Consider the following 57,671-nt stretch of genomic DNA (forward strand, 5'->3'; position numbering starts at 1 on the left):
AAATCACTGGGTGGATTAACGCCAGCAGCATATGCCCAGATACTGGCAGGAAAGCAGATACATTAACCCTCGGACTCTAAAGCCCGGTGCTACTGAATACGGGGAGACGTCGCGGTCTTCCGTAACGACATCGAAACCTCAATGTCCATCCACAGCGGAAGCGGGAGCAAACGCAAGGACTTAGCCTCGCCGCTACAGTCATCGACAGTCGTCGATGCCGAAATGCAGTTCCAACAGATGCGCCAACGAGTGGCTGATGAAAAGGCACTTCTGGCCTCGCTTACCGCAAAGGAGCGTGACACGCATAGGCAACTGCAGGATGAGCAACGTACCCGGAAACCATCAGCGAAGGTGAAGACAATCAAACCGGCCAAGAATACATCCGATAAGCCCAAGACCAACGCCCTTCTCGATAACTACGACTGGTTTGTCGATAACCTTTGACCTGTACATCGACCGTGCCCATGACGAGCACTCGTCTATTCAAACGCGACCTCGCTCACGCGCACGAGTTAACTAAAGGCCCATGTACTCTTCCGAGTACAAACATCGCGGACAACCTCAAACGCAAAAATCCAAGCGCTCCCGCCTAGTAGTCCTGCCACTGAAAGCGGAATTTCTCTGAGCCAACCCATTGATTTGTAACGGCCGGACAACTTTATGCGCAAAATTCCACTTTGCAAGCCCGATACGTTGGAGTTCGGACAGGTTCTTGTCAATTCTGGCCGCGAACAAAAACAACAAAAAAATCAATAATGTACGAACCCTGGCGCGGACAACTTCAATTGTTCGTTTTCAGGCATCGCGAAGGTCGCGTGACCGAGTCGGCGCGCGCTCACAGCCAAGTCGACTGGATATCGACGTAAGTCGCGTCGCGCTGCGTCGGCTGTTCGCCAGATGATTCGGTATCCGATGGTTTATTGGACGTCGCCTCCTGCCCACCGGCGCAACCCGACGCCCCCACAACGCGTTCGAGCAACGCCGCGCTCCAGTGTTGATAGAGCAGCAGCAGACGATAGGACGCACGCACCGGGGTCGCGCTGCCGCTCTCCCATGCGTCGCCGGTCCAGCGCTGCCCCCAGGGACTCTCGGCGGGATTCAGACTGAGGTAGTTCAAACCGTCGACGCACGAGGCATGACACGGCACGTCGAACTCGCTGCACGCGGCCTTGATCTGACTGGCCGACAAAGGATGTCGCGAGGTGAGTAAGCACTCGCGCAGCGTTGTGTGCGATGCCAGACGCGCCAGCAGCGGCGTATCGCAATGGCGGGCGAGTTGGGTCACGCGTGCGACGCGATCGAGCATCGTCGCGACGTCGTCCGGCGAGACGTGCGCCAGCCTGGCGTGAAGTGTCTCCCATCGCTGCGTGAGACGTCCGGCGTCATGCGTGAACGCTTCGTTGCGCGCCCACGTGCCGAGCAGACTCGTGACCGCGCGACACGAGTCGAGCATCAGACCCGCCACGCGCAAGATGCCCCGGTATCCGTCCGCCATGGGCGACGGACCAGTGAACCACGACGGCATCCACAACCCCAGCCTCGCCGGCGGGATTGCCGTATTGGCGAACGTGAACAGCGTTGCGACGTCGCGGGAATGGGTCAACTTGCCGAGCGTGTTGCGCCACGACGCGGTCGCCGCAGGAGACGGCAACACCGCACACGCTTCGAGCAGACGGCACCCCGCCTCCATACGCTTGAGCACCTCGTCCACGGCGTGGTGACGGATCAGCGTCGGCGAACCCAACGACTGAGTTAGCACCCCCTTCACACCTTCGAATGCCAGCAACGTCCAGTCGGCCCACGGAATGCCGAACGGCGTATTCGCCGCCGCCATGTCGCTTGCCCCATGAAGCGACGGTTCGCCGGTCGTGTCCTGCGCTTGCTGAGCCTGCCCCTGCCGCTGATGGAAACACGCCGCAATGATCGCGAGCAGCGACAGATTGCCGACGAGCGACATGGCGTCGCGCGCGGCCCGGAAGTGCCATCCCCGGTGCCCGGTAGCAGCGATCGTCTCCAGCCAGGACGCGATCTCGGCCCCGACACGTTCAGCCGCCACTTCGGGGGACGGCGTCGACGCGACGCCGTGAGTGGGCGCCAACATCGCGGCCACACGCTGTCCGGTCTGCGCCAGACGCCCATCCCGCGCATGCGCGAGTTCGAACTCTTTGCGATAGAAATGCTGACAGGGTCCGGTCGTCGCCCACAAGCCCGCCCAGGCCTTGGCGAACGCGCGCGCCAACGCCGGATCGACGCGATGCGTCGCCACCGGCACGCCCTCCATCCGTGCATGTCGTGCGGCGTTCAACGCAGCATTCGATGCGTGCGTAAGCCGGGTGCCGAAGTCCGCGCGCTCGGCACGTTGGTACGCCGAGTCCTCGCGCATGCCCGCCAGCTCGATCCCCACTTCCGGCCGCTGCCGCATGCCCCAGTCCGGCCCCCAGCCGCTCGCGCCCGCACACTGTTGGTCCCACATCGCATCCTCCTGCAAGAACGTCGCCCGGCCCGTCGACAAACGCTCGACCAACGCCGTCGACCGAAACCATCGACTATAGGCAGACGACATCGCACGCGCGGCGCCTTGTCGGGCGGGCACGCGTGCAAGCCCCGACACGACGGCACCACCACGCGCAGGACGAGGCGACACGTGTCACCCCAGCGAGTACCCACTTACGCAACTTGTGTGCGACTTCTGCGCATTCCAGGCGAGAGGAGACGCATCCCCTCTCGCCAAGTGCCAACGCGTCGCGGTAGACTTTCGCCCTATGACCAACACACCTGCTCAAGCGTCTGCTGCGCTGCCTTCGGGCCTGCCCCTCGTGCCGCTGACGCCCGACGAGATCCCGCTCGGCGAAGCGCTGCCGTGGGCCATCGTCGACCGCAACGGCGAGCCGCTGCTCGCCGCCGGCGATATCGTGCCGACACAGGCCGGACGCGACTGGCTGTTCACGTCGTTCGCCCCGCATCGGGTAGCGGACCTCGGCGCGGACGACGCAACGGTCGCCGACACCGATGCCGGGACGGCGACGCAAGTCCCCACTGACAACACGGCCCCTGCGGCGACGGGGGCCACACCGCCCCAGTACGCACTCACCGACCTCAATCTGCGTCCCGGCGACTGGCTGCAAATTCAATTGCCGCCCGGCGCAGGATCGCAACGTGTGCGCACGCGCGTGATCGGCCATGCGCCGAATCAGATGCTGTTCGTGACCGCACCGACCGGCCGCGCTGCCCCACCGACCCTGCAAGCGAGCGAACGGCTCGAACTGTGGACGTTTTCGGGCGAAGACATCTATCACTTCGTCTGCACGGTCGAGCGCGTGAAACGGCTGCCGTTCGATTACATCGTGCTCTCGGCACCCGCGCAGATCCGCCGCAAGGTGCTGCGCCGCTCGCAACGCGTGCCCGCCAAACTGGTCGCCTCGGTCGGCGTCGCCGGCACCCAACATCTGGCGTTGTTGCAGGACGTCAGCGCCGAAGGTGTGTCGCTGCTCGCCGATGCGGCGCTCGGCGCGCCCGGTGACAGCGTGAAACTGGCGTTCCGTGTGCGCGTGGGCGACATCGACATGCCCATCGAAGCCACCGGCACGATTCGCGGTGTGCAACAAGGTGACGACGGCCATCTGCACGGCATCGAACTGCCCGCCCTGGAACCGTCGCATTACGTCGCGCTCAAGTGCTACGTATACGAGCGTCTGCTCGCGCTCGGAGGCGCCTGATGGCCAAGACGAAGGCTCCCGAGGCCGAGCGCCCGCGCACCCTCGCCAGCCAGACGCTGTTCCGCGGCCTCGATATCGTGGAGGCCGTCGCCGCCGGGGTCGACACCGTGCCCGCGCTCTCGGCACACACCGGCATCACGCTGTCGACCACGCACCGGATTGCGTCGGCGCTGGTGCACGCCGGTTACCTGCGCTTCGAACCACGTCGTGGCTATCGGCTCGGCAACAAGCTCATCGAATTGGGATTTCTGGCGTATCGCCAGATCGACCTGCCGCGTGTGGCGCGTCCGACGCTGGAAACGCTCGCTGGAGAAACGCAAGATACGGTGCATCTGGCCGTTGCCGACGGTTGGGAGGTCATGTACCTCGACAAATTGCCGGGACAGCGCGCCGTGGAGATCAGCTCTCGTATCGGGGGACGCAAACCGATCTGCGTGACGGGCGTCGGCAAGGCACTGCTGCTCGATCAGGACGAAGCGCAATGGCGCGCGCAGCTTGAGCACTACCAGACGCAGGTGCCGTCACACCCTGTGGATACGGCGGCGTGGCTCGCACGCATGCACGACTACGCGCGTCACGGCTATGCGTTCGATCTGGAAGACGACACCCCGCAGATCCGCTGCGTGGCCGCGCCGGTCTATGACGCCAGTCAACGCATCGTCGCTGCGATCAGCGTGTCGAGTACGACCAAGTACATGAGCCGCGAGCGGATGCAGGAACTCGTGCCAAGCGTGAAGAATGCCGCCGCACAGATCAGCCGTCAGCTCGGTTGGTCGGGTAACGCTCACGCCTGAAAGCCCTCCCCCATAAAAAAACCGGCCCGTCTGACGAGGGGCCGGCATCGGCACCGAGATGCCAAGACTACGTGGGTAAGCCTGGGTAAACATAGGGGTACCCAAACGGTACCGGGAGACGCCGGAACGGCGCGTCACCCTATTCCATCGATCTGTCTTTGTCGTGTTCCGTCGCGCATGCTGCCACTCAGGCAGCACGACGCTTGAGCAGGTCGAGCGCGACGTCGACGATCATGTCTTCCTGACCGCCCACCATGCGACGCTGGCCCAGCTCCACCAGAATGTCGACGGTCTTCAGGTCGTAACGCGCCGCCGCCGCTTCTGCGTGGCGCAGGAAGCTCGAATACACGCCCGCATAGCCCAGCGCCAGCGTCTCGCGATCCACGCGTACGGCACGATCCTGCAACGGACGCACGATGTCGTCGGCCGCGTCCATCAACGTGTACAGATCGCAGCCGTGATTCCAGCCCAGACGCGACGCCGCCGCGATGAACACTTCCAGCGGTGCATTGCCGGCGCCTGCGCCCATGCCAGCGAGACTCGCATCGATGCGATCGCAGCCTTCTTCCACCGCGACGATGGAGTTCGCCACGCCGAGACTCAGGTTGTGGTGCGCATGCATGCCGGTGAGCGTTTCGGGATTGAGCACGTCCTTGAACGCGCGGAAACGGTCGCGCACATCGCTCATGCCCAGTGCGCCGCCCGAGTCCACCACGTAGATACACTGCGCGCCGTATGACTCCATCAGCTTGGCCTGCTCGGCCAGATGCTGCGGCGTGGTCATGTGGCTCATCATCAGGAAGCCCACCGTGTCCATGCCGAGTTCACGGGCATAGGCAATGTGCTGACGCGACACGTCGGCTTCAGTGCAGTGCGTGGCGATACGGACCACGCGCGCGCCTGCGTCGTAGGCTTCGCGCAGGTCATGCACGGTGCCCACGCCCGGCAGCAGCAAGGTGGCGACCTTGGCGTGCGTCACGGTTTCGGCCACGGCGGCGATCCATTCGAGATCGGTGTGCGCGCCGAAGCCGTAGTTGAAGCTGGATCCGGCGAGGCCGTCGCCGTGCGCCACTTCGATGGAATCGACCTTCGCCTTGTCGAGCGCCGCCGCGATCGCCTTTACGTTAGCGATGCTGTACTGGTGACGAATCGCGTGGCTGCCGTCGCGCAGCGTCACGTCGGAGATATAGAGCTTTTTCTGCGTCATGATGGTGTGTGTCTCCTGTTAGCGCGTGCGACGTTCAGGCCGCGAGCGCCAGACGGGTGGCGGCGATGCGATCGGCACAGGCCAGCGCGGCGCTGGTCATGATGTCGAGGTTGCCCGCGTAGGCCGGCAGATAGTGCGCGGCGCCTTCCACTTCGAGGAATACCGAGGTCTTCAGACCCGTGAGCTTGCCCAGTCCCGGCACATTGAGCGGGCGCGATGCGTCGAACAGCTCGAATTGCACCTTCTGCTTGAGGCGATAGCCCGGTACATAGGCGTGCACCTTGTCGACCATCGCCTGAATGCTCGCTTCGATGGCAGCCTGATCGCCCGGCTCGGAGAGCACGAACACGGTGTCGCGCATGATGAGCGGCGGCTCGGCCGGATTGAGCACGATGATCGCCTTGCCGCGCGACGCCCCACCCAGCACCTCGATGGCCTTCGACGTCGTTTCCGTGAACTCGTCGATGTTGGCGCGCGTGCCCGGCCCTGCCGACTTGCTCGAAATCGACGCCACGATCTCCGCGTAGTGCACCTTCGCAACCTGCGAAATGGCCGCGACCATCGGAATCGTCGCCTGACCGCCGCACGTCACCATGTTGATGTTGCGGGCGTCGAGATGCGCGTCGAGGTTGATCGACGGAATCACGTAGGGGCCGATCGCCGCCGGCGTCAGGTCGATGACCTGCACACCGCGCGCTTGCAGCAACTCGTTGTGATGCGCGTGCGCTTTCGCCGACGTCGCGTCGAAGGCGATGCGAATGTCCTCGAAGCCGGGCATGGCCAGCAGGCCATCGATGCCGCCTGCCGTCACCGGCACGCCCAGACGCTCGGCACGTGCCAGACCGTCAGAGGCCGGGTCGATCCCGACCATCGCGCCCATTTCCAGATGCTCGCTGTTGCGCATCACCTTGATCATCAGGTCGGTGCCGATGTTGCCCGAGCCAATGATCGCTACTTTCTGTTTGCGTCGTTCCGTCACTGTCGTCTCCTGAACGTGTCCGTCCACCGGTATGAGCCGCATCGTAATTCCGCGACAACTTAAATGTCAATATGTAAACATTAATCTCATATATTGAGATTGTAAAAATGGCGAGCTTATCCACATTTTTTGTTCACAAGCCCGTTGATAACTTGCGGAAAAGCATCGCAAGTGACTGATCCGACAGGGAAGATTTCTCGCGCGCGAAAGTTGGGCCAGGTGCTGCAAATCGAGGCGGGACGCGGGTTGGCGAGTCGCTTCGTTATCCACAGAATCTGTTTGCAAGCCAGTGGACAACTCGCGGACAGCTATCCCAAGTGCTTGATCGGAAGGAGAAAAAATGTCGCGCGCATTTGCTGCGCCAAAGCGTAGGCATGTTGGCCTGCCGGTGCACGGCAGCCATCGGAAAACTAGCAGCGAGTGATCGAATGCACGGGCACGGCAGCGCGACCCCGCGTTATCCACAGAAAATGTTCACAACCCGGTGAATAACGCGTCGATATCCGAGGTATGTCGTTGACGTTAAAGGACTTGTTTGTCGCGCAGCAGGTTCAGTCAGTTTCAGCGCAATGATTGAACAGTGTCGGGAAATGACGCAAAAGCGCAGCTATCAGAACTTCATACAGGGCACCCGGTCTAGTCCACACGCGACGATAGACATTTGAACGCTGCCGATACCGAGCTTCGGTGCTCGCCCGCCGGGCACACGGGCAATCGCCCATTCAATGTTCCGCGCGTACCGTGTCGACGCGCAAGCGCGACGCCATTTTCGCAACAAGCTTCACTCAACCATGACTACGAACCCCCAACTCACCGGGCGGCTCGCGCCATCGATTTCCGTCGCATCGCTTGCCCTACTCTCCCGGACTTCCCGCCTCACCCCGTTGGTCGCAACGACACTCGCGCTGACATTGTTGTCGCCGCTCGCGGCACGCGCAGACGACTCGCCCGGCGTCATCGCTACCTGGACGGGCGCCATCGCCGACGAGTTTCGCGAGATCGCGACCGAAGGCGCCAGCGATCTCTACGTCCCCTTGCACACGCATCACCTTCGCTTTGCGTACACCCGCGAGAAGATCGACCAGTTCAACGAGAATCCGTGGGGTCTCGGCTACGGACGCGTGCTGTCCGACGGCAAGAACGGCTCGCGCATGCTGTACGCGATGGCATTCAAGGACTCACATAACGACTGGTCGCCGATGGCCGGTTACGGACGGATATGGAACGTGGCGAATGCGGGCCCCGTGCGTTTCGGCCTCGGCTACACCGTGTTTCTGATGTCGCGCTCCGACACGCTCGGCGGCGTGCCCTTCCCCGCCGCGCTGCCGCTCGCCGAAGTCGGCTTCGGACGTGCAGCAGTGGCCACGGCCTATGTCCCCGGCGGCAAGGGCAACGGCAACGTGCTGTTCATCTTCGGCCGCTACACGTTCGGCAAGCCGGGCTGATCGGGCGGCACCGGCGCTTCTTTGGCGTCACTCGCAGCCGGTGGGTCGGATTCGGGTATGGTGCGCGCGCACCACGCCCCGAACCCGGCGATATAGCAATAAGCCAGCGCAGGAACGAGAAACGACAGCACGATCCCGCCGCCATCCGCCAGCGCGCCTTGCAGATAAGGCAGCACCGCACCGCCCACGATCGCCATGCAAATCAGTCCGCCGCCCTCGCTCACACGCGCCCCGAGCCCGCCGACCGACAACGAAAAAATCGTGGGGAACATGATCGCGTTGCCCAGACCGCACGCCAGCAGCAACCACATGGCGAACGACGCCGGCAACGCCATCGACACAAGAATCAGCGTCAGGTTGTAGAGCGCGCACAGCCCCAGCATCCACCCCGGCGATACCTTGCGCAGCAACCACGCGCCGACGAAACGTCCGACCATCGCCCCGCCCCAGTAAAACGCCAGATACCGGCTCGCATGGGCGTGATCGACGATCCCCGTATCCGTCTGCGTCAGATAGACGATCAGAAAACTTCCGATACTGACTTCCGCGCCGACATAAAGAAATAGCGCCACGATGCCGTAACGCAATGGACGGTGAGCCAACAGCTCGCGCACATTGCCGAGCACGCCCGGCGGCGACGCGTCGTTGTCGCGCTGTTCCGGCAACGTGAGACGCCACAGGACGAGCCCGCCCAGTACGAGTATCGCGGCGAGCCCGCCGTAGGGCGCACGCACAGAGTCGACGGCGTGAGCGTTCGCCGAAGTGGCGGCATCGAGCTGCGGCGCGAGTATCCAGAGTGCCGCAAGCGGCGGCCCGACCGTGGTGCCCAGCGAGTTGAACGCCTGCACCAGCGTGAGACGGCTGGCCGCCGCGCCTCGGGAGCCGAGCGTCTCGACATAGGCATTCACCGCGACCTGCAACAAGGTAATGCCGCTCGCGAGCACGAAGAGCGCCGCGAGAAAACAGGGATAGGAGACGAGCGCCGCCGCCGGAAAGAACAATGCGCAGCCGAGCCCGGCCAGCCAAAGCGAGCTGGCCAGCGCCCGCCGGTAGCCGACACGCGCGGTGTATTGCCCGGCGGGGTAGGACACCACGAAATAGGCGGCGAAGAAACTCGACTGAATGAGTGCCGCGTCGCGATACGTGAGATCGAAGGCGGCCTTGAAGTGAGGCACCAGAATGTCGTTCAGCGACGTAATGAGCCCCATTGCGAAGAAAAGCGTCGCGAGCATCGCGAGTACGCGATTCGCGGAAGGCATAGGGGAAGTCATGGACACCACGGAACGACCGGCGGCGCGACTGGCGCCAGAGGTCGCAGTAGCAGAGGGTGAGGCAAGCGGAGAAGCCGGTGAGGCATCCGGTGAAGCAGCGGGATCAGGCGTGCGGTCGACGGGCATGCATGGCTCCAGTGGACAACGGCAGACGCGCGTTGAAAGCTCAATGAAGGGGGCAAGTTCATGCAGTGTAGACCGCACTATCGATACCGGGATACGAGAGGAATCCGAATTTTGCGTGACGCCCCGATGTTCACCGTGGCATCCGCATCGCTCGAAAAGGGCCCGTTATCCCTTGTTTTTCGCCGCTTTCGACGCTTGTCAGCCGACGTCTTTTGATCGACTATCCGCAGCATAGGACATGCCGCAACATTCGGGGAATCATCATGCGGAGTTTCAAATCTTTGGGAAAAGCGACAGGTTGGCTCGTCGCCGGCATGCTCGGCGTGGCCGGTGTTGCCGGTGTTGCCGGCTCGGCGTACGCACAATCCGGCGGGACTTCGGGAGCATCGGGTACGTCCCGCGCGCCGGCCGCCGCATGCAACTGCGCGCAGATCATCGCGGACTGTTCGGCGTCAGTGTCGGTGTTGCCCACGCGCGCGCTCAGCGGCGTATTTTCCGCCGACGTCACGTTGCAGACCGACGCACCGTCGTGCGCCAAGGTCGATTACCAGCTCGACGACACGCCTTACGTCACGATTCTGCGCGACGGCGCACAAGGCAGTCAGCGCCTGTACGGCACGCGCCCGCTCACCCGCAACAGCCTCTCGCACATGTCGTGTCACGTGTGCGCCGCGGCGCCAGCGCCCGTGCCTAACGACGGTCTGAGCGCCGACATGGTGCGTGTCGATGGCGCGCCCGGCACCTTCAGCGTGACGCCCGCGCCCGCCTTGCCGACGGCACCGCCCGCGCCGACACCGGCCGTATCCACCTACGCGCCGCCGGCCGCTGCCGCGCAAAATGCGAGCATCGCCGCGACAGCGACACCCGATACGCCACTCCCGAGCACCATCGGCGACACGGCAGGGCTCAATGCCGTGAACGCCACGAGCACGGCGAACGCCAACGCACCTGAAGTCGCGCGCGACGTCGCCGCCATCAATGCGCCCGCTCCTGCCGGCACGACGATCGTCACCCCGCCGATTCCGCCCAACGCGCAAAGCATGGTTCAGACCGGTGCGCCTGCGCCGTTGCGTCTGGTGAATCCGTCGGGACGCTGGCGCGGCCTGTGCACGAATGCACCGCCGTGGTGGGGATTGTTCGGCAAACCGATGACGCGTCTGATGGCACTCGCCCTCAATGGCTCGCAGGTCACGGGCAGCGTCGACGATGTCGAACCCAATGTTCACACCACGGTGCAGGGCACGCTTGCGGGCGATCGTCTGCAACTCGCAGGCAGCTACGGTGCGAAACACGACATCACTTTCGGTGCCGACGGCACGACCCTCACCGACGCCTGGTGTAACGGCGACGGTCGCTGCGAAACCTGCGAAATGCAGCGTTTCTGAGGGTTTTCAGGCGATGACGGTCTCGCGCGACAGCGTGCGGGATCGTCGGCATCGCACAAAAATCCCATATAAATTCGCGTCGAAAAATGCGTCGAAAAATGCGTCGAAAGGTGCGTCGGAATGTGCGCGAAAACCCGAGTCCGGATCGTCGAATGCATCGAGTGACACACGCCCTTGCACGGCAGGTCCTCACGACAGTGCGAACGTAACGAATCGAAACCCGATCGAAATGCACCGCGAACGCCGCTCAGCCTTGTGCGGCAAGCGCGCAACATAATGCGCGCACTACTCGCATAAAGCGATTTCTTAGGTAGAATCGTCGGCGCAGCAAGACGTAACATTCGGGTGGCCGTTCTCCGACGGCACTTTCTTAATCTCATCGATTGGATCGATATGGCAACGGCAAAGAAAGCAGCAGCAAAGAAGGCCCCTGTGGCGAAGAAGGCTCCGGCAGCAAAGAAGGCTCCGGTAGCGAAAAAGGCAGCAGCACCGAAGGCAGCCCCGAAGGCGGCTCCGAAGGCAGCCGCTAAGGTTTCGCCGATCAAGGAAGCACTCAACAAGACCCAGCTCGCAGCACACATCGCCGAAACCTCGGCTGTCGCCGTCAAGGACGTCAAGGCTGTGCTCGCCGCTCTCGAAACCACGATCGTCAGCGCTCTGCACAAGAAGGGCGCAGGCGAATTCACGCTGCACGGCCTGTTCAAGGTCACGTCGCAACAAATCGCTGCCAAGGCGAAGCGTTTCGGCAAGGACCCGTTCACGGGTGAAGAGCGTTGGTTCCCGGCCAAGCCGGCTTCGGTGCGCGTGAAGGTTCGCCCGCTGAAGAAGGTCAAGGACGCCGCCCAGTAAATCTTGCCCTCGTGCCGCGGTGAGCTTCACCGCAGCGCCAACGGTCAGACGCTGACAGCAGTTCCTGAAGACGGTGCCGATGTTTCGGCACCGTTTTTTTTCGTCCGGAATTTTCGTCTGCGGTTGCGGCTTATCTCCCTGCATTCGTCTCGCGTGCTGATGCGAAGACGGATCGCGACGACTGATTTCGTCATCCTCAACAACCTCGACGCGCCCCGTCATCCACTTCGTCCTCAGGGTTTTCTCTGGGGTTTTTGCGGAGTGGACGCCTGCCGAACCGGCCGCTACCATCGCTCGGGACACCCCCGTCGCCATCCGTCGCCCCGCGTCATAGGAACGGGCGCGAGCGCACACGACATGCTCGCCACTGGCGACGTCTTCGCGAACTCAGGAGATCCGCATGACCCGCAAGTTCTCGCGTCACCCGTCGCAGGGCGAGTCGTCGCCAGTGCATCCGAACGCACATCACACGTCGCCGGAACCAACGCGCCACACCGCTATCGCGTCCCGTCGCAACTTCCTCGCCACGCTCGGCGTTGCGGCCATGCCCGCCGGCTTCGTCGGCTCGCTGGGCGGCACACTCGGCAGTCTGCTCACCGGCACCGTCTCGTTGTTCGCCACGCCCGCACACGCGCAGACCGTTGCCGACATCAAGAAGAAAGGCACGATCAACGTTGGCATGCTGATCGACTTCCCGCCGTATGGCACCACAAACGCACAGGCGCAGCCCGACGGCTACGATGCCGACGTCGCGAAGTTGCTGGCCAAAGACCTCGGCGTGAAGGTCAACATCGTGCCGGTCACGGGACCGAACCGCATTCCGTATCTGCTCTCCGGCAAGGTGGATGTTCTGGTCGCCTCGCTCGCCATCACCCCCGAGCGCGCCAAACAAGTGCAATTCTCGAAGCCCTACGCTGCGGCGACGATCCTGCTACTCGGCAAGAAAGGCACGCCAATCAAATCGGCTACGGATCTGAAAGGACTGCGTGTGAGCGTGGCACGCGCGAGCACGCAGGACACCGCCGTCACCAAGACAGCACCGGAAGGCACCGAGATTCGCCGCTTCGACGATGACGCCGCCGCCATGCAGGCGCTGCTCTCCGGTCAGGTCGATGCCATCGGTTGTTCGGTGACGGTCGCCAACGTGATCAATACCCGTGCGCCCGGCCAGTTCGAACCGAAGTTCAATCTGCTGCAACAGGCGATGGGGATCGCCATGCGCCCCAACCAGCCGGAGTTGCTGGCAAGCGTGAACGACTTCGTCACACGTAACACGACGAACGGCGAGTTGAACAAGCTCTATCGAAAGTGGCTTCAGACGGACTTGCCGCAGTTGCCATAAATAGCCTGCCGGCGTCCCAACTACCCTTCATCGCTGCCACACCATGCCGTCGCCGGCCCCCATCCGGCGGCGCACACCCCTGCCCCATCCGCTCACCGGATATCGAGATCGTATCGAAATCGTCATTTCGATATAGTTTTTTGACGAATTCGATATACCTCCCGTCACGTCGAACGCCTCTGCAACCCCCGTTTTACCGTCATTCCCCCTACTAGCCTCAAGGTCATCGAAAGAATATTTTGCTTTCGATGCAATTTAGATATATCGTAAACACATCTTAACTACATCGATAAGGAGTCGCATCATGCGTGGATCACGTGGCGATTTCATGGGCCGGGGCCCGTTGGACCTGGACAAAATGGATTTTGGCGACGAACGACGCGGTGGGCGTCATGGACGGCGCGGCGGTGGCGAAGGCTATGGTGAGGGGCGTTTCGGGCGCGGCGACGAAGGTCGTGGTGAGCGCGGCGAACGCGGCGGCCGGGGTGGTCGCGGCGGCGGTCGCCTGTTCAGTCACGGCGGCTTGCGCCTCGTGCTGCTGCATCTGATCGCACAACAACCGCGTCACGGTTACGAACTCATCAAGGCCATCGAAGAAAGCGTGAACGGAACGTATAGCCCGAGTGCCGGCGTGGTCTACCCGACGCTCACCCTGCTCGAGGAAATGGGCTACATCCGTGTGCAGGAGAACACCGGCGACAGCCAGCGCAAGTCTTACGAGATCACCGACACCGGCCGCGAGTATCTGGCCGAGAACGAGGACTCGGTGACGGAATTGCTGGCCCGACTCGCGACACGCCGCGAGCGCTCGGAGGACATGCCGCCGCAAGTCATGCGCGCGTTGCATAACTTCAAATACGCCGTGCATTTGCGTCTGGGCGCTGAGCCGCTCACGACCGAACAAGCCAACGCGTTCGCCGCGATTCTCGACGCGGCCGCACAACAACTGGAGCGACTCTGATGCAAGACAACGCTGCACCGAACGTCACCCCCGATCGCACGCCGCAGCGCGTGCGTCACGAACTGCGCTTTCGCCTGCTCGAAGTGCGCAACATCGAAACCCTCACGCCGAACATGCTGCGCGTGACTCTCGGCGGCGACGATCTCGCGGGCTTCACCAGCCCCGGCTTCGACGATCACGTCAAACTCTTCTTCCCGAATCCCGAGACCGGCGAACTGGCCGTGCCGCAGATGGGCCCGGAAGGACTCTCGAAACCGGCGTCGGGCGACGCACCGCGCCTGATGCGCGACTACACGCCGCGTCAATACGACGCCGACTCGAAAACGCTCGTGATCGACTTTGCGATGCACGAGTCAGGCCCCGCAACGCAATGGGCACGCTCGGCCAGACCGGGCGACAAGCTCGGCGTCGGCGGCCCGCGCGGCTCGTTCGTCATTCCCATGAACTACGACGGTTATGTGCTCATCGGCGACGATACGGCGCTGCCCGCGATCTCGCGACGTCTGGCCGAGCTGCCGGCCGGTGCACTCGTTTTCGTCTTTGCGGAAGTCGACAGCCCGGCGGACCGCCTGCGCTTTTCGAGCGAGGCCGATGTCGTGGTCGAATGGATTTACCGCGAAGACGCACCGGCGGGCCAGAGCACCGCATTGCTGGACGCCCTTCAGGTCGCGACCCTGCCCTCCGGCGACCTGCACGCATGGGTGGCGGCCGAGGCCAGCGTGGCGAAAGCCGTGCGACGTCACCTCGTCGAGGATCGCGGGCTGAATCCGAAATGGGTCAAGGCGGCGGCTTACTGGCGTCGCGGCGACGCTGCCGTTCACGAGAATCTGGACGACTGAGCCCGGGGGGCAGCACGTGTATGCTTTCTATCCCCCGCTGAAGAAAGAGCGCTTGCTACGTATGAATAAGCCACTGCTGCCCGACAACAACCTGTTCGACGGCCTGCCCTCGCGCCCCGATCCGGCGGCGGCCGAGCAATTCGACACGCTGATCGCACGCCCGGGGATGCGCGTCGAGCGCATCGTCTCGACCGGACAGGCATCGCCCGAGGGTTTTTGGTACGACCAGCCGCAGCACGAGTGGGTCGTCTTGCTCACGGGCAGCGCAGGCCTCGCCTTCGACGACGCGCCGGGACAGACGCTCGTGTTGCGGCCCGGCGATACCATCGCTATCGAGGCCGGTCGCCGTCACCGGGTCGAGTGGACTGCGCAGGGCGAGACAACCGTCTGGCTCGCGATCCACTACGACTGACCGGCGCGCGGCGTCCCGCTTTTCGCCCCGTTCGTTGTCCCTTTGGAGAAATTCCCTGCCGTCTTTCGGAATTGCCTGATAGAAATGCCGGGAACAAATTCCGACTATGAAAACGCGCCCGGGGATGTCGAATTTCGGCACCCGGAGGGCGGTTCACCCATAGGGGGTACGACGACATGGAGCAACGCAAACGACACGACGGTTTCGAACGTTGGGCAGCGGGCGCGACGGCGCGTCAGGCCGGACGGGACGATGCTCGCTGGCGTGTGTTTCGCGCACCGGAGCAGGCGGACTTTCACGGGTTCGTCGTCTGGTGCTACACACAGGGTGTGTTTCTCGGTCAGGAATTCGACCGGCGCACCGACACCATCACGCATTGCTATGTGCGCAACGGCGCCTGGGCCGTGCAATTCGATTCCTTCACCGAAGCCTGCGAGCGCGCTTTCGACATTCACGCACCCACGCTGATCCTGTATGCACCGGAGCGCAACGGCAGCGTCTTTATCACGAGTACGGAGCAATAGGCCGATCGATGACGCAGGCGCCGGGGAACGCTCGCCGTCCTCCCATCGCGATGCCGCGTCATGACGTCACACCGGCCAGCGGCAACGCTGACCGGTGTTTTATTACGCGTTTCAGGCGTAGTTACGGATGTCGTCGATCTCGGTCTGACCGAAATCGTCGCGCTCGGTGAGCGCCAGAATGCGTCGGGCGACGTCTTCGGGCGTCGACAGCTTGCCGCTCGCCTTCATCTCCTGAAAACGTGCCAGCGCCGGGAAGCTTTCCACGCTGCTGCTGCGAATCGTCTCCTGCATGCCGGTGTCCACCACGCCCGGGGCCAGCGAGATCGCCTGCACGCCATGCTCGCGATGCTCCGCATTGACCACACGCGTATACATATCCAGCGCCGCCTTAGTCGAACAGTAGACCGCCCAGCCGGCGTTCGGGTTACGACCGGCGCCTGACGAGATATTGACGATCTGACGCTTGGCGGCGAGGCCTTGCGTGGCGGCGAGGAAACGCGCCGTGAGCAGCATGACGGACGTGACGTTCAGCGCGAACGCAGCGCCAATGGCCGCCGGTTCGGTCAGCGCAGCGGTGTTGGCGACCGGATTGACGGTGCCTGCGTTATTGATCAGCAGATAGCGGCCGGCATCGCGCGGCAGCGCGGCGAAGATACGCTCGGCGGTCTGCGCGGCGGCGTCGGTATCGGCGAGATCGACGGCGATCTGTTCAAGCGAGACGCCCTGTGCGCTGGCAAGCGCGGCGAGTTCGTCGTCCGTGCGACGTGCGAGCGTTACAAGTCGGGTGCCAGGGGTGAGCAAACCACGGGCGAGCGCCGCGCCGAGGCCACGGGAAGCGCCGGTAAGAATCGCAATCGTTTGGGACATGGGGAGAGTCGCGGTCGGACAACGCCGCAAAAATAGACTGAGGGGACCGCCATTATCCGCGTATCCCCCGAACCTCGCTATACCGAACAAAAGTCGCTTTTTTTGCGTGGATCGGGCAAACGCCGGTGAAAACCGTGAAAACGCGGGATGAACGGACGAAAGGCCCTTCGACGGTGCGTCAAAACGACACCGGGCGCTGCCGGAGCGAAATGGACTATTGCGGAATATAATCGCGAACTCGGAACGCTTATCACCTAGCCTATTAATAAGGCATCTGGCGAAGCCCCCAGGAACGGTCAGCTCGCAGCGCAGCGCAGGGATTTATTGCGCGTCAATGCCCTGAATCACCAAGGTTGTCGCGGTAAACACAGGTGTTTTAAGTGCACTGCACATTACCGCCTTATGGGTATATATTCCCCCCTCATGGAAACGATACCGAAAATCATTTCGGCGCCAACTGCTGCGTCGGCCACAAGCAACACCGCACGTCCTGTGCCCCCGCGCCCGCGTCAATATGACGCGCGCCTAGCACGCTGGCTGGTCACGCCCCTCGTCAACACGCCGGTCACGCCGAATCACCTCACGACCGTTCGTCTGATCGTCGGACTGGCCTGTACGTGGGCGTTCGCACAAGGCAGCTATGCGATGGCCAACCTTGGCGCCATCCTGCTCGTACTCTCGAACTTCATCGACCACACGGACGGCGAGCTGGCCCGCATCAGCGGCAAGACCAGCCGTATCGGCCATTTCTACGATCTGGCCTCCGACGCTTTCGTGACGGTGCTGCTGTTCGGCGGTATCGGCATGGGCGTGGCAGCGGCCGCGCCCGGCAAATTTCCGCTGCCGGTGCCGCTGTCGGCCTCGACGCTCGGCTGGATCGCCGGTGTCGCCGTGGCACTGATCTTCTTCCTGCGCATGCGCATCGAAGAGCGCGTCGGCAAATCTGGCACGAAGCAGGCGTCCGTGGGCGGATTCGAGACGGAAGACGTGCTGTACCTGATGCCGCTCGTCACGCTGTTCGACGGCACGCGCGGTTTCCTGATCGCCGCGGCCATCGGGGCGCCGCTTTTCGCGCTGCTGGTGATGGCGGATTATGTGCGCGTCATGCGTCGTCCGCTGCCGTCGAAGGCCGACGCCAAGGTTGCCGCCGATGCGGGCCAAACGACCCAGCCGGAGGCAGTCGCGCCGATGGCGCCCGCCGCATTCGCCGCAGACGCGGAGATCGAGCGCGCGATGGACGCCATCGACTTCGACGGGGTAACCCGCGAATTCAAGTCGCAGGACGCCTTCATCTATATGGAGAAGTTCCTGCCGCAGTCGGTCACGGAGCAACTGATCGCCGCCGCGCGCGCGGTCACGCCGAACGTGAACCGCAACTACCTTCCCGGCCACAAGCAGGGGGGCAGCGTGAGCCGTCATACGCTCGACGAGCTGGCCCCGTTCGTGGCCGAGTTGTATCGCTCGCCCGCCCTGATGCGCTTTCTGGAGCGTCTGGCCGGTGAGAAATTGCTGCCATCGCCGCAGGACGACCCGCACGCGTACGCGCTGTATTACTACACGCGTCCGGGCGATCACATTGGCTGGCACTATGACACTTCCTACTACAAGGGCCGCCGCTACACGCTGCTGCTCGGCGTAGTGGACCAGTCGAGCTGCAAGCTCGAATATCGGCTGCACACGCGCAATCCCGGCGTGGCGCAAGTCGATGGCGCCGTGGCGTATCCGCCGGGCGCGCTGGTGTTCTTCGACGGGGACAAACTGCATCACCGGATCACGCCGCTCGGCGATAACGAGGAGCGAATCTCGCTCACGTTCGAGTACGTGACCGACCCGCGCATGGGCACCTGGCAGCGTTTCATCTCGAACATGAAGGACGCCATTGCCTATTTCGGTTTCCGGCAAGTGTTTCGTCAGATTTTTGGACGGACGAAACGCTAAATGAACCGGACCGCTATCGTTTCACTCACCCTCGGTTTCGCCCTTTTCGTCGCCCTGCTGATCTGGCAGGGCACGGGATCGGTGATGTCTACGCTGGCCGTTGCCGGATGGGGGTTGCTGCCCATCGCGGCCTTCCACCTCGTGCCGCTGGTGCTCGACGCTGCCGCCATTCAGGTACTCGTGTCGAAGTCGTGCACGCTGGGCCGCGCCACCCTCACCCGCTGGGTCGGCGAATCGGTCAACAGCCTGCTGCCGGCCGGTCAGATCGGCGGTCCGATCGCGATGGTGCGGCAGATGAAGCAGCGCGGCATGGCCGGTCGTGAAGCCGCCGCCGCCATCACCGTAAGCACCACGCTCCAGGCAGTCGCACAGATCGTTTTCGCGCTGCTGGGGCTCGCCGTGTTCGGTATCGGGGCGTCGCACCGCATGGGCGATAGCCTGTGGTTGCCGATGCTGCTCGCGACCGCGCTCGTCTCCGCACTGCTCTACGCGTTTTACGTCGCGCAGCGTCGCGGCATCTTCGGCTGGGCATTCCGCATGCTCTCGAAGATGTCGTCCAAGCGCGACTGGTCGTCGCTGCTCGACCGCGCCGATGCCGTCGACGAAATCGTGCAGCGCATGTACGGCCATCGTCGCCAGGTCCTCGCCAGCTTCCTGTTCAGTCTGGTGGGCTGGATCGTCGGCACGGCCGAAGTCTGGCTGATTCTGCAATTCATCGGGCACCCGGTGAGCTGGGTCGACGCCCTGCTGCTCGAAAGCCTCGGTCAGGCGATTCGCGGCGCCGCGTTCTTCGTGCCGGGTTCGCTCGGCGTGCAGGAAGGCGGTTACCTGCTGCTCGCCCCGCTCGTTGGTCTGCCGGCCGACGCCGCGCTGGCCCTGTCGCTGGCCAAACGTACGCGCGAGCTGCTGCTCGGCGTGCCCGGCCTCGTCTATCTGCATTTCTCCGAACGTGGCTGGCGCCGCCAACGCGCCGCGCAACAAAGCGTGTCGATGCCGACCGCCACGGATACTGCACCGCTCTAAAGAAGGATATCGACCATGCGGGCCATCATTCTCGCAGCAGGCATGGGCCTGCGTTTGCTCCAGCCGGAAAACCAGCAGTCGCCCAAGTGCCTGCTGAAGTTCGACGGTATGTCGCTGCTGGAGCGCCACCTCCGTATGCTGGCGGCTGCCGGCATCACGGATGTCGTGCTCGCGCTCGGCTTCCATCACGAACAGGTGAGCGAGGAACTCGACCGTCTGAACTGGACGCCGCGCCCCAAGATTTATCTCAACCCGGAATTCAATCTGGGCAGCGTGCTCACGCTGCATGTCACGGCCGAAGCGATGACCGCCGGCGGCGATGTGCTCGTGATGGATGCCGACGTGCTCTACGACCAGCGCATTTTCAACGCGCTGGTTGCCGGTGAGACGGCCAACCGCCTGCTGATCGACCGTGATTTCGAAGTGGGCGACGAGCCGGTCAAGCTGTGCCTGCGCGACGGCGTGCCGGTCGAACTGCGCAAGCAGGTCATGGTCGGTCTGGAATACGACACCGTGGGCGAATCCGTCGGCTTTTTCCGTTTCAACGAAGCGACGGCCACGCGTCTGGCGGAAATCACCCGCGATTACGTCGAATCCGGCCGCGCCAAGATGCCCCACGAAGAAGCCGTGCGCGACTTGCTGCTTGAGCGCGGCGCACAGTTTGAAACCGCCGATGTCACGGGTTTCCCGTGGATCGAAATCGACTACCCTGAAGATGTGAAGCGCGCCGCCGATGAGGTGCTGCCGCAACTTGAACCGCTCACGATGGTGTCCGAATGAACGCTCCCGACGCATTCACCCTCCCGCCGACCGCCACGCGCGCGGCACAACTGCGCGCCATGCTGCGCAGCAACCAGCTCGAATTCCTGATGGAAGCCCATAACGGCATCTCCGCACGTATCGTGCGCGAAGCCGGTTTCAAGGGCATCTGGGCGTCCGGCCTGACCATTTCGGCGCAGTTCGGCGTTCGCGACAACAACGAAGCGAGCTGGACGCAGGTCGTCGACAACCTCGAATTCATGGCCGACGCGAGCGATCTGCCGATCCTGCTCGACGGCGACACCGGCTACGGCAACTTCAACAACATGCGACGTCTCGTGCGCAAGCTGGAGCAACGTGGCATCGCCGGCGTATGTATCGAAGACAAGGTCTTCCCGAAGACCAACAGCTTCATCGGCGGCGAGCGTCAGCCGCTGGCCGATATCGACGAGTTCTGCGGCAAGATCAAGGCCGGTAAGGATTCGCAGGCCGACGACGATTTCTCCATCGTCGCCCGTGTCGAAGCGCTGATCGCCGGCTGGGGCATGGAAGAAGCCCTGCGCCGTGCCGAGGCTTATCGCCAGGCCGGCGCCGACGCCATCCTGATCCACAGCAAGCTCAAGCGCGCCGACGAAATCGTGCAGTTCGCCCGCGAGTGGGGCAATCGCTGCCCGCTGGTGATCGTGCCGACGAAGTATTACAGCACGCCGACCGACGTGTTCCGTGAGGCTGGCATCAGCCTCGTGATCTGGGCGAACCACCTGATGCGCGCGGCCACCTCGGCCATGCAATCGGTCGCGGCCGATATCTATCGCAACGAAACGCTCATCAACGTCGAAGACCGCGTCGCGACCGTCGACGAGATCTTCCGTTTGCAGGATGCCGACGAATACACGCAGGCCGAAGATCGTTATCTGTCCGCCGCCAACGCACCGCGCTCGGCCATCGTGCTGGCCGCGAGCCGTGGCAAGAATCTGGAAAGCGTGACGACCGATCGTCCGAAGGTCATGCTGCCGGTCGCCGGCAAGCCGCTGCTGCGCTGGCTGGTCGACGGCTTCAAGAAGCAGAACGTGAACGACATTACCGTCGTGGGCGGCTATCGTGCCGACGCCATCGACACGGCCGGCATCACGCTGGCGATCAACGAGCGCCACGCCGAAACCGGTGAGCTGGCTTCGCTCGCGCGCGTGACCAACGCCTTCACGCAGGACACGGTCATCTCGTACGGCGATCTGCTGTTCCGCAGCTACATCGTGCGCGATCTGGTCGAGAGCGACGCCGACTTCACCGTCGTGGTCGACTCGACCGCCGCGGCCAATGCAGCCAACGCCAGCGTGCGCGACTTTGCGTACTGCTCGGCCGGCGACGACCGCGGTCTGTTCGGCCAGCAAGTGCTGCTCGAAAAGATCAGCGGCAACGCCTCGGACGCAGGACGCGCGCCGAACGGCCGCTGGATCGGTCTGCTGGGCGTGCGTGGCGAGAACGGCCGTGCGCAACTGCAGCGCGTGTTCGCGGCATTGCAGACGCGCGCCGACTTCGACCAGCTCGGCATGCCGGAGCTGATCAACGCCCTGGCCGCCGATGGCGCCAGGATCGAAGTGCAATACGTGCACGGCCACTGGCGCGGTGTGAACGACATGGAAGAATTCCGCCGCGCGGCCGACTTCGCCCATGGCCAGACGCCGTTCAACGGTGGCGCCCCGGAGACGCAAGGTGATTGAGGCAGGACAGTTCGTCGAAGCCGCGCGCAAGCACGGCTTCACGTGGTACACCGGCGTGCCGTGTTCGTTCCTTACGCCGTTCATCAACTACGTGCTGCAAGATCCGACGCTGCATTACCTGTCGGCGGCCAACGAAGGCGACGCCGTCGCCATCGCGGCAGGCGCGACGCTCGGTGAAGGCCGTGGCGCGCGTGCCGTCACGATGATGCAGAACTCGGGCCTCGGCAACGCCGTGAGCCCGCTCACGTCGCTCACGTGGACGTTCCGTCTGCCGCAGTTGCTGATCGTGACGTGGCGCGGCCAGCCGGGCATTACCGACGAGCCGCAACACGCCCTCATGGGGCCGATCACGCCGGCCATGCTCGACCTGATGGAAGTGCCCTGGGAGTTGTTCCCGACGGAACCGGAAGCGATCGGTCCGGCGCTGGAGCGCGCGGTGCGTCACATGGACGAGACCGGCCGCCCCTACGCGCTCGTGATGCAAAAGGGCAGCGTGGCATCGTTCCCGCTGCAACCGGCCGAGCGCCCGGCACGTCCGGCACAACCGGCACCGGTGTCCGTCGTGCGCGGCGTGGCACCATCCGACATGCCCACGCGTCGCGACGCCCTCGCCCGCGTGATCGCCCACACACCGCTCGAAGGCACTGTGGTGCTGGCCTCGACCGGCTTCTGCGGCCGTGAACTGTATGCCCTCGACGATCGCGCCAATCAGCTCTACATGGTCGGTTCGATGGGTTGCGTGACGACGCTGGCGCTGGGTCTTGCGCTGGCACGTCCCGACCTGCGCGTGATCGCCCTCGACGGTGACGGCGCAGCGCTCATGCGCATGGGCGCCTTCGCCACGCTGGGCGCTTACGGTCCGTCGAACCTCGTGCATCTGCTGCTCGACAACGCATCGCACGACTCGACCGGCGCGCAGGCAACGGTGTCGCCGACGGTGTCGTTTGCCGGCGTGGCAGCGGCCAGCGGCTATGCGCTCGCGCTCGAAGGCGATACGCTGGATGTCATCGAGCAACTGTTCGACGGGCGCACCGCCAGCCTGAACGAGGGTCCGCGCTTCGCATGCCTGACCACGCGCCCCGGTACGCCGGACGGCCTGCCGCGACCGAAGGTCACGCCGGAAGCCGTCAAGTCGCGTCTGATGGATCACATTGCACAACGCGCACAGGCTTCGGCCTGAGCGTCTGAACGGCGGCTTAACCACCGCATAAATGCTGCTTAACTGCTGAAAACTGACGAGGAAGCTTCGCCATGCTGTTACTGAATCCGGGCCCCGTGACCCTGACCGAGCGCGTTCGCAAAAGCCTGCTGCAACCCGATCTGTGCCATCGCGAGCCCGAATTCTTCGACCTGCAGGACGAAGCCCGCGAGCGTCTGACGGCCGTCTACGGCCTCGATCCGGCCGTGTGGACGCCGGTGCTGATGACCGGCTCGGGCACGGCTGCCGTCGAGAGCATGACGGCCGGTCTCGTGCCGGAAAACGGTCGGTTGCTGATCGTCGAGAACGGCGTGTACGGCGAGCGTATCTCGCAGATCGCCAAGCAGTACCGCATCGAACACGACGTCATCCATTTCGAATGGATGCAGGCGCCGGATCTGGCGCAAATCGTGGCCAAGCTCGACGCGGCAGGCGATCGTCCGTACACGAACGTCGCCATCATCCACCACGAAACGACGACCGGCCGTCTGAACGATCTGACGGGTATCGCACGCGTTTGCCGTGAGCGCGGCATCGATCTGCTGGTCGATGGTGTGAGCAGCTTCGCCGCCGAAGCCATCGATTTCAACGATTCGGGCATCGTGGCTGTCGCCGCGACCGCCAACAAGTGCGTGCACGGCGTGCCGGGCGTGTCGTTCGTGCTGGTGCGCAAGGATGCGCTCGCCAAGGCCTTCAGCCGCACGTATTACCTCGACATCGCGCGTCTGGCCAAGCTTCAGGCCGAACGCAACACGCCGTTCACGCCGTCCGTACAGGCTTACTACGCGCTGGTCGAGGCGCTGCGCGAACTGGCCGACGCGGGTGGCTGGGAAAAGCGTCATGCGCACTATGGCGCACTCGCCGAGCAGGCCCGCGCCGGACTGGCAGCGCTGGGTATCGACAGCGTGTTGCCGCCGAACGAGTCGTCGGTCGTGCTGCGTGCGTACAAACTGCCGGCAGGGGTCGACTATCCGCGCCTGCACGACTGGCTGAAAGCCGACGGTTTCGTCATCTACGCCGGTCAGGGCGGTCTGTCGAAGGAACTGTTCCGCATTTCCACGATGGGCAACCTCACGACGGCCGACATCGATCGCCTGCTGGCTTCCTTCGCCAAGCTGGTGAAGTAAGCGCGCAGACGGGCGCTCAGGACGTTTAGCCATGACCGATTTGCTAGCCAGCATCCACTCCCCGACCGAATTGCGCGCCCTCTCGCGTGCCGAACTGCGACGTGTAGCCGACGAACTGCGCGCCTGCGTGCTCGAGAACGTCTCGCGCACCGGCGGGCATCTGTCGTCGAATCTGGGCACCGTCGAGCTGACGATCGCCCTGCATTACGTCTTCGATACGCCGAACGACCGGATCGTGTGGGACGTGGGTCACCAGACCTACCCGCACAAGATCCTCACGGGGCGGCGCGAGGCCATGCCGACGCTACGTCAGTGGCAAGGCCTGTCGGGCTTTCCGAAGCGCGACGAGTCGCCGTACGACACGTTCGGCACGGCGCATTCGAGCACGTCGATCTCGGCGGCGTTGGGCATGGCGCTGGCGAGCAAGGTCAAGGGTGAGAAGCGTCATGCGATTGCCGTGATCGGCGACGGCGCCATGACGGCCGGTGAAGCGTTCGAGGCCCTGAACAATGCCGGCGTCTACGACGACCTGCCGTTCCTTGTCGTGCTCAACGACAACGACATGTCGATCTCGCCGCCGGTCGGCGCGCTCAATCAGTACCTCACGCGCCTGATGTCCGGCCAGTTCTACTCGGCGGGCAAGGAAAGCGTGCGCAACCTGCTACGCAACGCACCCGCGCCGATGCGCGAGCTTGCGCACAAGCTCGAAGAGCACGCCAAGGCCATCGTCTCGCCGACGGGCACGATGTTCGAGGAGTTCGGCTTCAACTACCTCGGACCGATCGACGGCCACGATCTCGACGCGCTGATTCCGGCGCTCGAGAACATCAAGGCGCTCAAGGGCCCGCAGTTCCTGCATGTCGTCACACGCAAGGGACGTGGCTACAAGCTGGCCGAGGCCGATCCGGTGCTGTATCACGGCCCGGGCAAGTTCAATCCGAGCGAAGGCATCCGTCCGGCCGCGCCGGGTACCGTCTCCGCCAAGACCTACACGCAGGTGTTCGGCGAATGGCTGTGCGACGCCGCCGCCGCCGACCCGCGTGTCGTCGGCATTACACCGGCCATGCGCGAAGGCTCCGGTCTGGTGGAGTTCGAGAAGCGCTTTCCCGAACGGTATTACGACGTGGGCATTGCCGAGCAGCATGCGGTGACCTTCGCGGGCGGACTGGCGACGGAAGGTCTCAGGCCTGTCGTCGCGATCTACTCGACGTTCCTGCAACGCGGCTATGACCAGTTGATTCACGACGTGGCCTTGCAGAACCTGCCTGTCCTGTTCGCCATCGATCGCGGCGGTCTGGTCGGCGCGGACGGTGCGACGCACGCAGGCGCATACGACATCGCGTATCTGCGCTGCATTCCGAACATGGTCGTCATGGCCCCGGCCGACGAGAACGAGTGCCGCCAGTTGTTGCAGACGGCGCTTGGCATCGACGGCCCGAGCGCCGTGCGTTATCCGCGTGGAACGGGACCGGGCGTGAAGACCGAAACCGGCCTGTCGACGCTGCCCGTGGGTCGCGCGCAAACGCGTCGCCAGAGCGCCGCCCAGGCAGGTCACCGGGTCGCGATTCTGGCGTTCGGTTCGATGGTCGCATTGGCGGAACAGGTCGCAGACGAATTCGATGCCAGCGTGGTCAACATGCGCTTCGTGAAGCCGCTCGATGAAGCGACCGTGCTCGACATGGCACGCTCGCACGATCTCGTCGTCACGCTCGAAGAAGGCGCTGTGATGGGCGGTGCAGGCACAGCGTGCATCGAAGCATTGAATGCACATGGCGTGCTGGTTCCGGTACTGCAACTGGGGCTGCCCGACACGTACATCGATCAGGGCACGCCGGCGCAGCAGCTTGCGTCCGTCGGTCTCGATGCCAAAGGCATTGCCGAGTCGATCCGGCGGGCAATGGCCGAGCGTCTCGGCGGCAAGATCGAGGCCGTGTAATCACCGCAGCACCGGGCCTCACGACACAGCAAAACGGCACCTTTCGGTGCCGTTTTTCATTGCGCAGGAGAATCAGGACATCAGGACTTCGGCGGCGGCGCCGCGCCATCGCGCGGCTTGCCCATGAGCACCGGCTGGAAGAACACCGCGCCGATCAACGTGCAGACCAGCGAGAGCGCCAGCAGCTTGCCCATGCTCGACGTGCCCGGGTGGTGCGACAGCCACAGGCTGCCGAATGCGATGCCGGTCGTCGCGGCAGACAGCACGATCGCCTGCGTCAGCCCGGACGCCAGCAGACGATACTGCCCGTGCCGCCACGCGATCACGTAGTAAATCTTGAACGCAACACCCACCCCCAGCAGCAGCGGCAACGCAATGATGTTCGCGAAGTTCAGCGGCAAACCGATCAGCACCGTGACTTCGAGCGTGACCGCCGCCGACACCAGCAGCGGCACGAGCGTACGCAGCACGTCGCCGAAACTGCGCAGCGCCAGCCACAGCAGCACGGTGATCGACAGCAGCGCCCACACCCCCGCCTCGATGAACGCGCGGATGATCGTATTGGCCGAACGAAGGATCGAGATCGGGCCCCCTACGGCGTCCGGCGTCGTGCGCAGCACCGCTTCGGTGAACTTGCGCAGCATCACGTCGTCGCTCGGATCGGCACCCTTCTCTACACGCGGGGAGATGTTCACGAGCGCACGTCCATCAGCGGCCACCCATTGCGAGGCGATGTCCTGCGGCAACGACTCACGCGTGACCTGCTGCGGTTGCAGCGCGTCGCGCAACTGGCCGAGCGCGAGCTTCAGCGGATCGGCAATCGCATGATCGGCACGGTCGCGGGTAGCCCGATCCGCTGCGGCGAGCTTGCGTAATGCGGCCGCCAGCCGTTGTGCTTCCTTGGCTCCTTCGCCGGGATAGTCCAGCGCGGCGTCTTCCAACTGGCCTGCCGCCGTCTTGAGCGCCGACACGCGCGTCGCATCCGGCACGCTCGCGAGCGGCGTTTGCGTGAGCACCGGCAGCAACGACTTCGCCGATGCCGCGATCATCGCCAGCTTGGCGGGTTGATCCGCCGGCAGGAACGTCGTGAGCGTCACGACACGCCCCACTTCCGGCACCGCGCGCAGTTTGGCGGCTTCGGCATCGGCGGTGGCCAGATCGGGCGCGAGCAACTGCACGTCGTTGACGCCCGCCTCCGGCGAGTTCGACAGGTCGATGAGCGTCGCCATCGACTCCGTGTGCGGGTCCTTCAGATGCAGCGGGTTGAAGTCGAAGTGCAGATGCGCGAGCAACGGCAACCCGGCGATCACCAGCGCCAGCGTGCCGTAGAGCAACGGCTTGCGATGCTTTTCGGTGAAGTCGTCGACCGGACCGAGGCTGCGGAACCCCGGCGGGCTCGCCTCGCCTTTGGGTTTGAACACGCTGATGAGCGCCGGGAGCAACGTAATGGCGGACGGGAACGCCACGCACAAAATGCCCACGCCCGCGATAAGGCCCAGCTCCGACACGCCGCGATAGTCCGTCGGCAGGAACGAGAAGAAGCTCGCTGCGGTGGCGGCAGCGGCCAGCGACAGCGGCATGGCGATCGCCTTGCCTGCACGCGCAAGTGCGCCGCGCAGCAGTTCGTCGCCGCCCACGCCGTCGTCGTGTTCCAGACGATGGCGCTCCTCACGATAGCGCACGCCGAACTGGATGCCGAAGTCCACGCCGATGCCGACGAACAGCACCGCGAACGCCACCGAAATCATGTTGAGCGCGCCGACCATCATCAGGCCCAGCGCGAAGGTGACGGCCAGCCCCGCGAGCAGCGTGATGAACACTGCGAGAATCATCTTGCCCGAGCGCACGGCCAGCCAGAGCACCACGAGCACGGCCAGCAGCGTGATGACGGCATTCGGCCCGGCGTCCTGACGCACCGAGGCAAACTCCTCGTCCGACAGCGGACGGGGCCCCGTGAGACGCACCGTCGCCCCGTAACGCTCGGCCAGCTTCAGGTCGGCGACGGCTTCGCGAATCCGCGTGGCAGCGTTGGCGCCCGCTTCGAGGGCGGCGTAGTCCAGCACGGGCTGCACCTGCACGTAGCTGCGCGCCACGGTGTCGGGGGCCACGAGTGCGCGCCACGACATCGCCGCCGGTCGCGACGGATCGTTGGCGAGCACGGCCTCGGAAGCATCGGCCGCGTTACCGAGCAGATGCGTCATGTCCGAGAGCTTCACCTGCCCGGTGAGCAGCGGCGTCTGCAACGTCACCGACAGGAGGTTCGACAATCCAGCCAGGCTCGGATCCTGAGCCAGACGGTTGAGCAGCGGCTTGGCGTCTTCGAGCTTGCCGGTGAGCGACTTCACGTCGTCGGTCGAGGCGAACAACAGTGCGTTGTGCGCGAAGAATTCCCCCGCGCCGGGACGGCTCACCGTGCGGAACACATCAGTTTCCGTTTCCAGCTTCTTCGCGAGTTCGGCGGCGGCCTTGTCGGCAAACTCGGCGGCCGGCGCCTGCACGACCGCCAGCGTCAGATCGGTCTTCTGCGGGAAGGCACGGTCGATTTCGCGACCCCGTTCGGCGGCAGCGGTATTCAGATCGATCAGGCTGGAGATGTCGGTGTTGATCGCAAAGTGCTTGGCGACATACACACAACTCGCCACGACGAGTAGCAGCGAAGCGAAGATGACCGGGTACGCGTGCTTCGCCGAAAAACGGACGATGCGCACGACGAGCGAAGTCAGCATGTAGCGGTTCCGGAAGAAAATGGACGTCTCACCGTCGGGCACAGCGCCCTTCCCGTCAATCGACCCATGCGTAACGAAAGGTTAAACATCGGCACAAATGTGGAACCAATCGGGGCCAATGCCCGTCGATCAGCCCAGGGAATGCGACGAAACGGTGAATTTACAAAATCGCAGCAGTATACAGGGGCCGCATGAGCATCATGTGCACTACACTACGGCCTACTCCGAATTCCACTGACTCAGACAAGCTGGTATGAACAAATTTCTGGTGACGGTTGCCACCGTCGCATTGAGCGGCATCGGTGGCGCATCGAGCGCCTGGGCGCAGGCGAGCGCCAATCCGAACGACATGGTGAAAACGGCCGTGGAGACGGTCGTCAAGGGCGTGAAGGCCGATGCGTCCGCCAAAACGGGCGACGTCAACGCCACGGCCAAGGTCGTCGCCCGCGACTTCCTGCCGTACGCCGACTTCCTGCGCACCACGCGCTACGCCGTCGGCACGAAGGTATTCGACGCCGCAACGCCGGATCAGCAGAAACGCGTTTTCGAAGAATTCCAGCAACTGCTCGTGAACACCTTCGCATTGCAGCTCTCGCAAGTGCGGGGCAGCGACATCTCCTTCAAGTTCGATCCGGCCAAACTCACCGCGAACAGCAGCGATGTCGTGGTCGGCGCGACCGTCAGCGGCCCCGGCGACAATCTGTCGGTGGCCTACCGTCTGGCGAAGACCGACAAGGGCTGGAAGATCTACGACATCAACATGATGGGCGAGAACGTGGCCAACGCCTGGCTGATCCAGTTGTACCAGCCGCAATTCAAGGCACGCATCGCTCAGGGCGGCATCGATAGCCTGATTTCGTACCTGCACGAGAAGAACGAGCGTTTCGGCAAGTAAAATCAATAACTTAGCGCTCCGGATCACCGCCCGCCGGGCCGATCCGGCCTGCATTCAGCGACGTTCGACCGGGATCGCATCCGAATCGGCGCAGATCTCAACCAGATAGGCGCCGGTTCGTCAACATTTACGCAACACCTGCCGACGTTTTCCCACAGGGGGTCGTCAGCATAATTTGGCGGCGGCGGTTACAATCGCTGCTTGTCAAACGACCGGACGGCGGTCCCCCCACGGGTGCATGCGATTTGCCATCGAAACGGGCCTTGCGTGCGTCATGAGGTCACATCGATCAGGATGTGGCGAGCCATGAACACCCGATAGAAACCGCCATCCCGGCCGACCTGAGCCGGAGAGCTGAATGCAAGTCCTACTTGCCCAACCCCGCGGGTTTTGTGCGGGTGTCATACGTGCCATCGAGATCGTAGAACGTGCGCTGGAGAAATACGGCGCTCCTGTCTACGTTCGTCATGAGATCGTCCACAACAAACATGTGGTCGATTCGCTCAAGGCGAAGGGCGCACGCTTCATTGCCGAGTTGTCCGAAGCCCCTGCGGGCGCTGTCACCATTTTCAGCGCGCATGGCGTCGCACGCGTCGTCGAGCAGGAAGCCGAAATTCGCGGCCTCAAGGTGCTCAACGCCACGTGTCCGCTCGTGACCAAGGTGCACATTCAGGGCAAGAACTACGTGTCCGCCGGACGCGAAGTGATCCTGATCGGTCACGCAGGTCATCCGGAAGTCGAGGGCACGATGGGCCAGATCGACGGCCCGGTGCACCTCGTGCAGACCGAAGCCGATGTCGACGCCCTGCCGCTCGCCATCGACACGCCGGTCTCCTATGTCACGCAGACCACGCTGTCGGTCGACGAGACTCGCGGTATCATTGCTGCGCTGCAACGTCGCTTTACCAATATCGTCGGCCCGAATACCAAAGACATCTGCTACGCCACGCAGAATCGCCAGACCGCCGTGCGCGAGCTGTGCGAGCGCGTGGACGTGCTGCTCGTGGTCGGAGCGACGAATAGCTCGAACTCGAACCGCCTGCGCGAAATCGGCTCCGAAATGGGGCTGCCGAGCTATCTCGTGGCCGATGGCTCCGAGGTAAATCCGGAATGGGTGCGCGGCAAAGCCCGCATCGGCATCACCGCAGGGGCGTCCGCGCCCGAGCGCATGGTCGAAGACGTGATCGACGCGCTGCGTCGCATCGACACGGTCGAAGTGACTCTCATGGACGGCATCGAGGAAACCATCCAGTTCCGCTTGCCGTCGGAATTGACCAAAGACGAGCCGGCCGCCGCACGCCACGCGGTCGCTGGCTAACGCTATACGAACAGGAGCCGAACTTGGCCATCCCCTTCCTGCAACAGGCGTATGTTGGCGCCTATCTGATGAAGCAACGCTTCAAGGGCAACAAGCGTTATCCGCTGGTGCTGATGCTCGAACCGCTGTTCCGCTGCAACCTGGCCTGCTCGGGCTGCGGCAAGATCGACTATCCGGATCCCATCCTGAACCAGCGCGTGTCGCTCAAGGACTCGCTGGACGCCGTGGACGAATGCGGCGCACCGGTCGTCTCGATCGCGGGCGGCGAGCCGCTGCTGCACAAGGAAATGCCGCAGATCGTCAAGGGCATCATCGAGCGCAAGAAGTTCGTCTATCTGTGCACGAACGCCCTGCTGCTCGAAAAGAAGATCGACGATTACGAGCCGAGCCCGTTCTTCGTGTGGTCGATTCACCTCGACGGCGACCGTGAAATGCACGACGCCGCCGTGTCGCAGGAAGGTGTGTACGACCGCGCCGTGGCCGCCATCAAGCTGGCGAAATCGCGCGGCTTCCGTGTGAACATCAACTGCACGCTGTTCAACAACGCCGATCCCGAAAAGGTCGCCAAGTTCTTCGATTCGACGAAGGACCTGGGCCTCGACGGCATCACCGTCTCGCCGGGCTACGCCTACGAGCGCGCCCCGGATCAGCAGCACTTCCTGAACCGTTCGAAGACCAAGCAACTGTTCCGCGATATTCTCAAGCGCGGCAACGGCGGCAAGAACTGGACGTTCAGCCAGTCGAGCCTGTTCCTGGACTTCCTCGCCGGCAACCGTTCGTATCACTGCACGCCGTGGGGCAACCCGACGCGTACGGTGTTCGGCTGGCAGCGTCCGTGCTACCTGCTCGGCGAAGGCTATGCCAAGACGTACACGGAATTGATGAACACCACCGACTGGGACAAGTACGGTGTGGGCAACTACGAGAAGTGCGCCGACTGCATGGTGCACAGCGGCTTCGAAGCTACGGCCGTGAACGAGACGATTTCGCACCCGCTGCGTGCACTGGGTGTGGCGCTCAAGGGCGTGCGTACCGAAGGCGCAATGGCCGAGGACATCTCGTTCGCCAAGCAGCGTCCGGCTGAGTTCGTGTTCTCCAAGCACGTCGAGATCAAGCTCGACGAATTGCGCCGGGCCAAGGCGTAAATGCCGTCGCGAGTGCTGGTCACCGGCGCCTCCGGGTTCGTCGGTTCTGCGGTAGCACGTACGGCGCTCGCGCGCGGTCATGAGGTTCGCCTGCTGGTGCGTGGCACCAGCCCCCGCGCGAACCTCGCCGACCTGCCTGTCGAAGTCGTGGAAGGCGATATGCGCGACGCCGCCTCCATGCAGCGCGCGCTGACCGGCGTGGACGCCCTGCTCCACGTCGCCGCCGACTACCGCCTCTGGGCGAAAGATCCCAACGACATCATGCGGGCCAATATCGACGGCACGCGCACCGTGATGGAAGCGGCGCTGCGTGCTGGCGTCGGGCGTGTGGTGTACACCAGCAGCGTTGCCACGCTGCGCGTGCACGACGCTGTCGGCCCCGTCGACGAAACCTCCCCGAACGATGAAGCGACGACCATTGGCGTGTACAAGCGCAGCAAGGTCGCGGCCGAGCGTCTGGTCGAGCGCATGATCGCCAACGACGGCTTGCCCGCCGTCATCGTCAATCCTTCCACGCCCATCGGCCCGCGCGACATCAAGCCCACGCCGACCGGACGCGTCATCGTCGAGGCCGCTCAAGGCAAGATTCCGGCGTTCGTCGATACGGGCCTGAATCTCGTGCACGTCGACGACTGCGCGGAAGGCCATTTGCTGGCGCTCGAACGCGGGCGCATCGGCGAGCGCTACATCCTCGGTGGCGACGACGTGCTGTTGCGCGACATGCTCGCGAGCATCGCCGGCATGGTCGGACGCAAGGCCCCGAAGGTCGCACTGCCGCGCTGGCCGCTCTACCCGCTGGCAATGGCGGCACAAGGCGTGGCGCGCTTCACCGGCAAGGAGCCATTCGTGACGGTGGACGGCCTGAAGATGTCGCGTTATCACATGTTCTTCTCCTCCGAGAAAGCCAGGCGCGAGTTGGGCTACACCGCCCGCGCTTACCCCGAAGGCCTGCGCGACGCGCTCGCCTGGTTTGGTTCTGCCGGATATCTCTCATGACTGTTTTGGCCTGGATCGCCGCCCTGTCGCTCGCTATCTGGATTTATCTGCTGAGTTCGCAAGGCGGCTTCTGGCGTGCGCGTGAGCGCGACGATCTCGACGAAGACCGTCTGCCCGCACCGGCCGAATGGCCCCCCGTGGCCGTCGTCATTCCTGCCCGTAACGAGGCTGAATCGATCGGTCAGGTGGTCGAATCGCTGTGCCGTCAGGATTACGCCGGCCGTCTTCGCATCATCGTCGTCGACGATCAGAGCAGCGACGGCACCGCCGATCTCGCCCGCGAAGCGGCTGCGCGCGCCGCGGCCGACGGTCTCACGCGCCGCGTGGACGTGCTCAGCGGCCAGCCCCTGCCCGGCGGCTGGACCGGCAAGATGTGGGCCGTTCGTCAGGGTGTGGCGTTCGCCAGCGACCCCGCGACGAACGACGACGGCATCGCGCCGACGTACCTGCTTCACACCGACGCCGACATCGCGCACACGCCCGAGAACGTGCGCCGTCTCGTCACGCGCGCGACCGGCGACAACCGCGTGCTCGTCTCGCTCATGGCGAAGCTGCGCTGCACGGCGTGGTTCGAGCGCACGCTGATCCCGGCCTTCGTGCTGTTCTTCCAGATGCTCTACCCCTTTGCGTGGGTGAACGATCCGAAAAAGAAGATGGCCGCCGCTGCCGGCGGATGCATGCTGATTCATCGCGCGTCGCTCGAAGCGGGCGGCGGTATCGAAGCCATTCGCGACGAAATCATCGACGACTGCGCCATGGGACGCCTGCTCAAGAAGCAGGGTTCGATCTGGCTGGGATTGACGGAGCGCGCGGTGAGCGTGCGTCCGTACGACAATCTCGGCGAGATTCGCAAGATGGTCTCGCGCACGGCTTACGCACAGTTGCAGTACTCGCCGGTGCTGCTGGCGGGCACGATCGTATCACTGCTGCTCACGTTCATCGTGCCGCCTGCCATGACGATTTTCGGCTCGGGCATTGGTCAATGGCTGGGCCTCTTCGCATGGATCGCCATGACGATCTCGTATCTGCCGATGCTGCGCTTCTACCGCCAGCCATCGAGCTTCGGGCCGCTGCTGCCCCTGGTGGCTGCGCTCTACACGGTCTTCACGTTCGACTCGGCGCTGCAACACTGGCGCGGCCGTGGCGGCATGTGGAAAGGCCGCGCGCAGGCGCGCGGCCAGCAGTCGTCGTCGAACTGAATCCCTTCAGGGTAAAAGCAGGACGCCTCGGTCTCGACCGAGACGTTCCGCCTCACTCGTCTTTGGACGCCGCCGCAACGCCCTCGGTTCGTCCGACGCCTCGCGATAGAACCAATGATGATCCAGACCGGTCGACGGCATTGCAGGCAATGGCGGCATGGTGACTTCCAGACGCGACAATGCTAACGCTCGCGCCGAATTCGGATCAATGAGCGGGCACATGCCCGGCGCATCGCCCGGACGCGAGACGGATGCGCTCAGGTTCAGCGCAACCAGGGCAGTTTGCAATGGCGTGGAAGGCCGCAGTTGCGGCACGGCCGACACCTTCGCTCGCGTGGATGGTGCCTCGTCGGCAAGTTCCGGCACGATATACGGTAGGCCGAGACGTTCAGGACATGCGGCGCGCCATCGGCTCGTGGCAACGCTCCATGTCCACGCCACCCCGACCCCGGCAAAACGCCACCGGTAGGCGACCTCGGCAATCTCTCGCGCCAAGTCGCGAATACGATCGAACAACGTCTGGGCGGCCGGTGGCTCCGCAAATTCGGGCCCCTCGGCAAAGGCACTCTCGACGTCGCTGCCGAAGACTTCGTCACTGGCCAGTTGCCAGACCCGGGCGGCTTCAATGGCTTCATCGGCGTCTCGGCGGCGCCATACCTCGTAGGCAGCAGCAGGCGACAAGAATTCCATGCGTGTGGTGTATGTGTCGTTGATACGTTCGACGAACTGCCTGATCGTCTCCCGCGTCTCGACGTCGATATCTTCGAGACTTTCTTCGTAGGCAAACAAGCACAGCACGAAGTAGATCGAACGTCCCGATACACCGGATGGTTTTGGCGTCTGCGAGTAAAGCCTGTCAATCAACGCGCCGATAGCGTCACCCGGAACTTGCGACGCAGCGGGATCCGGCAGATCACGCAACGTCGTCGAGATATAGGTGCATGTTTGCAGCGCGGCATGGAGGTACTTCGGCCGCAAAGCCAGCAAAGTGTCGTGCGTCGGACACGTCATCGCCGATTCCGCCGCATTGTGCCGCGTTGCCGGCACGTCATTCGCCACGGTCGAGGCAGGCGTCAGAGCGCCAGGGTTCGAGATGCTACCGATCATGAAAGCTCCACCAGAAGGGGTCGGAACGTCGACGTCGGTCGTGGCCAGCACGCGCAGCCGACTACCCACTCACCGGCGACGACGGTGTCGCAATCCCCATCGATTCCCGCAAGCATGTGGCGTGCGTAAGCAACGTGGGGATGCCCCGTCATCCTTTCCGACCGACCGAGGGGTCACTTTCAGGATTGGCTCCTGACGCCGGAGCGCCACGAATCGCTCGCACCAAAGCCATGTCAGACAGGGCGGGAGATCGGCGCAAGCAGAGAGATACGCGACACAAACTGGGGGGATTCCCCAAGGTTTTCCTGCGCACATCCCACTTTACGCGTGACGCGTGCCGCGATTCCCGCCTGAGTCAATGCTGAGCGTGACGCTGCGCGTCTCACGGCGCAGTCCATTGCTGCAACCCAGTGCCGAGGCACGTGAAAGCTCTCAGAGGCGCCTCAAGCGCGGCGTGTTCAAGCGGATCGAGACACTTAGCCGTACCCGCATTGAAATATGTGCTGGTTCGCGGCACCTTCAACCACTGTTGCCTAGCGCTGTCCGAACACGCCTGCGCGACGACACGATCGTTGCCATCCACCCCCAGGCACTGCGCTGGCTGACTCACGCGATGCAAACGATATTGCACATCATGACTGAAGATCTGATTCGCGTTGGGCGAGCAGTGATACAACCCGGCAGCCGCACCACCGCTCAACAAGTCCAGGCAATACCCCGAGAAGGTGTTTCTCAACTGCTTTTCCTGAAAAGGCGCCGACGGATTGGCACTCAGTGTACAAATTGCCTCTGTCGAACAGAACGATTTGGCAACCGACATGCAATTGCCGTAGGTATTGGTGCGGGTGCTGGAGGGTCTCACCGTGCCGCCATTTGCCGTGGGAACGCCGTAGACCGCAATCGCCGTCGGAACAGCCGCGCAACTCGGCAGTTCGTTCTGCCCCTGCGAAAAATTCTCGACCCATTCAACCAGTTGCGATAGTCCGCCGTAAGAGGTCGGCACGACGATCGTGGCCACGGCGACTTGTGCATTGGTCTGAGTATCGATGATCGTCGCGCGCCATCCATCAGCCCCGTCCTTGGCGACCCTGACCTTATACGTCACGCCCTCCTTCCATGCGTAATTGATCCAGCACTGCACACCATTACCTTCGTGGGAGAAGTAGCCGCAATTCGCACCCGTCGAGTCTCTCCATCCGGTCGCATTCCAGATCGAGAAATTCAATATCTTGTCGTAACCGGATACACTCTGGAGTCCGACATATCCGGAATCCTGTGTTCCCGTGAAACTCCATTGATGCGCCCAATAGGTCCTTCCGTTGTATCCGGGCTCTTTCGTCACGGTGATGGTGAACTCCATATCGTGATACCCCCCGGAGACGACCGGAAACGTTCGATACACGATCGCCATGCCACCTGCAACGACCGCATGAGCCGGCCCGTGAAGCAATGCCAGGCATAGCGCCAGGCCTAATGCAGCCGCATGAAGCATTCTTCGAAGTGCGGTCATGACGTGCTCCTTTCGCCCAGGTTCGATGGGACATCAACGACGCGATGTGCCGCCTCGTTCACACGAGGTCGCACCGGTCACGCTGCTATACCGTAGGGCAAAAGTCGTTCGCTGCCACCTGTCAACGTTGTCAGGTCAAGCGCGTCAAAGGATCAAATCCCGGCCATTGCCGCCCCAAACCCTTCGCCGAGGCGCAACGCGACGATCTGACGGCCATGTGTCATCGCCTTTTTGGCGCGTCCGGCGTCCTGCCCCACGCGTAGCAGCGCGGGCAGTTGGAGCGGATTGCCCGCCAGCGAGCGCAGCACCCCAAGGATGTCGGTGGAGCCGTCGCTGCGCATCCCGGCGAGCGCCGCCGGGGGCAGCGACCGCTCGGCAGGATCGATCACCACGCGCGCCACGACGAATGGCAATCCATGCGCCTGCGCCACACGCGCCACGATATGCGACTCCATGTCGGCCGCCGCAGCACCGCTCTCGCGGAACAACGCGGCCTTGTCGGCGGCACTCACCACCGGGGCCGTCACGCCGGCCATATCGGCGCGCAGGGCTCGCGGGATGGCACGATGCAATGCGTCGGCCCACGCAATGGACGTCACGTACTCGCGTGCCTGCTGCGGCATGTCGAGCACCTTTTGCGCAATGACCCACTGCCCCGCCGTCACACCGGGAATCAACCCACCGGCCGTACCGAAGCTCACAAGCCCCCGGGCGCCCTCACGCGCAATCGTCGCTTCGAGTTCGCCTGCCAGCGTGCTGTTCTGCGCACAGACGACACGCACCCCGTCGCCCCGGGCGATACGGGCTTCGAACGGCATACCGGTCACGACGACGATGGGCTGGCTCATACGCTTCCTTCAGCGATTACGACGAAAGTGGCAATAACGACGACAAACGACTCGCCCCGGCCATCGACGCGAAACCCAAAGCGCGCGATGCCGGGGCGACGAATTCCCGATTCAGGCGACGTGCGTCGATCTTACATGCCGCACGGCACCGGGCAATCGTTGCGCACCGTGAGGTTACGGTAGCGTGCGAGCGCCCACAGCGGGAAGAACTTTCGATAGCCGTGATAACGCAGATAGAACACGCGCGGAAAACCCGTCGCCGTGTACAGCTCCTCGTCCCACAGGCCTTCCTCGTTCTGCGTATTGAGCAGATAGTCGATGCCGCGCTTGACCGCCGGATGCTCGGCCTTGCCCGCCGCCATCAGACCGAGCAATGCCCAGGCCGTCTGCGACGACGTGCTCGCCGCCGCTTCGTAGCCCTTGTATTCGAGCTTGTAGCTGTCGCCGTCTTCGCCCCAGCCGCCGTCGGCGTTCTGGATCGAGAGGAGCCACTGGGCGGCCTTCACCATCGCCGGATGCTCCGGCGCAATGCCCGCGCCCGCCAGACCGCACATGGCCGACCACGTGCCGTACACGAAATTCATGCCCCAGCGGCCGTACCAGCTACCGTCGGCTTCCTGATCGTCGAGGATGTACTTCAGCGCCAGCGCCGCCGAGGCACGGCGCTCCGGCGACTGCGGCAGTTGCGCGAGCATCGACAGGCAGCGTGCAGAGACGTCGACCGTTGGCGGATCGAGCAACGCGCCGTGATCCGAGAACGGAATATTGTTCAGGTACAGATGCGTGTTTTCGGGTTCGAACGCGCCCCAGCCGCCATTGCTGCTCTGCATGCCGATGACCCATTCGGTGCCGCGATCGATGGCGTATCGCATCGGGCGCGTGCTCGCATCGATCTTGTCGTTCTCGAACTTTCCGGCGAGCTTCTCATAGCGGTCCATGGCCATCGCCACGACGGCAGTGTCATCCACGTCCGGATAGTGCGGATTGGCGAACTGGAAGGCCCAGCCCCCCGGACGCACATTCGGACGACGCGAAATCCAGTCGCCGCGCACATCGAGAATCTGCAACGGGACGAGCCAGTCCAACCCCTTGCCCGCCAGTTCAATGGCGCGCTTGTCCCCGGTTTCGAGCAGCGCGTGCGCGGACAGCGCGGTGTCCCACACCGGTGACAGGCACGGCTGCACGTACGTCTCATGATCGGCCGGCGTCACCAGCTTCTCGACCGATTTGCGTGCAATCGCACGACTCGGATGATCTTCCGGATAGCCGAGCACGTCGAACATCATGACCGCGTTGGCCATTGCCGGATAAATGGCGCCGAGACCGTCCTCCCCGTTCAGACGCTCTTCCACGAACGCCACTGCACGCTTGACCGACTTCTCACGCAGCTTCTTCGGGAAGAACGGATCGAGCGCACGCAGCACGTGATCGACGCCGGAGAAGAACGTGAACCAGAAACGGCTCTGATGCGGCGCGCGCTTCGGGGGACCGACATCCTTCGGGCTGCCGATGAACAGCTCATCGATCTGCACGCCCTTCGGATTGCGCGCGAGCGGGCGCTTGGCCTGCAACACGAGCAACGGCACGATCACCGTGCGCGCCCAGTACGACACCTTCGAGAGATGGAACGGGAACCACTGCGGCAGCAGCATGATCTCGACAGGCATCATCGGCACCGCCTTCCACTCCAGCACGCCGTACAACGCCAGCAGAATGCGCGTGAAGACGTTCGAATTCTGCGCACCGCCGCGCGAGATGATGGCCTCGCGGGCGCGCACCATGTGCGGTGCGTCGACGGCATCGCCGATCATCTTGAGCGCGAAGTACGCCTTCACGCTCGCGCTCATGTCGAACTTGCCGTTGTAGAACAGCGGCCAGCCGCCGTGCTCGCCCTGAATGCGACGCAGATACGCGGCAATCTTCGCCTCAAGTTCGGCGTCGACCTTCTCACCCAGATGATGACGAAGCAGCACGTACTCGGCCGGAATCGTCGCGTCGGCTTCCAGCTCAAAGAGCCAGTGACCGTCGTCCTGTTGCAGGTCGAGCAGCGCGGTAATCGAACGGTCGATACCCGTTTCCAGCGTCTGCGTCGCCATCGCCGTGCTCACCTTCTGGGCGAGTTCGGTATGCAGTTTGAGGTCCACGGCCGTGGCAGTGGCCGTGCGTCGCGCTTCCTTGTCGGAAGCATCGCGTATCGTATCCATGGCGTTCTTGCCTGTTCAAGGCGTAAAGACGATAAAGTGGCGCGCTTTACACATCGGTAAAGACGATGCGCCGATGAAACGTTCCTGCTGTGGGCGGCGCCGGCACGATGGCCGGCGAGCGCGGCGACAGTCGCCCGGGTCAGGTCCGGTGCAACATGTCGGCGGCACGATTGCCGCTGCGCAACGCGCCTTCGATCGTGGCGGGCAGCCCGGTGGCCGTCCAGTCGCCGGCGAGCACGAGGTTGCGCCAGCGAGTCTTCGCACCGGGCCGACGCTTGTCTTGAGCCGGCGTCGCCGCGAACGTGGCGCGCTTCTCACGCACCAGTTGCCACACCGGCATCGGTGTGGACGGAATCTTGCAGGCCTTGGCGACCTCTTCCCAGATGCGCAACGCGAGCGATTCCCGCGACTCGTCGAGCAGATGATCCGCGCCGCTGATGGTCACCGACAACCGCCCGTCGAACGAGAAGATCCAGTCGCTCACACCGTTCACCACGCCGATCATCGGCGGGCAGCCCGGCGGCGGCGGCACCTGGTAATGCGCATTGACGATGGCACGGTATTCGTCCGGCGTCGTCAGATCGGGCACCAGCGACGCGGCCACGTTCGGCGGCACCGCGAGCACGACCGTATCGTCGGCGGCCAATGCTTCCGGGCCATCGCCGAAATCGATCGATTCGACACGGCTGCCATCGGCGGCGTAGTGCAGCGCCCGCACGCGGTGTTGCATCATGACGCGCGCCCCCTTGGCTTCCAGATAGGCCAGCGCGGGCGTCACGAATGTGACATCCAGTCCTTCGCTCGCGATCAACGGATGACAAGCCTTGCCGCCAGGCACCAGCGTCTCGCGAATCACGGCGCCGGCCATCTGCGCCGAACCCTCCGCCGGGTCGGCGTTGAGCACGGCGAGGAATAGCGGATGAATCAGCCGCTTGTACAGCACGGGCGGGCAATTCATGGCGTCGGTCATCGTGGCGTCCGGCCCGGCGCGCAACAGCGGCGCCAGCGACAGATAGTCCGACCACTTCGTGCCGGGCACGCGAGCGCCCTTATCGAAAATCCACCACGGCACACGGCCTTCCGACAAACGCACCGTCCAGCGCTCGTCGCTATCGAGGTCGACGAAGGCGAACTCGGCACGACCGGGACCGGTGAGCGTATGTTCGGACCCGATGGTGCGCGTGAACTCACGCATCGTCGAGTTGCCCGAGAGCACCAGATGGTTGCCGTTATCGATCACGGCATTCAACTGACGGTCGAAATACGAGCGGCAGCGGCCACCGGCCTGCGGCGCCGCTTCGTGCAGCACCACGGGCACACCACGCGTGGCGAGCCTGACCGCGGCGGCCAGCCCTGCGAGACCGGCGCCGATGACGTGAACCGTGCCCGCCATCAGAAAGCCATCTGCCGCAGCAGCATCAGAATCAGACGCCAGCGCGGAACACGCACGCGCTCGCGGGGCACGGCAAAGCCGCGCGCAATGAGTTTGTCGAGAATCGCACCATAGGCGCGCGCCATCACCGCCGGGGCGATCACCACGCGACGCGGATGCCGCGCCATGATCGCGCGCGCCCGGGCGTAGTGTTCACGCGCCTGCGCGACGAGCGGCGCACAGGCACGGTCGAGTTTCGCGGCGACGACCGTCTCCGGCGTCGCACCCACGATACCGGCGTCCGCCAGCGTCTCGCGCGGCAGGTACACGCGTCCGATGCCGGCATCCTCGTCGATATCGCGCAGAATGTTCGTCAACTGGAGCGCCCGGCCGAGGTGATACGACAGATCGATGCCGTCCTGCTCAGGCATGCCGAACACCTTGACCGACAGACGGCCGACGGCACTCGCGACACGGTCGCAGTAAAGATCGAGCGTCGGGAGATCGGGGGCGACGATGGGGCCGCAGGCGTCCATTTCCATGCCGTCGATGACCGCCAGAAAGTCTTCGTGCTTCAGGCCGAATTGCTTGACGGCACGCGCCAGATTCGCGAGCGACGGCGTCGGGCGGCCTTCGTACAGATCGGCCAGATCACGTCGCCACACGGCCAGACGCGCCATGCGGTTCGCCGACGTGTCGTCGCCGTCGTCGGCGATATCGTCCACGGCGCGGCAAAAGGCATAAATCTCGAACATGCCTTCGCGTTGCGCGGGCGGCAGAATGCGCATGGCAGCATAGAAACTGCTGCCCGACGCCACGCGTGCACTGCTTTGCTCAGGCGAAATTTCGATCGGTTCGGCGACGCTCACGAGGCTCCTCGTCCTACAGGGGAACAGGGTGACACTGCAAAACGCCGGAAAAATCCGGCAAAGGGTGAAGTATACCGGGGATTGGCACGACTTTCCCGACAGGATGAGGGGCGATGACATAGAATCTCGGGGCATTGCGCGCCGCCCTCCGACCTCGGCCGGCCGGCCGATGCCGACCCGCGACGGTCGGTTTCAGGCCGGACGCGTTTCCGACACCCCGAATCCGGGCGGCATTGCCCTAATTTGCCTCACCAGCCTGATGACTTCCGAAGCCAAGATCGAGCACTACGAGAACTTTCCGGTCGCCAGCGTCCTGCTGCCGCGCGAGATGCGCGCGCCGGTCGGCGTGATCTACAACTTCGCCCGCACCGCCGACGACATCGCCGACGAGGGCGACGCCACCAACGCCGAGCGCCACGCCGGACTGGCCGCCTATCAGGCCGAACTCGACAAGATCGCCGCCGGCACGCCGACCTCGCCCGACAAGCCCCTGTTCGCCGCGCTCGCCCGCGTGATCGCCGAGCACCAACTGTCGGTGCAGCCGTTCTCGGACCTGCTCTCGGCCTTCGATCAGGACATCGAGACCAAGCGCTACGGCACCTTCGCCGAGTTACGCGACTACACCCGCCGCTCCGCCGATCCGGTCGGTCGCATCATGCTCAGGCTGTTCAAGCTCGACACGCCCGAGAACATCGCCTGCTCGGACGATATCTGCTCGGCCCTGCAACTGATCAATTTCTGGCAGGACGTCGAAGTCGACTGGCGCAAGGCACGGGTGTATCTGCCGCAGGACGACATGGCGCGCTTCGGCGTGACCGACGCCGACATCGGCGCCCAGAAGTACGACGACAACTGGCGCGCCCTGATGCGCTACGAGGTCGATTCCGCCCGCAAGATGATGCTGCGCGGCGCCCCGCTCGCCAACCGCGTGCCGGGCCGCTTCGGGCTGGAGCTGTGCTGTGTGGTACACGGCGGGCTGCGCATTCTCGACATGATCGAAGCCGCCGATTACGACGTCTTCCGTCACCGTCCGCAACTCGGCAAGTCCGACGGCATTCGCGTGTTCCTGCGTGGCCTGTGCATGAAACTCAGCGGCACGCCGCCGAAGGCCTGACGCCCCCCCTGAGTCGTGCGCCGCCCCGCACGACTCAGCGCCCCGCGTGCCGCGCCACCGTGGCACCACCGTTTACCTCACTTCTGGCGCTTCTCCACCGTCCACGCCTGCCTTACCGTGATGGGACAGTGCGCACCGCCTCATCTGCGCGGCGCTTTCCTCCATCCCCTCGCGGAGTCCGGGCACGTGAATCTGCCTGCCAGCCTGCAACGTCTCGCTCCGAACCGTTCGTCCGTGCGCTCGCATGCGGGCGTGCTGTTCGCCATCGTCGTCGTGACCTGGGGCGTGAACTGGCCGGTCAGCAAGGCCTTGCTCGCGCATGTGTCACCGTGGTGGAGTGCAGCGCTTCGCTCGGTCGTCGGCATGGCCACGCTGTTCGTCATCGGCGCCATGACTCGGCGCCTGGTGTGGCCCAGACGTGGCGACCTTCCGGTCATCCTGAGCGTCGGCGTGCTGCATATGACGGTGTTCTCGCTGCTCGTCGCGCTCAGCCTGCAATACGTCAGTGCCGGGCGTTCCGCCGTTCTCGCCTACACCACGCCGCTCTGGGTGATGCCTGCCGCGCGTCTGTGGCTGGGTGAAGCGCTCACGGCGAGGCGGCTGATCGGTCTGGGCTGCGGGCTGCTCGGGCTTGCCGTGATGTTCAACCCACTGGCCTTCGACTGGCACGACCGCCACGCCGTCTTCGGCAATGCGCTCGTGTTGCTGTCGGCCTTCGTCTGGGCCATCGCCATCGTCCACATGCGGGCGCATCGCTGGGTCAACGGCCCGTTCGAACTCAGTCCGTGGCAACTGTTGCTCGCGAGTGTGAGCCTGTGCTCCATGGCGTTCATCGTCGATGGTGCGCCGCGCGTCACCGGCTGGGCAGTCTTCTCGGGCCTGCTGACGTATGGCGGCGTGGTCGGTGGCGGCATCGCTTACTGGCTCGCGGGCGTCGTCACGCGTCGACTACCGGCCGGGGTGACGTCGCTCGGCCTGCTCGGCGTGCCGGTGATCGGCACGCTGGCGTCGGCGCTGATCCTGCGCGAGTCGCTCGGGCTCGACGTCTGGCTTGCGCTGGCGCTGATCGTCGGCGGCATCGCGCTCGGCACAGTGCCCCGCCCTGCGACACCATGCCGCACCGACACATCGCCCTGAGCGCCCCTGCGCTTGACCCATCGCAAGAACCGTTCGTCACGCGAATGTCAGACTGCCGGAACTGCCCTGCCCACATGCCGCAGGCATGCCCGCGGGCAACTCTCGACGAACGGAACTGACATGAACGAGCAATGGTTGACGCTGGCCGGCCGCCGGCTGGTGCCGGTGGTGCAAGGCGGCATGGGAATCGGCATCTCCGCGCACCGGCTGGCGGGCACGGTGGCGAAGCACAACGGCATGGGCACGATCGCGAGCATCGACCTGCGTCATCATCATCCGGACCTGCTCGCCCGTATCGATTGCATGCACGGCAGCCACAGCGCCGCCGACATCAAGGCCGCCATCGAAGCCGTCAATCTGATTGCGCTCGACCGCGAAGTCCGTGCGGCCAAGTCGATTGCCGGGGGCAACGGCCTCATTGCGGTCAATGTCATGAAAGCCGTGAGCGCGCATGCGTCGCTGGTGCGTCAGGCGTGCGAGAGCGGTGCGGACGCCATCGTCATGGGCGCGGGACTCCCGCTCGATCTGCCGGAACTCACCGCGTCGCATCCGCACGTCGCCCTCATTCCCATTCTTTCCGACTCGCGTGGCGTGAGTCTCATATTGCGCAAATGGATGAAAAAGGGACGGCTGCCCGACGCCATCGTCATCGAACACCCCGGGCATGCGGGCGGCCATCTCGGTGCATCGCGCGTCGACGAACTGGGCGATGCGCGCTTTTCCTTCGACCGCGTGCTCGACGAATGCCGCGAGATTTACGCGTCGCTGGGCATCGAATGGACGCGTGTGCCGCTGATCGTCGCGGGCGGCATCCATCGGCACGAGCAGGTGCGGCAGTGGCTCGACAAGGGCGCGGCGGGCGTGCAACTGGGGACGGCGTTCGCCGTCACCGAAGAATCCGACGCGCACCCGGCCTTCAAGGAAGTGCTCGCCAGCGCGCGGCCAGAGGACATCGCGGAGTTCACCAGCGTGGCCGGTCTTCCGGCGCGGGCGGTGCTCACGCCGTGGCTGAAGAAGTACCTCTCGCGCCAGCCCGCGTTACAGGCCAAGGCCAAAGTGCGTCAGTGTCTGGAGGGGTTCGATTGCTTGCAGGCATGCGGGTTGCGCGATGGCGTGGCGCGCATCGGGCAGTTCTGCATCGACCTCAAGCTCGCGCAAGCCGTCCGGGGCGACGTCGCGCGCGGGCTCTTCTTCCGTGGACGTGATCCGCTGCCGTTCGGCGAGCGCATTCGTCCCGTGGCAGACCTGATGCGTTACTTGCTCACCGGCGTATTGCCGGCCGAACTGGCAGGCGCAGGCGCGTCAGGAGTATCCGGCGTGGCGGGCAGCACGGCGGGGGGTGTCGCCGCCGAAGCACGCTCGGCGATGCGCTTGTCGAAGAACGCGGCCAGTTCCGGATCGTTCACGGTGAGATCGAACTGACGCTCCTCGACGGCATTGAAGTAGCCGTCGCACAGGTCGGCCTTGGCGGCCTGCGTCGGCTGGTCGTCGATGGTGTTCGCGTAGACAACGAACTGACGCTCGACGAGCCTCGGAAACTGGTTGGCAAGCAGGTCGTCGAAGCGCCGCTTCGCCTCCGGATCGGTGTAGACGGCCCCGAGTTCGGCACGCACGCGCTGCCCTTCGGCAAGATAGTCGCGGTGCCTGGCTTGCCAGGCGCGCAACACGGCATTGCCGTGCGCCTTGGTCGCCTCGCCATACAGCCCGCATTTCTGCACGAGCCGGTCGAGCACCTGCCCCACGCCTTCCGGCGAGGCGATGGCCGCGCCCATCAATTCGGCGTCGTTCTTGTACTGCGGGGGCTGTGCCGCGCAGACCGTCGCCCAGACGAGTGCCGCGCCCGCGCAGGCGAACCTGCGTCGCCATGCTATGCCATGTCGCATGATTGCCGCATCAGAGAAGTGGCGGGCTCGGCGGCCCGCTCTTGGAGATATCGCATCGGCCCGGATGTCGATGGCAGCATCTTAGCCGAAGTTGCCGACTGACGACGCCGCGCCGTGGCACCGTTGGCATTGGGCCGTCATCCAAACGTCGTCGACCGCGCGCATCCACGCTCAAGCGCTATCAACCGCCATCAGCCCGACGTCGGCACGGCACAGGCATCCGGCCCGAGCTTCGCCACCACGAAGCGCACGAAGTCGTCGAGCTTGGACGACACATAGCGCCCGGCCAGATGCACGAGATGCATCGGCTCACTCAGTTGCGCCTGCGCTTCGAGCACGCGCACCAGACGTCCCGCCTCGACTTCCGGCGCCAGCAGATATTCGGGCAGCAGCGCGATGCCCATGCCGTGCACCGCTGCCTGAAGTTGTGCGAGCGGATTGTGCGCGGTCAGACGTGCGTCGCGCGTTGGGCCTGCTGCGCCCGTCACTCCCACATGACCGCCCGCAGGATCGAACGTCCAGCGCCCGAGCAGATCGTCGTAGCGAAAGCCGAGGCAATCGTGTCCGGCGAGATCGGCGGGCTGGCGCGGAATGCCGCGCCGCGCGAGATAGCCGGGCGACGCGCACGCCACGCGCGTCACGCCGCGCAACGTATGCGCGATCAATCCCGGCTCCGGGCTGCCGCCCGCCTGAAACGCCGCGTGAATTCCCTCTTCCTCCAGATCGACGGCGCGGTCCTTGAGCGCGAGATCGAGCGCGACGTCCGGATGCGTCTGCAAGTACTCGGCGAAGATCGGCATGAGCAGATGCGAGCCAACGGTCGTAGGCGCGCTCACACGAAGCTGACCGACGGGCCGCGCCATCGCCGCTATCGCCGACGTCATCGACGCGCGCGCAGGCCCGCCATCCCCCAAGGCATCGGCGGTCTCGATACGCGCAAGCACTTCGGCGCACTCGGTGAAGTAGCGCTCACCCAGCGCCGTCGGCACCTGACGCCGCCCGCTGCGACGCAACAGCGGCTGGCCGAGCCGGGCCTCGAGCGCCTGCACGTGACGCGTCGCTGTAACCGGCGACATGCCACAGGCCGCCGCACCGGCAGTCAGACTCCCCCCGCGCACGACCTGCACGAACACCTCCATGCATTTCAGGCGGTCCATGATCAGTCGCGCAGCTTGGCCCGATCGATGGACATGTGCGTCGGCATCATGTTGTTGTTGGCGTTATGCATCACCCACAACGAACCCGCGACGATGATCGCGATCAACCCGGCCGTACACAGGAAGATCGCCGAGTTCTGACGCTGGCTGCGCTTCGCTCCGATGTGCAGGAAGTACACCAGTTGCACGACCAGTTGCGCGACACACAGCACGACGATCGTCGCCAGCCCCCAGCCCGCCGGCACCAGCTTCAGCATCACCGCGCCGAACGACGCGAACGTGAGCACCAGCGACAGAAAGAAGCCGACGACGTAATCGCGCAGATGACTCTGCGAAGCGTAAGCGCCGTGATCGTGAACTTGAGCGCTCGTCATACGAACTCCCGCAGATAGACGAAGGTGAAGACACAGATCCAGACGAGATCCAGAAAGTGCCAGAACAGGCTCAGGCATTGCAGACGACGGCGCACCACCGGATCGAAGCCGAAGCGGCCGATCTGGTGAATCATCACCGCGAGCCACAGCAAGCCGCACGTGACGTGCAGCCCGTGGGTGCCCACGAGCGTGAAGAACGCCGACAGGAACGCGCTGCGCCCCGGGCCCGCGCCTTCGTGCAGCAGCGCCGAGAACTCATAGACTTCCATGGAGACGAACGCCGCACCGAGCGCGAACGTGATCCACAGCCAGCGCTGCACGACACCCTCGTTGCCCGGGCGCATCGACAGCGAAGCCAGCCCGAACGTGAAGCTCGAGAGCAGCAGCAGCATCGTCTCGCCGAGCACGAACGGCAGCTCGAACAGCTCGCGGCCAGTCGGCCCGCCGGCCGTGTTCGCCGCCAGCACGCCGAACGTCGCGAACAGCACGCAGAAGATGAGGCAGTCGCTCATCAGGTAGATCCAGAAGCCGAGCGTGGTAGTCGCGCCGGCGTCGTGATGACCGTGAGCGTGGTCATCGGCCCCGGCGGGAGCGCCGGGAGCATGGTGGGGATGAAGAGATGCCGAGGACATCAGGCGGCCTTTTGCAGAGATTGACGCGCAGGAAGCGCGACACGCAGGTCGGCAAAGCGGGCGTTTTCGATACGCTCCACTTCCGCCGCCGGCACGTAGTAATCGACGTCGCGGTCGTAGGTGCGCCACAGGAACGTGGCAATCGTCGCGATCAGGCTCGCCCCGGCCAGCCACCAGATGTGCCAGATCAGCGCGAAGCACATCACGAAGCTGAAGGCCGAGACAATGAAGCCCGTGCCGGTGTTACGCGGCATATGGATGTCTTCGTAGTGCGTCGGCTGCACGTAGGCAAAGCCGCGTTCCTTGTCGTCCCAATGCTGTTCGAGCGAATCGATGCGCGGCACGTGGGCGAAGTTGTAGAACGGCGCAGGCGAAGACGTCGCCCATTCCAGGCTGCGCGCATCCCACGGATCGCCGGTCAGATCGCGGTTGGCGTTGCGGTCGCGAATGCTCACGAAGAGCTGCACGCCGAAGGCCAGGATGCCCAGGCCGATCAGGGCGGCGCCGACCATCGCAACGATCAGGTACGGCTGCCAGTCAGGCTGAACGTAGTGGTTCATGCGGCGCGTCATGCCCTTGAAGCCGAGCACGTACAGCGGCATGAAGGCGAGGTAGAAGCCGATCAGCCAGCACGCGAACGAGATCTTGCCCCAGCGCTCGTTGAGCGTGAAGCCGAACACCTTCGGGAACCAGAACGTAATACCCGCGAGGCAACCGAACACCACACCGCCGATGATCACGTTGTGGAAGTGAGCCACGAGGAACAGCGAGTTGTGCAGCACGAAGTCCGCGCCCGGCACCGCGAGCAGCACGCCCGTCATACCGCCGATGGCGAACGTCACCATGAAGCCGATGGTCCAGAGCGTAGCCGAGTGATAGCGGATACGGCCCTGATACATCGTGAACAGCCAGTTGAACAGCTTCACGCCGGTCGGGATCGAAATGATCGTCGTCATGATGCCGAAGAAGGCATTGACGTTCGCGCCGGAGCCCATCGTGAAGAAGTGGTGCAGCCAGACGAAGAACGACAGAATGCCGATCGACGACGTGGCGTAGACCATCGACTTGTAACCGAACAGCGGCTTGCGCGAGAAGGTCGCAATGATCTCCGAGAACGCCCCGAACGCCGGCAGGATCAGGATGTACACCTCGGGGTGGCCCCAGATCCAGATCAGGTTCACGTACATCATGGCGTTGCCGCCCAGCTCGTTCGTGAAGAAGTGCATGCCGAGGTAGCGGTCAGCGGTGAGCAGCGCGAGCGTGGCCGTGAGCACCGGGAACACCGCAACGATCAGGATGTTGGTGATGAGCGCCGTCCACGTGAACACCGGCATCTTCATCAGGTTCATGCCCGGCGCACGCATGCGCAGGATCGTGACGATGAAGTTGATGCCCGTGAGCGTGGTACCCAGCCCCGATATCTGCAACGACCAGATGTAGTAATCCACCCCGACGCTCGGGCTGTACCCCAGTTCCGAGAGCGGCGGATACGCGACCCAGCCCGTGGCGGCGAAATCGCCGACGAACATGGACATCATGACGAGTACCGCGCCCATCGCCGAGAGCCAGAACGACAGCGAGTTGACGAACGGGAACGCCACGTCGCGCGCACCGATCTGCAAGGGCACGATCACGTTCATCAGGCCCAGCACGAGCGGCGTGGCCACGAAGAAGATCATGATGACGCCGTGCGCCGTAAAGATCTGGTCGTAGTGATGCGGCGGCAGATAGCCGGCTTCACCGCCGGCGGCAATGGCCTGCTGCGTGCGCATCATGATGGCGTCGGCAAAGCCGCGCAGCATCATGACGAGCGCCAGCACGATGTACATGACACCGATGCGCTTGTGGTCGACCGAAGTGATCCACTCTTTCCAGAGATAGCCCCACTTGCGGAAGTAGGTGATGGCGCCGAGCAGCGCCGCCCCGCCAAGGAGCACGACAGCGAGCGTGCCCATGATGATGGGTTCGTGCCAGGGAATGGCGTCGAGATCGAGTTTTCCGAACATGACTTACTCCGTGAGCGCGCGCTGGGCGGGGGGTTGCACCCCGGCGTCGCGCTCGGGACGCTGCGCGAGAAGCGCGCGGCTGTCCAGTTGGCCGTCCACGCGGCAATTGGCGGCGGCAATGATGTCGTCGATGGCACGGTTGCCCGAGACGCGCATGCCTTGCGAGCTGGCGTCCATCGGTCCCATGTATTTGCCGACGACGGCGTCGAACAGGCCCGGCATCACATTGGCGTAGATGCCGACCGGCGCAGCGGTGCCCGGTTGTTCGAGCTTGACGTAGGTCGGTGCGTCGAGCGTGTCAGGCACGGCCTGCGCCTCCTTCACCCACTTGTCGAAGTCGCCCTGCGAGGTCACGTGCGCCTTGAAGTGCATGTCGGAGAAGCCCGGGCCGCTATAGGCCGAGGACATGCCCGCATACGTGCCGGTCTCGTTCGCGATCAGGTGCAGCTTCGTCTGCATGCCGGACATGGCGTAGACCATGCTGCCCAGTTGCGGAATGAAGAACGCATTCATCAGCGATTCGGCCGTGATCTTGAATTCCACGGGCGTATTCACCGGCAACACGAGCTTGTTGACGGTCGCGACGTGATAGTCCGGATAGATGAACAGCCACTTCCAGTTCAGCGCGACGACTTCCACACGGATGGGGGCTTTTTCACTGGCCACCGGCTCGATCGGCTGGTACGGATCGAGCTTGTGTGTCGTCTCCCAGATCATGACGGCGAGCGCCACCACGATAATGACGGGAATCGTCCACACGACGACTTCAATCCTGGTGGAGTGCGACCACTTCGGCGAGTACGTGGCGGCGGTATTGGTCTCGCGGTAACGCCAGAAGAACACCAGCGTGAGCACGATCACGGGGATCACGACGAGCAACATCACACCCAGCGCGATCAGGATGAGGTGCTTTTCCTGCTCGCCGACGCTGCCTTTCGGATCCAGCAACTCCAGCGTGCAACCGCTCATGGGCACCATCGCCACTGCCGCGGCAAGGCGCGCGCACCACGTGTGCCAACGTGTGCCGGCGGTCGTGTCTGCCCTTCCTCTACGGATGGGCGAGACGTTATGCATGGACATATTAAGCCTCTATGTATGTATATATCATTTGCGTTACGAATGCTACGCATGCGCATATTCCATACATCGCGACATAATGACGCACTTGGGAACCGATGTCGCGCGCAGCGTCCGCTCCCGTCCCTGTCCCTAAAGGATTCAGGAATAAAAAACGCCCGGAAATTTGGCTTCCGGGCGTCATTTCGACTGCATTTGCGGTGAAGATTACGGCATCACCTATACCTACATCAGAATCGCCATGTTGCCGACACGGACCCCGCGATGTCGGCATCTCCCGCTTTGTAGAAGTTGCTCGACAGGGCTGCCCCGAACACGATCCGCTTGGCCATCCGGTACGACACGCCGGCTTGCAGGCCAAGGCTGTCGCGCCCGACGACCTCGCTGCGCGTCGTGAAAGCGGCCCCCGGATAACCCGCGAACGTCGCACTCTGATTGATCGCCCCGCTTGTCAGTTCGTGGTTCCACGTCGCCTGAAGATTGGCCGTGAGCGCATTGCCCGAGACCATCGGCAGATCGAAGCGCACCTCGCCGCCCACGCGCGTACGCAGCGAGTTGAACGTCTTGCTGTCGAGATGCAGACGCGCGCCGTCGGTACCGTCTTCCGTGAGGCTCGGACGATACAACGCCGTGTAGTCGAGCGCAGCCACCGGGCCTGCGCTGGTGGTGCTGTTCAACTGCCAGCGCCATCCGCCGCCGATGCTGGCGGACGCCGTCGCCCCGGTCCACGTGCCGCGCGGTGAAGCGGAGTAGCCGTTCACGGCGATGCTGCGGTCCATACGGCCGTCTTCGACACCGATGCGAGCTAACGCGAATGCGTGGGGGCCGGAAAGTGTGTCAGGCGCGTAGCGGGCATGCACGCCGAGGTCCAGTGCTGTGGTCTTGCCGGAGCCGGGCGTCTGTCCGTCCAGACGCGTCGACTGGCCGCTGATTGCGCCATGCGCGCCGAGCGTCCAGTCACGACCTTCGCCCGCCACCTTCTCCGCGCCGAACACGACACCGTAGGTGTTGCCGCTCGCCCCGGCCATGTCGCCGTCGCGGCCACGCCAGTAGCCGCTGCCGAAGGTCATCGCGAACCCGCGCCAATTGCCTGTGAGCGCGCCCTCTCCGGCCATGCCAGCGCCCTTCGTGCCATCGGCGCCCACGGCGGCAGCCACCATATCGGTGATCTGACGCTCCCGCAGCAGCCCGCCCGTGAACATCGCGCCGTAGGCGGCCGGCGTGAGTTGCGGTAACGCCCTGGCGATGCCGCTACCGTCAGGTGCCGAAAAGTCGAGCGCTGCGACAAGCGGTTGCAGATCGGCCCCCGCGCTGCCGGCGATGCGATCGAGCACCGTCCCGACACGGCGGCTGTTGCCGTCGGTGCCGTACTGCGAATAGGCGTTGACCGTACGCGCCACCTGCACACGGTACGTATTGCTGCCGAGCGACGACGCCGTGGCCAGCAGCGTGGGCGACGACAGCAGCGTCGTCACGTTGGCGAACGTGCCGTTGATGCTCGACGCGTTCAGCCACTGATCCGACGAGACGGTCATGCCGCTGGCGTACCAACCGCGTTGCGGCGCGATCGCCAGCGTGCCGTCGAGCGTTGCGGTGCCGCTGACCAGCAGTTTGCTGAAGGTGCCATCTGCTGCCAGCGACGAAACGAGACGGCCGGTGCCTGTCTGCGTGTAGTCGCCGCCGATGCTGATGAACCCGCCTGCCAGCGACGGTGCGACCGTGCCCGCGTTGATGAAGGCGCCAGCCGGGTCGAGCACGTAGCGGCTGTTACCGGTGAGCGTGGCGCCGTGGTTCACCGCCACGTCATGCACCGTGTGATCGCCGTTGATCTGCGTCGTGCCGCCCGCCATCGTCAGCGCAAGGTTACTGCCGAGAATGTTGCCGTCGAAGCGCAGATTGAACGTGGGGTCGGCCTGACTCGTGGCGACGCCATTCGCGTCGGGTGTCAACCCGAAGCTCAGTTGGGTCAGGCGCAGTGCGCCGCTGGTATCACGCTGGGCGTATTTCGAGATGATGTCGCCGTAAAGCGCCGCCCCACGCATGATGTTGATCTGCCCGACGTACCCGTTCTCGGACATATACAGCGAGGCGTACGTGCCTGCGAGTCGGCCGGTGATGTCGGCGCGCGTCACAAGCGGGCCGTCGAGTTCGTCGAGCAGCGGCAGCAGGTTCTGGCTGGCGTCGTACTTCACATAGATATACGAACCTCGATAGTCGCCGTTATAGCCCGTATCACCGAAATCGCCCAGCGCGTTATGGCCGAAGTCGAAGCTGGCGGCAATACCGTTCTCGCCGAGTGCCTGCACGTCGCCGCGCTGCACAAACGTATGGTCTTTCCCGTACGCGAACATCACGCCGCGTCCGTTGTTGCCGTCGGCATAGACGCGCGTTCCCGGCAGCACGGTGACGTTGTTCCCGACGCCGTCGACCCGAATGCCTGCGCCGCCCGCCCCCGCGCTCAGCAGATCGGCACGCTGCGACACCGTGTTGTTGCTGCCGTAAATGTGCAGACCGAGACCCAGCGTCGCCGTGTTGTAAGTATTCGGCACGTAGGCGGTGCCGTCCGCATTGCGCCCGAAGAACGGGTTGTCGTTCACGACGGTGAGGCCGTCGTTATAGATCGAGCGCCCGAAGAAATTGCGCCGGTCGATGTCATAGCCGATGTCTTGCAGCGCCGCCAGTTCGGCCTCCATGAACGCCGTGTAGTTGCGGTATGACTGATGGCTCATCAGGCTGTTCTTGAGCTCGATGTGCGAGAAGATCGGCGAATCATAAATATCACCCTCCGCCATCGCCCGTACCGGGATGCCCTTCATGGCGCCATCGAGCACTTCTTTGACGTGATCGCCCGCGAAATACGCCGTATCTTTGCGCGCGTCGAACGCCGTGGGGTCTACCGTGCCCACATTCTCGGGCGTCAGAATATTCTGCCCCGGCTGCGCCTGACGGTCATTGTCGTCGTAGAGGTGCGCCGACCAGGCGTCGAGCACTGTCGCGAACTGGTTCGTATGCAGGTTGGAGGACACCGTCGTTTCATGCACGTTGGCGGCAACGCCCAATGCGTGGGCCACCTCATGCAACATCACGGCCGGCATATCGGCCTGTGCGTTCAACGGGATCTGTGAGGCCGCGTACGGGGCCGTCGAAAAGTCCATGTCCCCCAGGGTGATTTCACCGTGAGCGCCGTGATAGGTGGCGCGCACCTGCGGGCTGTTCTGCAACACCGCCTGCACGAGCGTGGGATTTTGGTCGCCTGTCGCGGTTGGGTCGTTCGCCTCGAACAGGTAGGGACTGAAGGCATGCGCGCCCTTCTCCGTGCTCATGCCGACGTTGATGATGGCTGGCGAACTGCCCGGCGTCACCTTGATGACTTCGGCCCAATAGTTCAATGCGCCGCGAATCTGCTGAATTTCCAGCGGCGAGAGCGTGCCCGTCGAAAACTGGTTCTCGACGCCGTTGTCGGCAAAAGCCCCGTCCGTCGGGGAAAACAGCCGCGCCTGGATGAAAGGCGTGCCGTAGCGGTCTTCAATATCGATAGTCGTGTAGGCCTGCGCGGCCGACGTCATGGTGCAAAGCGCCGCAAACGCGACGCTGGTCATCCGAATCGTCCTCATTCAGTACTCCGTATCCATTTATCGCTTTTGTAAGGCTTTGTAATGCGATGCGAATGGTACGGAGCGCCCTGCGCGACGTCACTGCGATTTATACGGGGTTCGGCGCCGATCACCGCCAAACCCTTGTGGGATAAGCACTTTTTTCTTTTTGAAGTCCTCAACAGCGGCGAAATCGGTCTCGCCTGTATTAATCACAGTTTCGCCGTCGGGGGGTGATGACGATACTTCACTCAACGGCCAACGCAGCGAAACGACAACGAAGCAAGCACGCAGCGCCAGCCGCCAAAGCGACTTAACTGACTCAATATCGACTCAAGGAGAAACACCATGCCCGCACTCATCACCTACGGCTTCGCCTCGGTTCTCGGCCTGATCGGCACCATCGCCCCGATCTTCGGCTGATCGCAGCGCCTCCCCCTTCACCCCATACCGGAGAACACGACCATGAGCCTCCTCCTCAACCTCGTCGACAGCCTCTTCTACAACGACACCTGCATCGAGACCGGCATGCAGTGCGCCATCCACGTCGGTCACGTCTTCGGCTACTGAGCCGGACATTGCGCACACGCAAGGAGAACAAGCCATGATCGACCACCTGGAATCGCTGGCACGTATTGCGCTCAACATTGCCCTGGAAGTGCTGCCGCGCTTTGCCTGAACTGAAGCCCCCACGCCCGCCCCTACCAACACAAGGAGATTCCCCATGGTTCGCGCGCTCGCTTACGGCATTTCCGAGCTTTATCACCAGTTCGGTCATCTGCTGCCCTTTCAGTGCTGAACGACACATGCCGACACATCCCCGAAAAGGACCGCCCAGCGGTCCTTTTCTCTATGACGTGTCGATGTTATTGACCGAAATTCGTCGTCCGGTGATTTTTTTAGTACGATTTCGGCATTCCATTAAAAAAACCGGGGCCAGCGGGATGTCATCTCCCACCAAAGTCTTTTGCATTGAGGACGACCACGATTCGGCAGACCTGATTCGCGAGGATCTGACGGATCGGGGCTATGTCGTGAAAGTGGCGCACGATTTCTCGGCGGCATTGGCTACGCTTGCGGCATTCATGCCGGACATCATCGTGTGCGACGTGAACGTGCCGGGCATGACTGGCTTCGAGTTTCTGGAAAGCGCCCGGGGCATCATTCAGGGTGAGCGCAAGATTCCCTTCATCTTCCTGACGGGCAATGCCGACAAGGAATCCATCATGCGCGGGCACAGTACCGGCGCCGACGAGTACATGCTCAAGCCGGTGGATTTCGACGTGCTCGACACGGTGATCCGCAAATACACCGAGCATGAGGAGGCCCCGGAGGGCACGCCGCTGCCGTTCGGTCTTACCCGGCGAGAAGTGGAAGTGCTGCAATGGTCGGCCAAGGGCAAGACGTCGGCCGAGATCGCGATGATTCTCGAACTGGGGAAACGCACGGTCGACTTCCATATCGATAACGCCCGCGAAAAGCTGAACGTCGCCACGCGCACGGAAGCCGTGGTTCGCGCCGCCCTGCTCAACATCATTCAGCTCTGAGCGCGTTATCGCGCCGGGCCTTCTCCCCTTCTACGCATGTCAAAAGCGTCTTCCTCATCTTCATCGACCGGTCAATCGCTTCCCATCCGGGGGCGGATGTATCTCCTGCTCGCGGCATGCCTCGTGGCGATGATCGCCGTGGGCATCGCGGTGCACTATCAGGTCGATTCCGCGCAGCAACGTGCCATTGCGGCCGAGCGCGCACAGATCGAGAACCTCAGCGTTCTCGAAGAACTCAACGATTACATTTCCGACTTCCGCACGGTCGAGTCGGAGGCCTTGGCGCCCATGTCGCCCAAGGCGCTGGCGGATATCCGCACGGCGGCAGGCGAGTTCGACGACAAGATCAAGGCTGCGTCCGAGCGTTATCAAAAGGTGCTGGTGCACGACGAATTCCGTCTCGCCTTCTCGAAGTTCCAGTCGCAATGGGCGCAGTACCGCCGGACGTCGAATCAGGTGTTCCAGTTGGCGCAAGGCGGCAAGCTGAATGACGCGGCCCGGCTGTATCGCGGGGAATCGAGCGCCAAGTACACGCAGGCGAAC

The 57,671-nt window shown here is 63.8% G+C and carries 47 protein-coding genes and 1 pseudogene (1 of these 48 running past the window's edge); 29 read left to right on the plus strand and 19 right to left on the minus strand.

Going from position 1 to position 57,671, the window contains the following annotated elements:
- The first annotated feature begins 141 nt into the window (after positions 1 to 141).
- Positions 142 to 444 carry a hypothetical protein gene (locus tag PCA20602_RS16335; protein WP_150722136.1) on the plus strand — a complete coding sequence of 101 codons (303 nt, stop codon included), beginning with the start codon at positions 142 to 144 and terminating at the stop codon, positions 442 to 444.
- A 391-nt stretch (positions 445 to 835) separates the two neighbouring features.
- Here PCA20602_RS16335 and PCA20602_RS16340 read toward each other — a convergent pair whose 3' ends face one another.
- Positions 836 to 2,473 (minus strand): hypothetical protein, encoded by a 1,638-nt coding sequence (locus PCA20602_RS16340; protein ID WP_150722137.1) that lies wholly within the window; start codon positions 2,471 to 2,473, stop codon positions 836 to 838.
- Positions 2,474 to 2,762: 289 nt separating this feature from the next.
- Between PCA20602_RS16340 and PCA20602_RS16345 the strand changes: the two genes are divergently transcribed.
- On the plus strand, positions 2,763 to 3,716 hold the full coding sequence (locus PCA20602_RS16345; RefSeq protein WP_150722138.1) for a flagellar brake protein: 954 nt from the start codon (positions 2,763 to 2,765) through the stop codon (positions 3,714 to 3,716).
- Complete coding sequence (locus PCA20602_RS16350) at positions 3,716 to 4,510, plus strand: IclR family transcriptional regulator (RefSeq protein ID WP_150722139.1); 795 nt, start codon at positions 3,716 to 3,718, stop codon at positions 4,508 to 4,510. The genes PCA20602_RS16345 and PCA20602_RS16350 overlap by 1 nt, the downstream gene beginning before the upstream one ends.
- A gap of 187 nt (positions 4,511 to 4,697) precedes the next feature.
- Here PCA20602_RS16350 and dmpG read toward each other — a convergent pair whose 3' ends face one another.
- Together dmpG and PCA20602_RS16360 are read right to left on the minus strand one after the other, a co-directional pair.
- Entirely contained in the window at positions 4,698 to 5,717 is a 1,020-nt protein-coding gene (gene dmpG, locus PCA20602_RS16355) for a 4-hydroxy-2-oxovalerate aldolase (RefSeq protein ID WP_150722140.1), read from the minus strand.
- Positions 5,718 to 5,751: 34 nt separating this feature from the next.
- A complete protein-coding gene (locus PCA20602_RS16360; protein ID WP_039403844.1) occupies positions 5,752 to 6,696 on the minus strand; it encodes an acetaldehyde dehydrogenase (acetylating) in 945 nt (314 codons plus the stop codon).
- A 791-nt stretch (positions 6,697 to 7,487) separates the two neighbouring features.
- Here PCA20602_RS16360 and pagP point away from each other — a divergent pair.
- Entirely contained in the window at positions 7,488 to 8,141 is a 654-nt protein-coding gene (gene pagP, locus PCA20602_RS16365) for a lipid IV(A) palmitoyltransferase PagP (protein WP_174981216.1), read from the plus strand.
- On the opposite strand, the gene PCA20602_RS16370 is transcribed toward pagP, so the two are convergent.
- A complete protein-coding gene (locus tag PCA20602_RS16370) occupies positions 8,117 to 9,400 on the minus strand; it encodes a sugar MFS transporter (protein ID WP_150722142.1) in 1,284 nt (427 codons plus the stop codon). The genes pagP and PCA20602_RS16370 overlap by 25 nt on opposite strands.
- Positions 9,401 to 9,801: 401 nt before the next feature.
- Here PCA20602_RS16370 and PCA20602_RS16375 point away from each other — a divergent pair, with 401 nt between their 5' ends.
- The 3 genes from PCA20602_RS16375 to PCA20602_RS16385 all read left to right on the plus strand — a co-directional run bounded on the left by PCA20602_RS16375 (position 9,802) and on the right by PCA20602_RS16385 (position 13,114).
- A complete protein-coding gene (locus PCA20602_RS16375; RefSeq protein ID WP_150722143.1) occupies positions 9,802 to 10,923 on the plus strand; it encodes a hypothetical protein in 1,122 nt (373 codons plus the stop codon).
- A gap of 393 nt (positions 10,924 to 11,316) precedes the next feature.
- The gene (locus PCA20602_RS16380) at positions 11,317 to 11,772 is read left to right on the plus strand and encodes an HU family DNA-binding protein (protein ID WP_069343577.1); all 456 of its coding nucleotides are present in this window, start codon (positions 11,317 to 11,319) and stop codon (positions 11,770 to 11,772) included.
- 544 nt (positions 11,773 to 12,316) lie between these two features.
- A complete protein-coding gene (locus tag PCA20602_RS16385) occupies positions 12,317 to 13,114 on the plus strand; it encodes a transporter substrate-binding domain-containing protein (protein WP_150722318.1) in 798 nt (265 codons plus the stop codon).
- Between the two features lie 313 nt (positions 13,115 to 13,427).
- Here PCA20602_RS16385 and PCA20602_RS26060 read toward each other — a convergent pair whose 3' ends face one another.
- Positions 13,428 to 13,658 (minus strand): hypothetical protein, encoded by a 231-nt coding sequence (locus tag PCA20602_RS26060; RefSeq protein WP_246182194.1) that lies wholly within the window; start codon positions 13,656 to 13,658, stop codon positions 13,428 to 13,430.
- On the opposite strand from PCA20602_RS26060, the gene PCA20602_RS16390 reads away from it, so the two are divergent.
- The 4 genes from PCA20602_RS16390 (at position 13,647) to PCA20602_RS16405 (ending at position 15,850) form a co-directional block, all read left to right on the plus strand.
- Positions 13,647 to 14,075, plus strand: coding sequence for a PadR family transcriptional regulator (locus tag PCA20602_RS16390; protein WP_242561867.1), 429 nt, complete (start codon positions 13,647 to 13,649; stop codon positions 14,073 to 14,075). The genes PCA20602_RS26060 and PCA20602_RS16390 overlap by 12 nt on opposite strands.
- Positions 14,075 to 14,914, plus strand: coding sequence for a siderophore-interacting protein (locus PCA20602_RS16395; RefSeq protein ID WP_150722144.1), 840 nt, complete (start codon positions 14,075 to 14,077; stop codon positions 14,912 to 14,914). Before PCA20602_RS16390 ends, PCA20602_RS16395 begins: the two co-directional genes overlap by 1 nt.
- 61 nt (positions 14,915 to 14,975) lie before the next feature.
- Positions 14,976 to 15,326 carry a cupin domain-containing protein gene (locus PCA20602_RS16400; protein ID WP_150722145.1) on the plus strand — a complete coding sequence of 117 codons (351 nt, stop codon included), beginning with the start codon at positions 14,976 to 14,978 and terminating at the stop codon, positions 15,324 to 15,326.
- 176 nt (positions 15,327 to 15,502) lie between these two features.
- Positions 15,503 to 15,850 (plus strand): hypothetical protein, encoded by a 348-nt coding sequence (locus PCA20602_RS16405; RefSeq protein WP_150722146.1) that lies wholly within the window; start codon positions 15,503 to 15,505, stop codon positions 15,848 to 15,850.
- A gap of 111 nt (positions 15,851 to 15,961) precedes the next feature.
- On the opposite strand, the gene PCA20602_RS16410 is transcribed toward PCA20602_RS16405, so the two are convergent.
- Positions 15,962 to 16,717: an SDR family oxidoreductase gene (locus PCA20602_RS16410; protein WP_150722147.1), complete on the minus strand. Its 756-nt coding sequence runs from the start codon at positions 16,715 to 16,717 to the stop codon at positions 15,962 to 15,964.
- A 423-nt stretch (positions 16,718 to 17,140) separates the two neighbouring features.
- On the opposite strand from PCA20602_RS16410, the pseudogene PCA20602_RS26295 reads away from it, so the two are divergent.
- The 8 genes and pseudogenes from PCA20602_RS26295 to dxs all read left to right on the plus strand — a co-directional run.
- A pseudogene (locus tag PCA20602_RS26295) lies at positions 17,141 to 17,839 on the plus strand (CDP-alcohol phosphatidyltransferase family protein); the annotation flags it as partial.
- Positions 17,840 to 17,905: 66 nt separating this feature from the next.
- Positions 17,906 to 18,655: a HalD/BesD family halogenase gene (locus PCA20602_RS16420; protein ID WP_425495678.1), complete on the plus strand. Its 750-nt coding sequence runs from the start codon at positions 17,906 to 17,908 to the stop codon at positions 18,653 to 18,655.
- Positions 18,656 to 19,678 carry a flippase-like domain-containing protein gene (locus PCA20602_RS16425; protein WP_150722148.1) on the plus strand — a complete coding sequence of 341 codons (1,023 nt, stop codon included), beginning with the start codon at positions 18,656 to 18,658 and terminating at the stop codon, positions 19,676 to 19,678.
- A 15-nt stretch (positions 19,679 to 19,693) separates the two neighbouring features.
- A complete protein-coding gene (locus PCA20602_RS16430) occupies positions 19,694 to 20,458 on the plus strand; it encodes a phosphocholine cytidylyltransferase family protein (RefSeq protein WP_069343583.1) in 765 nt (254 codons plus the stop codon).
- Positions 20,455 to 22,158: a phosphoenolpyruvate mutase gene (aepX, locus tag PCA20602_RS16435; protein ID WP_150722149.1), complete on the plus strand. Its 1,704-nt coding sequence runs from the start codon at positions 20,455 to 20,457 to the stop codon at positions 22,156 to 22,158. The genes PCA20602_RS16430 and aepX overlap by 4 nt, the downstream gene beginning before the upstream one ends.
- Entirely contained in the window at positions 22,151 to 23,338 is a 1,188-nt protein-coding gene (gene aepY, locus PCA20602_RS16440) for a phosphonopyruvate decarboxylase (protein WP_150722150.1), read from the plus strand. The genes aepX and aepY overlap by 8 nt, the downstream gene beginning before the upstream one ends.
- Before the next feature lie 71 nt (positions 23,339 to 23,409).
- Entirely contained in the window at positions 23,410 to 24,483 is a 1,074-nt protein-coding gene (locus PCA20602_RS16445; RefSeq protein WP_069343586.1) for a 2-aminoethylphosphonate aminotransferase, read from the plus strand.
- A gap of 31 nt (positions 24,484 to 24,514) precedes the next feature.
- Positions 24,515 to 26,419 carry a 1-deoxy-D-xylulose-5-phosphate synthase gene (gene dxs / locus PCA20602_RS16450; RefSeq protein ID WP_150722151.1) on the plus strand — a complete coding sequence of 635 codons (1,905 nt, stop codon included), beginning with the start codon at positions 24,515 to 24,517 and terminating at the stop codon, positions 26,417 to 26,419.
- Positions 26,420 to 26,499: 80 nt separating this feature from the next.
- Here the strand turns inward: dxs and hpnN are convergent, their stop codons facing one another.
- Positions 26,500 to 29,145 carry a hopanoid transporter HpnN gene (hpnN, locus tag PCA20602_RS16455; protein WP_150722152.1) on the minus strand — a complete coding sequence of 882 codons (2,646 nt, stop codon included), beginning with the start codon at positions 29,143 to 29,145 and terminating at the stop codon, positions 26,500 to 26,502.
- A gap of 253 nt (positions 29,146 to 29,398) precedes the next feature.
- Here hpnN and PCA20602_RS16460 point away from each other — a divergent pair, with 253 nt between their 5' ends.
- The 5 genes from PCA20602_RS16460 (at position 29,399) to PCA20602_RS16480 (ending at position 34,698) form a co-directional block, all read left to right on the plus strand.
- Positions 29,399 to 30,040 (plus strand): MlaC/ttg2D family ABC transporter substrate-binding protein, encoded by a 642-nt coding sequence (locus tag PCA20602_RS16460; RefSeq protein WP_150722153.1) that lies wholly within the window; start codon positions 29,399 to 29,401, stop codon positions 30,038 to 30,040.
- A gap of 358 nt (positions 30,041 to 30,398) precedes the next feature.
- A complete protein-coding gene (gene ispH / locus PCA20602_RS16465; protein ID WP_069343590.1) occupies positions 30,399 to 31,358 on the plus strand; it encodes a 4-hydroxy-3-methylbut-2-enyl diphosphate reductase in 960 nt (319 codons plus the stop codon).
- Positions 31,359 to 31,381: 23 nt separating this feature from the next.
- A complete protein-coding gene (gene hpnH / locus PCA20602_RS16470; RefSeq protein ID WP_069343591.1) occupies positions 31,382 to 32,503 on the plus strand; it encodes an adenosyl-hopene transferase HpnH in 1,122 nt (373 codons plus the stop codon).
- Entirely contained in the window at positions 32,504 to 33,499 is a 996-nt protein-coding gene (gene hpnA / locus PCA20602_RS16475; protein WP_150722154.1) for a hopanoid-associated sugar epimerase, read from the plus strand.
- Positions 33,496 to 34,698 carry a glycosyltransferase gene (locus PCA20602_RS16480; protein ID WP_150722155.1) on the plus strand — a complete coding sequence of 401 codons (1,203 nt, stop codon included), beginning with the start codon at positions 33,496 to 33,498 and terminating at the stop codon, positions 34,696 to 34,698. Before hpnA ends, PCA20602_RS16480 begins: the two co-directional genes overlap by 4 nt.
- A 6-nt stretch (positions 34,699 to 34,704) precedes the next feature.
- Here the strand turns inward: PCA20602_RS16480 and PCA20602_RS16485 are convergent, their stop codons facing one another.
- From PCA20602_RS16485 to hpnD, 6 genes are all read right to left on the minus strand, one after another.
- Positions 34,705 to 35,856, minus strand: a complete 1,152-nt coding sequence (locus PCA20602_RS16485; protein WP_150722156.1) for a hypothetical protein — start codon at positions 35,854 to 35,856, stop codon at positions 34,705 to 34,707.
- A 331-nt stretch (positions 35,857 to 36,187) separates the two neighbouring features.
- The gene (locus PCA20602_RS16490; RefSeq protein WP_150722157.1) at positions 36,188 to 37,315 is read right to left on the minus strand and encodes a DUF3472 domain-containing protein; all 1,128 of its coding nucleotides are present in this window, start codon (positions 37,313 to 37,315) and stop codon (positions 36,188 to 36,190) included.
- A gap of 152 nt (positions 37,316 to 37,467) precedes the next feature.
- Positions 37,468 to 38,163: a phosphorylase gene (locus PCA20602_RS16495; RefSeq protein ID WP_150722158.1), complete on the minus strand. Its 696-nt coding sequence runs from the start codon at positions 38,161 to 38,163 to the stop codon at positions 37,468 to 37,470.
- Positions 38,164 to 38,294: 131 nt separating this feature from the next.
- Complete coding sequence (shc, locus tag PCA20602_RS16500) at positions 38,295 to 40,259, minus strand: squalene--hopene cyclase (protein ID WP_150722320.1); 1,965 nt, start codon at positions 40,257 to 40,259, stop codon at positions 38,295 to 38,297.
- 247 nt (positions 40,260 to 40,506) lie between these two features.
- Entirely contained in the window at positions 40,507 to 41,760 is a 1,254-nt protein-coding gene (gene hpnE, locus PCA20602_RS16505) for a hydroxysqualene dehydroxylase HpnE (protein WP_150722159.1), read from the minus strand.
- Complete coding sequence (gene hpnD, locus PCA20602_RS16510) at positions 41,760 to 42,608, minus strand: presqualene diphosphate synthase HpnD (protein ID WP_083254095.1); 849 nt, start codon at positions 42,606 to 42,608, stop codon at positions 41,760 to 41,762. The genes hpnE and hpnD overlap by 1 nt, the downstream gene beginning before the upstream one ends.
- Before the next feature lie 259 nt (positions 42,609 to 42,867).
- On the opposite strand from hpnD, the gene hpnC reads away from it, so the two are divergent.
- The 3 genes from hpnC to PCA20602_RS16525 all read left to right on the plus strand — a co-directional run bounded on the left by hpnC (position 42,868) and on the right by PCA20602_RS16525 (position 46,281).
- Positions 42,868 to 43,722 (plus strand): squalene synthase HpnC, encoded by an 855-nt coding sequence (gene hpnC, locus PCA20602_RS16515; RefSeq protein WP_150722160.1) that lies wholly within the window; start codon positions 42,868 to 42,870, stop codon positions 43,720 to 43,722.
- A gap of 186 nt (positions 43,723 to 43,908) precedes the next feature.
- Positions 43,909 to 44,859, plus strand: coding sequence for a DMT family transporter (locus PCA20602_RS16520; protein WP_246182195.1), 951 nt, complete (start codon positions 43,909 to 43,911; stop codon positions 44,857 to 44,859).
- Between the two features lie 120 nt (positions 44,860 to 44,979).
- Positions 44,980 to 46,281, plus strand: coding sequence for an NAD(P)H-dependent flavin oxidoreductase (locus tag PCA20602_RS16525; RefSeq protein ID WP_246182196.1), 1,302 nt, complete (start codon positions 44,980 to 44,982; stop codon positions 46,279 to 46,281).
- Between the two features lie 652 nt (positions 46,282 to 46,933).
- Here the strand turns inward: PCA20602_RS16525 and PCA20602_RS16535 are convergent.
- The 6 genes from PCA20602_RS16535 to PCA20602_RS16560 all read right to left on the minus strand — a co-directional run bounded on the left by PCA20602_RS16535 (position 46,934) and on the right by PCA20602_RS16560 (position 55,602).
- On the minus strand, positions 46,934 to 47,899 hold the full coding sequence (locus PCA20602_RS16535) for a LysR substrate-binding domain-containing protein (protein ID WP_150722162.1): 966 nt from the start codon (positions 47,897 to 47,899) through the stop codon (positions 46,934 to 46,936).
- A 2-nt stretch (positions 47,900 to 47,901) separates the two neighbouring features.
- The gene (gene cyoD / locus PCA20602_RS16540) at positions 47,902 to 48,273 is read right to left on the minus strand and encodes a cytochrome o ubiquinol oxidase subunit IV (protein WP_069343599.1); all 372 of its coding nucleotides are present in this window, start codon (positions 48,271 to 48,273) and stop codon (positions 47,902 to 47,904) included.
- Positions 48,270 to 48,905 (minus strand): cytochrome o ubiquinol oxidase subunit III, encoded by a 636-nt coding sequence (cyoC, locus tag PCA20602_RS16545; protein ID WP_150722163.1) that lies wholly within the window; start codon positions 48,903 to 48,905, stop codon positions 48,270 to 48,272. Before cyoC ends, cyoD begins: the two co-directional genes overlap by 4 nt.
- Positions 48,905 to 50,911, minus strand: coding sequence for a cytochrome o ubiquinol oxidase subunit I (cyoB, locus tag PCA20602_RS16550; RefSeq protein ID WP_150722164.1), 2,007 nt, complete (start codon positions 50,909 to 50,911; stop codon positions 48,905 to 48,907). The genes cyoC and cyoB overlap by 1 nt, the downstream gene beginning before the upstream one ends.
- Before the next feature lie 3 nt (positions 50,912 to 50,914).
- Entirely contained in the window at positions 50,915 to 51,895 is a 981-nt protein-coding gene (gene cyoA, locus PCA20602_RS16555) for a ubiquinol oxidase subunit II (RefSeq protein WP_281354664.1), read from the minus strand.
- A gap of 323 nt (positions 51,896 to 52,218) precedes the next feature.
- Positions 52,219 to 55,602, minus strand: a complete 3,384-nt coding sequence (locus PCA20602_RS16560; RefSeq protein ID WP_150722165.1) for an autotransporter outer membrane beta-barrel domain-containing protein — start codon at positions 55,600 to 55,602, stop codon at positions 52,219 to 52,221.
- 923 nt (positions 55,603 to 56,525) lie between these two features.
- On the opposite strand from PCA20602_RS16560, the gene PCA20602_RS16565 reads away from it, so the two are divergent.
- Entirely contained in the window at positions 56,526 to 57,128 is a 603-nt protein-coding gene (locus PCA20602_RS16565) for a response regulator transcription factor (RefSeq protein WP_069343604.1), read from the plus strand.
- A 36-nt stretch (positions 57,129 to 57,164) separates the two neighbouring features.
- On the plus strand, positions 57,165 to 57,671 hold the start of the coding sequence (locus tag PCA20602_RS16570) for a sensor histidine kinase (protein ID WP_150722166.1). 1,089 nt of this gene lie beyond the right edge of the window; 507 of the gene's 1,596 nt are visible here — the first part of the coding sequence; it begins with the start codon at positions 57,165 to 57,167; the stop codon falls past the right edge of the window.

The organism is Pandoraea capi, assembly GCF_902459735.1.
Lineage (GTDB): Bacteria > Pseudomonadota > Gammaproteobacteria > Burkholderiales > Burkholderiaceae > Pandoraea > Pandoraea capi.

Coding starts and splice junctions, on each gene's coding strand:
- PCA20602_RS16335 (WP_150722136.1), top strand. CDS start 142: ATGTCCATCCACAGCGGAAGCGGGAGCAAACGCAAGGACTTAGCCTCG.
- PCA20602_RS16340 (WP_150722137.1), bottom strand. CDS start 2,473: ATGTGGGACCAACAGTGTGCGGGCGCGAGCGGCTGGGGGCCGGACTGG.
- PCA20602_RS16345 (WP_150722138.1), top strand. CDS start 2,763: ATGACCAACACACCTGCTCAAGCGTCTGCTGCGCTGCCTTCGGGCCTG.
- PCA20602_RS16350 (WP_150722139.1), top strand. CDS start 3,716: ATGGCCAAGACGAAGGCTCCCGAGGCCGAGCGCCCGCGCACCCTCGCC.
- dmpG (WP_150722140.1), bottom strand. CDS start 5,717: ATGACGCAGAAAAAGCTCTATATCTCCGACGTGACGCTGCGCGACGGC.
- pagP (WP_174981216.1), top strand. CDS start 7,488: ATGACTACGAACCCCCAACTCACCGGGCGGCTCGCGCCATCGATTTCC.
- PCA20602_RS16370 (WP_150722142.1), bottom strand. CDS start 9,400: ATGCCTTCCGCGAATCGCGTACTCGCGATGCTCGCGACGCTTTTCTTC.
- PCA20602_RS16375 (WP_150722143.1), top strand. CDS start 9,802: ATGCGGAGTTTCAAATCTTTGGGAAAAGCGACAGGTTGGCTCGTCGCC.
- PCA20602_RS16380 (WP_069343577.1), top strand. CDS start 11,317: ATGGCAACGGCAAAGAAAGCAGCAGCAAAGAAGGCCCCTGTGGCGAAG.
- PCA20602_RS16385 (WP_150722318.1), top strand. CDS start 12,317: ATGCCCGCCGGCTTCGTCGGCTCGCTGGGCGGCACACTCGGCAGTCTG.
- PCA20602_RS26060 (WP_246182194.1), bottom strand. CDS start 13,658: ATGCAGCAGCACGAGGCGCAAGCCGCCGTGACTGAACAGGCGACCGCC.
- PCA20602_RS16395 (WP_150722144.1), top strand. CDS start 14,075: ATGCAAGACAACGCTGCACCGAACGTCACCCCCGATCGCACGCCGCAG.
- PCA20602_RS16400 (WP_150722145.1), top strand. CDS start 14,976: ATGAATAAGCCACTGCTGCCCGACAACAACCTGTTCGACGGCCTGCCC.
- PCA20602_RS16405 (WP_150722146.1), top strand. CDS start 15,503: ATGGAGCAACGCAAACGACACGACGGTTTCGAACGTTGGGCAGCGGGC.
- PCA20602_RS16410 (WP_150722147.1), bottom strand. CDS start 16,717: ATGTCCCAAACGATTGCGATTCTTACCGGCGCTTCCCGTGGCCTCGGC.
- PCA20602_RS16420 (WP_425495678.1), top strand. CDS start 17,906: ATGGCGCCCGCCGCATTCGCCGCAGACGCGGAGATCGAGCGCGCGATG.
- PCA20602_RS16425 (WP_150722148.1), top strand. CDS start 18,656: ATGAACCGGACCGCTATCGTTTCACTCACCCTCGGTTTCGCCCTTTTC.
- PCA20602_RS16430 (WP_069343583.1), top strand. CDS start 19,694: ATGCGGGCCATCATTCTCGCAGCAGGCATGGGCCTGCGTTTGCTCCAG.
- aepX (WP_150722149.1), top strand. CDS start 20,455: ATGAACGCTCCCGACGCATTCACCCTCCCGCCGACCGCCACGCGCGCG.
- PCA20602_RS16445 (WP_069343586.1), top strand. CDS start 23,410: ATGCTGTTACTGAATCCGGGCCCCGTGACCCTGACCGAGCGCGTTCGC.
- dxs (WP_150722151.1), top strand. CDS start 24,515: ATGACCGATTTGCTAGCCAGCATCCACTCCCCGACCGAATTGCGCGCC.
- hpnN (WP_150722152.1), bottom strand. CDS start 29,145: ATGCTGACTTCGCTCGTCGTGCGCATCGTCCGTTTTTCGGCGAAGCAC.
- PCA20602_RS16460 (WP_150722153.1), top strand. CDS start 29,399: ATGAACAAATTTCTGGTGACGGTTGCCACCGTCGCATTGAGCGGCATC.
- ispH (WP_069343590.1), top strand. CDS start 30,399: ATGCAAGTCCTACTTGCCCAACCCCGCGGGTTTTGTGCGGGTGTCATA.
- hpnA (WP_150722154.1), top strand. CDS start 32,504: ATGCCGTCGCGAGTGCTGGTCACCGGCGCCTCCGGGTTCGTCGGTTCT.
- PCA20602_RS16480 (WP_150722155.1), top strand. CDS start 33,496: ATGACTGTTTTGGCCTGGATCGCCGCCCTGTCGCTCGCTATCTGGATT.
- PCA20602_RS16490 (WP_150722157.1), bottom strand. CDS start 37,315: ATGACCGCACTTCGAAGAATGCTTCATGCGGCTGCATTAGGCCTGGCG.
- PCA20602_RS16495 (WP_150722158.1), bottom strand. CDS start 38,163: ATGAGCCAGCCCATCGTCGTCGTGACCGGTATGCCGTTCGAAGCCCGT.
- shc (WP_150722320.1), bottom strand. CDS start 40,259: ATGGCGACGCAGACGCTGGAAACGGGTATCGACCGTTCGATTACCGCG.
- hpnE (WP_150722159.1), bottom strand. CDS start 41,760: ATGGCGGGCACGGTTCACGTCATCGGCGCCGGTCTCGCAGGGCTGGCC.
- hpnC (WP_150722160.1), top strand. CDS start 42,868: ATGACTTCCGAAGCCAAGATCGAGCACTACGAGAACTTTCCGGTCGCC.
- PCA20602_RS16525 (WP_246182196.1), top strand. CDS start 44,980: ATGAACGAGCAATGGTTGACGCTGGCCGGCCGCCGGCTGGTGCCGGTG.
- PCA20602_RS16535 (WP_150722162.1), bottom strand. CDS start 47,899: ATGGACCGCCTGAAATGCATGGAGGTGTTCGTGCAGGTCGTGCGCGGG.
- cyoD (WP_069343599.1), bottom strand. CDS start 48,273: ATGACGAGCGCTCAAGTTCACGATCACGGCGCTTACGCTTCGCAGAGT.
- cyoC (WP_150722163.1), bottom strand. CDS start 48,905: ATGTCCTCGGCATCTCTTCATCCCCACCATGCTCCCGGCGCTCCCGCC.
- cyoB (WP_150722164.1), bottom strand. CDS start 50,911: ATGTTCGGAAAACTCGATCTCGACGCCATTCCCTGGCACGAACCCATC.
- PCA20602_RS16560 (WP_150722165.1), bottom strand. CDS start 55,602: ATGAGGACGATTCGGATGACCAGCGTCGCGTTTGCGGCGCTTTGCACC.
- PCA20602_RS16565 (WP_069343604.1), top strand. CDS start 56,526: ATGTCATCTCCCACCAAAGTCTTTTGCATTGAGGACGACCACGATTCG.